This is a genomic window from Chryseobacterium soldanellicola (assembly GCF_900100115.1).
GTDB lineage: Bacteria > Bacteroidota > Bacteroidia > Flavobacteriales > Weeksellaceae > Chryseobacterium > Chryseobacterium soldanellicola.
Map to the genome: position 1 here is coordinate 461,372 of NZ_FNKL01000001.1, position 57,671 is coordinate 519,042.

Annotated in this window: 35 protein-coding genes (2 of these 35 running past the window's edge); 1 reads left to right on the plus strand and 34 read right to left on the minus strand. The window is 38.5% G+C overall.

Annotated elements, in window-relative coordinates:
• The 5 genes from BLT04_RS01995 to BLT04_RS02015 form a co-directional block, all read right to left on the minus strand.
• A protein-coding gene (locus BLT04_RS01995; RefSeq protein ID WP_089753165.1) for a glycoside hydrolase family 43 protein crosses the window boundary here: on the minus strand, positions 1-569 show its 5' portion. Its footprint begins 400 nt before the window's first position; 569 of the gene's 969 nt are visible here — the first part of the coding sequence; its start codon is at positions 567-569; its stop codon lies beyond the left edge, outside the window.
• Positions 570-618: 49 nt separating this feature from the next.
• Complete coding sequence (locus tag BLT04_RS02000) at positions 619-1,740, minus strand: endo-1,4-beta-xylanase (RefSeq protein ID WP_089753167.1); 1,122 nt, start codon at positions 1,738-1,740, stop codon at positions 619-621.
• Positions 1,741-1,987: 247 nt separating this feature from the next.
• Entirely contained in the window at positions 1,988-3,442 is a 1,455-nt protein-coding gene (locus BLT04_RS02005) for an MFS transporter (protein WP_089753170.1), read from the minus strand.
• 26 nt (positions 3,443-3,468) lie between these two features.
• Entirely contained in the window at positions 3,469-5,379 is a 1,911-nt protein-coding gene (locus tag BLT04_RS02010; RefSeq protein WP_089753172.1) for a sialate O-acetylesterase, read from the minus strand.
• A 327-nt stretch (positions 5,380-5,706) separates the two neighbouring features.
• Positions 5,707-8,076: a glycoside hydrolase family 127 protein gene (locus BLT04_RS02015; RefSeq protein WP_089753175.1), complete on the minus strand. Its 2,370-nt coding sequence runs from the start codon at positions 8,074-8,076 to the stop codon at positions 5,707-5,709.
• 525 nt (positions 8,077-8,601) lie between these two features.
• Here BLT04_RS02015 and BLT04_RS02020 point away from each other — a divergent pair.
• Complete coding sequence (locus tag BLT04_RS02020; protein ID WP_089753177.1) at positions 8,602-9,288, plus strand: NUDIX hydrolase; 687 nt, start codon at positions 8,602-8,604, stop codon at positions 9,286-9,288.
• Positions 9,289-9,291: 3 nt separating this feature from the next.
• Here the strand turns inward: BLT04_RS02020 and BLT04_RS02025 are convergent, their stop codons facing one another.
• From BLT04_RS02025 to BLT04_RS02170, 29 genes are all read right to left on the minus strand, one after another.
• Positions 9,292-11,199, minus strand: coding sequence for a DUF294 nucleotidyltransferase-like domain-containing protein (locus tag BLT04_RS02025; protein ID WP_089753179.1), 1,908 nt, complete (start codon positions 11,197-11,199; stop codon positions 9,292-9,294).
• A gap of 5 nt (positions 11,200-11,204) precedes the next feature.
• A complete protein-coding gene (locus tag BLT04_RS02030) occupies positions 11,205-11,849 on the minus strand; it encodes a 3'-5' exonuclease (protein WP_089753181.1) in 645 nt (214 codons plus the stop codon).
• An 86-nt stretch (positions 11,850-11,935) separates the two neighbouring features.
• Positions 11,936-13,663, minus strand: coding sequence for a sodium:solute symporter family transporter (locus tag BLT04_RS02035; protein WP_089753183.1), 1,728 nt, complete (start codon positions 13,661-13,663; stop codon positions 11,936-11,938).
• A gap of 3 nt (positions 13,664-13,666) precedes the next feature.
• A complete protein-coding gene (locus BLT04_RS02040; RefSeq protein WP_089753185.1) occupies positions 13,667-14,824 on the minus strand; it encodes an aldose epimerase family protein in 1,158 nt (385 codons plus the stop codon).
• Positions 14,825-14,845: 21 nt separating this feature from the next.
• Positions 14,846-16,342, minus strand: coding sequence for an L-arabinose isomerase (araA, locus tag BLT04_RS02045; RefSeq protein WP_089753187.1), 1,497 nt, complete (start codon positions 16,340-16,342; stop codon positions 14,846-14,848).
• 154 nt (positions 16,343-16,496) lie between these two features.
• Positions 16,497-17,195 carry an L-ribulose-5-phosphate 4-epimerase gene (locus BLT04_RS02050; RefSeq protein WP_089753189.1) on the minus strand — a complete coding sequence of 233 codons (699 nt, stop codon included), beginning with the start codon at positions 17,193-17,195 and terminating at the stop codon, positions 16,497-16,499.
• 294 nt (positions 17,196-17,489) lie between these two features.
• Complete coding sequence (locus BLT04_RS02055) at positions 17,490-19,190, minus strand: ribulokinase (RefSeq protein WP_089753191.1); 1,701 nt, start codon at positions 19,188-19,190, stop codon at positions 17,490-17,492.
• A 137-nt stretch (positions 19,191-19,327) separates the two neighbouring features.
• A complete protein-coding gene (locus BLT04_RS02060; RefSeq protein WP_089753192.1) occupies positions 19,328-21,301 on the minus strand; it encodes an alpha-L-arabinofuranosidase C-terminal domain-containing protein in 1,974 nt (657 codons plus the stop codon).
• Positions 21,302-21,419: 118 nt separating this feature from the next.
• On the minus strand, positions 21,420-24,029 hold the full coding sequence (locus tag BLT04_RS02065; RefSeq protein WP_228421889.1) for a glycoside hydrolase family 3 C-terminal domain-containing protein: 2,610 nt from the start codon (positions 24,027-24,029) through the stop codon (positions 21,420-21,422).
• A gap of 222 nt (positions 24,030-24,251) precedes the next feature.
• Positions 24,252-26,993: a T9SS type A sorting domain-containing protein gene (locus tag BLT04_RS02070; protein WP_089753196.1), complete on the minus strand. Its 2,742-nt coding sequence runs from the start codon at positions 26,991-26,993 to the stop codon at positions 24,252-24,254.
• A 144-nt stretch (positions 26,994-27,137) separates the two neighbouring features.
• Positions 27,138-29,666, minus strand: a complete 2,529-nt coding sequence (locus BLT04_RS02075) for a glycosyl hydrolase 115 family protein (RefSeq protein WP_089753198.1) — start codon at positions 29,664-29,666, stop codon at positions 27,138-27,140.
• Between the two features lie 247 nt (positions 29,667-29,913).
• A complete protein-coding gene (locus BLT04_RS02085; protein ID WP_089753202.1) occupies positions 29,914-31,857 on the minus strand; it encodes a glycoside hydrolase family 97 protein in 1,944 nt (647 codons plus the stop codon).
• Positions 31,858-31,863: 6 nt separating this feature from the next.
• Positions 31,864-33,231 (minus strand): glycoside hydrolase family 43 protein, encoded by a 1,368-nt coding sequence (locus BLT04_RS02090; RefSeq protein ID WP_089753204.1) that lies wholly within the window; start codon positions 33,229-33,231, stop codon positions 31,864-31,866.
• A 68-nt stretch (positions 33,232-33,299) separates the two neighbouring features.
• Positions 33,300-34,691: a glycoside hydrolase family 43 protein gene (locus BLT04_RS02095; RefSeq protein WP_089753206.1), complete on the minus strand. Its 1,392-nt coding sequence runs from the start codon at positions 34,689-34,691 to the stop codon at positions 33,300-33,302.
• Positions 34,692-34,708: 17 nt separating this feature from the next.
• Positions 34,709-35,827, minus strand: coding sequence for a glycoside hydrolase family 43 protein (locus tag BLT04_RS02100; protein WP_089753208.1), 1,119 nt, complete (start codon positions 35,825-35,827; stop codon positions 34,709-34,711).
• Positions 35,828-35,907: 80 nt separating this feature from the next.
• Positions 35,908-38,466, minus strand: coding sequence for a glycosyl hydrolase 115 family protein (locus BLT04_RS02105; RefSeq protein ID WP_089753210.1), 2,559 nt, complete (start codon positions 38,464-38,466; stop codon positions 35,908-35,910).
• A 43-nt stretch (positions 38,467-38,509) separates the two neighbouring features.
• Positions 38,510-40,978: a glycoside hydrolase family 31 protein gene (locus tag BLT04_RS02110; RefSeq protein ID WP_228421890.1), complete on the minus strand. Its 2,469-nt coding sequence runs from the start codon at positions 40,976-40,978 to the stop codon at positions 38,510-38,512.
• Between the two features lie 26 nt (positions 40,979-41,004).
• Positions 41,005-41,880, minus strand: coding sequence for an alpha/beta hydrolase (locus BLT04_RS02115; RefSeq protein ID WP_089753213.1), 876 nt, complete (start codon positions 41,878-41,880; stop codon positions 41,005-41,007).
• A gap of 93 nt (positions 41,881-41,973) precedes the next feature.
• Positions 41,974-43,593 (minus strand): glycoside hydrolase family 43 protein, encoded by a 1,620-nt coding sequence (locus BLT04_RS02120; RefSeq protein ID WP_089753215.1) that lies wholly within the window; start codon positions 43,591-43,593, stop codon positions 41,974-41,976.
• A gap of 245 nt (positions 43,594-43,838) precedes the next feature.
• Positions 43,839-45,557, minus strand: coding sequence for a glycoside hydrolase family 43 protein (locus tag BLT04_RS02125; protein ID WP_089753217.1), 1,719 nt, complete (start codon positions 45,555-45,557; stop codon positions 43,839-43,841).
• A 75-nt stretch (positions 45,558-45,632) separates the two neighbouring features.
• The gene (locus tag BLT04_RS02130) at positions 45,633-46,448 is read right to left on the minus strand and encodes an SDR family oxidoreductase (protein WP_089753220.1); all 816 of its coding nucleotides are present in this window, start codon (positions 46,446-46,448) and stop codon (positions 45,633-45,635) included.
• 128 nt (positions 46,449-46,576) lie between these two features.
• Entirely contained in the window at positions 46,577-47,752 is a 1,176-nt protein-coding gene (gene uxuA, locus BLT04_RS02135; protein WP_089753223.1) for a mannonate dehydratase, read from the minus strand.
• An 85-nt stretch (positions 47,753-47,837) separates the two neighbouring features.
• The gene (locus BLT04_RS02140; protein WP_089753225.1) at positions 47,838-49,787 is read right to left on the minus strand and encodes a RagB/SusD family nutrient uptake outer membrane protein; all 1,950 of its coding nucleotides are present in this window, start codon (positions 49,785-49,787) and stop codon (positions 47,838-47,840) included.
• Positions 49,788-49,799: 12 nt separating this feature from the next.
• Positions 49,800-52,673, minus strand: a complete 2,874-nt coding sequence (locus BLT04_RS02145; RefSeq protein ID WP_089754191.1) for a SusC/RagA family TonB-linked outer membrane protein — start codon at positions 52,671-52,673, stop codon at positions 49,800-49,802.
• 70 nt (positions 52,674-52,743) lie between these two features.
• Positions 52,744-54,072: a xylose isomerase gene (gene xylA, locus BLT04_RS02150; protein ID WP_089753227.1), complete on the minus strand. Its 1,329-nt coding sequence runs from the start codon at positions 54,070-54,072 to the stop codon at positions 52,744-52,746.
• A 35-nt stretch (positions 54,073-54,107) separates the two neighbouring features.
• Positions 54,108-55,592, minus strand: a complete 1,485-nt coding sequence (locus BLT04_RS02155) for a xylulokinase (RefSeq protein ID WP_089753229.1) — start codon at positions 55,590-55,592, stop codon at positions 54,108-54,110.
• Between the two features lie 17 nt (positions 55,593-55,609).
• The gene (locus BLT04_RS02160) at positions 55,610-56,335 is read right to left on the minus strand and encodes an NUDIX hydrolase (protein ID WP_089753231.1); all 726 of its coding nucleotides are present in this window, start codon (positions 56,333-56,335) and stop codon (positions 55,610-55,612) included.
• A gap of 653 nt (positions 56,336-56,988) precedes the next feature.
• Entirely contained in the window at positions 56,989-57,393 is a 405-nt protein-coding gene (locus BLT04_RS02165) for a VOC family protein (protein WP_089753233.1), read from the minus strand.
• A gap of 102 nt (positions 57,394-57,495) precedes the next feature.
• On the minus strand, positions 57,496-57,671 hold the 3' portion of the coding sequence (locus BLT04_RS02170) for a hypothetical protein (protein ID WP_089753235.1). The gene runs 151 nt beyond the window's last position; 176 of the gene's 327 nt are visible here — the last part of the coding sequence; its start codon lies beyond the right edge, outside the window — the gene reads right to left on this strand; it ends in the stop codon at positions 57,496-57,498.

The following is a 57,671-nucleotide window of genomic DNA, read 5'->3' on the forward strand; positions in this document are numbered from 1 at the left end:
TTATCAATTAAAACGGCCACTTTTGAAGAAATTGCCGGTTCATTTTCATTTGGAAGAATAGCAGATTCTAAGGCTTTGTTGTTTCTGTAACGCTGCAATTGTCCGCCCCAGATTCCACCGAAATACATATAATGTTTTCCGCTTTCTTCAAAAATACAAGGGTCGATGCTGTAACTTCCCATCATCGGATGTTTCTCCGGCACAAAGGGCCCATAAGGTTTATCACTTACTGCAACTCCGATTCTAAAAATATCATTTTTATCTTTTAAAGGAAAATACATATAATATTTACCGTTTTTATACGCCACATCGCAATCCCACAACTGTCTACCCGACCAAGGAATATCTTTTACCGAAAGGACAATACCGTGATCCGTAATCTCGCCGTTTTCCACATCGTCTAAAGAAAAAACGTGATAATCATTCATATCAAAATGGTCGCCGTTGTCATTTTCTTCTATTCCGCTTTCCCGGTCGTGAGAAGGATAAATGTACAATTTACCTTCAAAAACGTGTACAGAAGGATCTGCCATATAATCATTAGGAAATAGATATTTTGCTTTTTTCATTGTTTTAATTAGAGGTTAGAAGTTAGATTTTAGAAACTAGATGTTAAACTTATTTCTCTTTTGTTAATTGAATAATTTTTCCCACCACAGGCTTTGTCTGATCATTCCGGTCAAAAAGTAATGGATAATCGGTTCTGCCTTTTACCGGAAAATCGTTTTTCCAGGATTGGGCATCAGTCGTTCCCCACAACGTTACCCTTCTGATTTTATCCTGGTGTTTCAGGAATAATCTGAAAAAATCCAGATAACGGTTTTCCCATTCTGTTTTTACATTTTCGGGAAGTCCGGCGGTGTAAGGATTCATTTTCGCTTCATATTCTACTTTATCGGAAACGTTGGCAGAAGTTCCCCAAGGCGAAGGTAATGCGCTGATTTCCATTTCTGTAACATTCACTTTTACCCCAGCTGCAGCATAATTTACTATTGCTTTTTCATATTCTGTTAATTTGGGAGTATCTAATCCAACGTGGGTCTGCATTCCTACTCCATCGATTCGGATTCCTCTGGATTTTAAATTTTTAACGATTTTGGTAACCGTTTTTACTTTTTCCGGAAACCATTCATTGTAATCATTGTAATACAATTCTGCATTTGGATCAGCTTCCTGTGCATATTGAAATGCCAAGGGAATAAATTCTTCGCCCAAAATCTCATAGAATTTACTTTTACGGTAAGAACCGTCTTCCATTATGGCTTCGTTAACAACATCATACCCTTTCACACGGCCTTTATATCTGCTGACAACCGTTGTGATGTGGTTTTTCATCCTTTGCTTCAAAACTTCCGCAGAGACATCTTTGCCTTCTTTGTCTACAAAGAACCATTTGGGTAATTGCGAATGCCAAATCAAGGTGTGACCGATGATGAACATTTTGTTTTTCTCCCCAAAAGCCACAAATTTATCGGCATCATCAAAAAAGAATTTGCCTTCTTCCGGCTGCAAAAACATTGATTTCATACAGTTTTCAGCAACGATGGAGCTGAATTGTTTTTTAATAATCTCAACAGACTTCACATCTGTTCCGTAAATCTGCGGAAGGCTCATTGCCGTTCCGATATAGAATTTATTTTTGAATGTGTTTTTAAGAGAATCGTTGGAACTAACCGTGCCTGCTGTTTTGCAGGAGACGGTTAAGGTTAAAATTCCTAATAGTGCTACTATTTTTTTCATAAGATTTTTATTTTCATGTGATTTTAGCCCGAAACTTATTATAAATTTTGGCTAAAGCCTTCTTTGTCTTTTATTGAGCGAGCAAATTGATTTTCAACCAGCCTTGTCAAGTTTTGAACTTTGACAAGGCTTTTTAACAGCGAATTGCACGCAGCCCGGCTTGAACGGAGCTCTTTTTGTGGAGCGAAGCGGAACAAAAAAGCGGGAGTGGAAGACGGATAAAGCTGCCCAAATTTTTATTTCAGTATTAATCTTTTGCTTTTCTTCTTTCTTTAAGTTCCTGCTCGATTTTAATCTCCATTTTTTTGTTGATTTCATAGAACATCAACAATCCGCACGCTAAAAAGAACGGAATGGATGGAAACACGCTGACCAGCATTTTTGCGCCTGCTGAAACGGTTTCCGGCTGCAAGACATTTTCGGCACCCTCTGAGGAAATGTAACCGTACTGACCTATAATATAGGCAACTAATGAACTTCCGATACTCAAGCCAACCTTCAAACCGACCATCATTGCCGAGAAAATAATGGCTGTTGCACGTCTGTTGTTTTTCCATTCTGAATAATCGGCAACGTCTGCAATCATTGCCCAAAGTAATGGCGTTCCGATGCCGTAAAAGAAACCGTGTAGAATCTGTGACAAAAACATTAATCCAACCGATTTTGGCGGATAAAATATAAACGCTAAGACAAATAATGTTGATATAAAAAGTGATGCGATGAAGGCATCTCTTTTGCCATATTTATCTGCAAACTTTTTCGAGAAAGTAATCCCGACAATCATCATAATGATTCCGCCTGCATTGAAGAGGCCGAAACCTGCTGAACGAGGGTCTTCTCCAAAGAAATTCATCCCGATGGAATTGAAGAAATTGGTAATCGGTGATATAAACTGCTGAAGCGAAGTTTCGTCAACATAATTATTGAAATAATACACATACGAACCACCTTTCATCGCCAATGTAATGAAAATCAATGCTGTAACTACCAGCATAATAATCCACGGCTTGTTTTTCTTTAAATCTTTTAAATCTGCTCCCAAAGTAGATTCCTGCTCCGGTTTTGGAATAACTCTTTCTTTAGTCGTGAAAAATGTAATTAATAACATTATCGTCCCGATAACTGCCAACCAGGTCATTACAACCTCGATTCCGGCTGCCTTATCGCCGTGTCCAGCCGACAAAATAATCGGAAGCATAAATACCTGAACAAAAAACTGCGCGAACATCACAGCCACAAAACGATAGGAAGAAATACTGTTTCTCTCGCTCATATCGCCTGTAATAACACCGCTTAAAGCAGCATAAGGCAAATTATTGGCCGCATAAAGCAATAATAAAACAGAATAAGTAATTGCCGCATACATCATTTTTCCTTTGTAAGAAAAATCGGGTGTGCTGAATGCAAAAAGTGCCGCTGCCCCCAACGGAATGGCCGTTAATAAAATCCACGGACGGAATTTCCCCCATTTTGTGCGGGTTCTGTCTGCCAAAGCCCCAATCATCGGATTAAAAACAAATCCGGCCAATAAACCTACGGTAAGGGTAATAATGGAGGCATCCTCAGCTTTTAATCCGTAAATATCAGTATAAAAATAAGCCAGGTATGTTACGAGCGTCTGGAAAACCAAATTGGCTGCCAAATCTCCTAAGCTGTAGCCGATTTTTTCAACGACAGATATTTTTTGAGATGAGTTGTTCATTTTAATAATTTATAATTTATAATTGATTATTCTGTAGTAAAAGGCGATGCCGGAAGTCCGGATTTATTTTTAAGGTTTCCGTCGGGATTGTCTGCCCAATCGTACCTTACCGAAACGGGATTTGAAACGGTATCATTCCAGACAATTATTTTATTGCCTTCGATTTTTGCTTTTGCCCATTCGTATTTTCCATCTTTTCCTTTAATGGCAAAGCCTTTCAATTCTGACACAGGTTCAAAATCATCGGTTCCATTTTTAAAGGTTAGAATGATTTTATTTCCTTCCACTTTCATTGACTGATAAACCGGTCCGTCTGCGATGATATTTTTTTTATCGGCAACTTTAAGAGCCTGCAAAGCCAATCTGTCGCCGACTGTTTTTTTGTTAAGAGGATGAATGTCGTTCCATTCTCCCAAATCAATAATTACGGCAAGCCCGGTATTCGGAACTTTTAGCGAAACCTGACGCTGCTGTTCTCTCAATTCTGCCCAATTGCTTTCCACAGGCTGAGTGTTAGGTTCCATAAAATTAGCCAGCTGTACGGTAAAAAACGGCATCTCTTTCTGATTCCATTTGTTTCGCCAATCGGTAATCATTGTGGTCAGCAGATCGCCGTATTCTTTTGGTTTTCCGGTGTTACTTTCGCCTTGGTACCAAATGGCACCTTTAATGTTATAATTAATTAAAGGATTGATCATTGCATTGTACAATCCGGTCGGTTTCCAGCGGATAAAAGTCGTTCCGGGAGCCATTTTTTCCATTTTAGATCCGATTTTATATTTCCATTGGGTTTTTAAATCGATTTTAGTTCCGTCAATTTCAAGATAATAAGGTTTATCGGCGATAAACTGCCCTTTTCCGCTTCCGTTGGTAATTCTTACAGCAATGACGTTTTTGCCTTCTTTTAAAACACCTGCCGGAATATCATACCAGCGGGGAGGATATTCGTAAGTTACATTTCCTACTTTTTTTCCATTAATATAGGTAACATCGGCATCTTTTATTCTTCCTAAATTTAAAAATGCGGCTTTTCCTGCCTGATTTTTGGTTAAATTAATTTCTTTTCTGAACCAAACCGAACCGTCAAACGAACCTTCTTGATCTTCCCAGGAACCGGGAATATTCATTGTTTTCCAATCAGAATCGTTTAGGTCAAAATTTTCCCAATGCTGGTTTAAACCAATATCACTTTGGTCGAGTTCGGCATACCAAGCTTTGCTCAATGCCTGTTCGCCAGATTCGGTAGATTTTATCAGCTCATCATTTTGCCATTTTTTGGCTTCGTCAAGATATTCGGTATATTTTTTCAGAGAATTTTCATCCATCCACGCCTGAATCGGAGAACCTCCTAAACTTGCGTGTATAATTCCGACGGCAACTTTATTTTTTTCACTCAAATGTTTTGCAAAAAAATAAGCAACTCCGGAAAAATTAAGAATAGTCCGCGGATTTGTCGATTCCCATTTTCCGCCGGCAAGTTCAGTTTGAGGCGATTTAAAATTATATTTTTGAGGAACAGTAAAAAATCTGATGTTCTGGTTGTTCGCATTTTTGATTTCGTTCCCATAAAGCGGGGTCAATCTTCGCATCGGCAGCTCCATATTCGATTGTCCGGAAGCCAGCCAGACATCTCCGATGAGAATATCTTTCAGTGTAATTTCGTTGATAGTCATTGTGTACGGACCTCCGGGTTTTTGCTCGGGAAGTGTGATTTTCCAGTTTCCAGTTTGGTCGGCGGTGGTTTTGTAATTTTTGTTGAGGAATTTCACTTCCACTTTTTCTCCTGCATCGGCTTTTCCCCAAATATTGAGCTTTTGGTTTCGCTGCAAAACCATTCCGTCTGAAACCAGTGCCGGAAGTGTGATTTTGGCTTCAATGAAAATGCAGAATGTGCAGAGAAGCAAAACCAGAACTTTGGTGAAATTTTTCTTGTCCATATTTATTTTAAATATTTAATTCTTGTTTTGTTTAAATTTTTCTGATTATCAGTTTTTGATAATATATAATTTTGAAAGCTAAGCGCAAAAAGTTTTTTTTAAACTAATTGTTTTTAAGGCTCACAAAGCCGTTTGCGCTTATAAAATTTCACTGAGTTTTTAATTATATCAATTTCATATCTATTTAAAAACTTAAATCATTTTTAAGTTGAATCTCTCGCAGCCCGACCTGAGTGGAGCTCTTTTTGTGCAGCAAAGCGGAACAAAAAAGCGGGAACGGAGGGCGGAAAAGCTGCCCAAATTAAAATTTACACTTTTCATTTCTGCTTATTTTGGCAATTCTGTCAGCAACCTTACTTCAATGATTTTCGGAGTCAACGATTTTTCATTGGTATTAAATTTTACGTTTAAAATTTCCTTGTGATTTTCAGATTCAGGAATCGGGATTAATAATGATTGTGAAGAACTGCCCGATTTACCGTCGAAATTTTTAGAAATCGCTTTTATTCCATTGATCTCCACATTTAAAGTCCGGTTATTGTTAGCATCAAAATAAATAAGATAAAGGTATTTTGCATTTTTATCTTTGTTTCTCATCTGGTAGCTGAACCAGCCTTTTGCCTCACGGAAATGGCGGTCTTCCATATAACCGGTATTGGAATCTTTGCTGTCAATAAAATGGTCTGATTCCGGCTGTTGCTCGCCCAATTGTATTTTGTCCGCCGTGATTTTGTCCAGTTTTCTGATTTCCTCTTCTTCTTTTGCTTTCTGCTTCTGAATGATTTCAATTTTATCCTGATTCGCCTGCGGAAAATAAATAATGTAGCGTTCTTCCTGAATTTTATAAAACGGAACCAATTCTAATCCGTTGCTGAATTTATTTTGAGGATACAAGCCTTTCAGTTTAAAGGTCATATCTTTTCCGTTAACGTTTTCCAAATGGCTTAAAACTGACGTTGAACTGCCCAAAATAGTCGGAATTTCATTCAAAGGAATCTGCGGGCCGTGCGCGATATGTCCGCCTCTGCTGTCATCAGCGAAAAGTCCGTCCTGATTTTCTTTTCCGTATTTCGCAGCCAAAACGATAGGTCCATATTTGAAGGCAAAATAATCTGAATGGTCAGGAAGCTGCTCTGCAGAAAGGTGCATTGGCATTTTCATTTCGATAATATCTCCTTTTTTCCATTTTCTTTTGATAGTCAAATAGCCTTCAGCATCTACAGGAACATTGACACTTTTACCGTTGATTGAAATGGTAATTTCTGAAGCATTTGCCCATTCCGGGGCTCTTAATTTTAAATTTATATTTGATTTTGAAGCAACGTCAAAAATCAGTTTTGTTGATGGATTCTCAGGGAAATTATTTTCCTGTCTCAGAACCAATTTCTTTTCAGACCATTTTAATATGGAAGGAATAAAAAGATTCACGTACAAATCTTCATCGGAATACGCATAAATCATTTCACCATATTTGGCGTGATTTTCCATTCCGGAACCTACGCAGCACCAAAAACTGGTTTCCGGCTGGGAATAAACCCTGTAATGACCGGGGCGCATCGGTGTAAAATACACAAAACCACCTTTTTCAGGATTTTGCGTGGAAAGAATATGATTGTAGAGAGCTTTTTCGTAATAATCTATGTAAGATGATTTCGGATTGGTCGCATACAATTCTTTGGAGAGCTTCAGCATATTATACGTGTTGCAGGTTTCCGGGCCTTCAATACTTTTAATCATTCCGCTGAAATCATTGATAGGATTGAAATGTTCACTTACACTGTTTCCCCCGATAACCGCTGATCTTTTTTGGGTAACATTGGTCCAGAAAAAATCGGCGGCATTGCTCCATTCTTTATTATTTTCTAAATCAGCAATTCTTTTGAAACCAATCACTTTTGGAATCTGTGTGTTGGCGTGAATTCCTGTGAGTTTGTCTTCACCATTCAACAATGGGTTTAAAATTGCAAGATGTGAAAAACGATGGGCAAGTTTTAGATATTTCGGATTTTTTGTAATGTCGTAAACATCAGCAAAAACTTCATTCAAACCGCCGTGCTCACTGCGAAGCATGTCCTGAATCTGCGCATCGGAAAGCCCGGAAACTTCATCAGCCATCCAATCCGTGAGTTTTATCAGCATTTTTTTTGCCTTCTCGTTGCCTGCATACCAATAGGCATCGCGTAAACCTGAATAAATTTTATGAATATTATATAAAGGAACCCAGCGGTCATTCAGGCCAAAAGTTGCTGCCCGGATATTTCCATCGGCAATTTCCTTCCAGGCTGCTTTACCGTTCGGAACTCCTGATACATAGCCGTTTCCTGACAGATTCTGGCATCGTTCCAGCTCATCAATCATGTAATCCAGACGCTGTTTGATTTTTGGATCACCTGTAGAAGCATACATCAGCGACAAAGCAGAAATATAGTGTCCTCCGATATGACCGTCCAGCCCTGTATTTTCCCAATTCGGATAATTTTCTTTTTTAGGTTTTAATCCTGCTTCTTTCAAATAAGGTGCAAGGAGCCGGTCGGCATCCATCGACAAGATATATTTCTCATCGGTCTGCATCGCTTTGCTGAAAACACTTTCAGACAAATGAACTTTGTTAAGCGGGAAGTAGCTAACATTTTTCTTTACCTGCCCAAAAGCAAGCGAAGTAAAGCTTAAAAGTAAGATCAGTGATTTTTTGTTCATTAATAAATGTTATTTCTACATTTATAAAAATAAAAGAAAGTAACCAGATTCCAAACAATTTTCATCATTTTGAAGTAATGCATTAAAAAAAAACATTTCTAGCACCTAAAAAAAACTTCAAAAAACCCTACCTTATCATAAAAAACAAGAATAGACAAACAATACAATATCAATTAAATAAATGTAATTTCATCAGAATCAAAATAAATATCATTATTCATAACAGGCATCACAAATTTATACCGGAGACTTATCGTATTTAAATAATATCCCTCAAAATAATTTTTATAAAATCGTTTACATAAACTTTAACATATTTTTAACATTGTATTCATATAGAATTTATAGTGAATCTGGTAAATAAATCGTTTTAATAATAAAAATAATTCTCCAAAACAGTATCCGGAAGCAATAATTCTTCAAAAAATTTAAAAGAAAAAAATAAAGTGTAGCCTATACATTTATTTACGTTTCATATTAAAATCTATCTTAAAAATTTTAACTTTGCATAAAATCATTTTTTTGATGGAAGAAAATTATCTTAATTATCCTAAACATTTTGTGGCAGTTGACTGTATTATTTTCGGTTTCGACGGGGATGAACTGAAAATTCTTCTGGTGCAAAGAAATTTTGAGCCAAAGAAAGGAGAATGGTCTCTTATGGGTGGCTTTATTGATGATAAAGAAAGCTCTGACCAGGCTGCCAACCGCGTGCTGAATACATTGACCGGACTGGAAAATATTTATCTTGAGCAACTGAATACCTATACAGAAATTGATCGTGAGCCGACCGCCAGAATAATGTCAATTTCATACTATGCTTTGATTAATATTCAGGATAACATTCAAATCAATGAAAAATACAGCGCCAAATGGTTTGACCTCAAAGACCGTCCCGACCTTATTTTTGACCATAATGTGATGGTAAAAGATGCCGTTCTTAGACTGAGAAGGCGAGCAACCACAAGACCTATCGGTTTTGAGCTGCTTCCGGAAAAATTTACAATGAAAGATCTTCAGAATCTTTACGAAGCGATATTTGACGAAAAATATGATAAGCGAAATTTTACCAGCAAGATAAACGCATTGGACGTTCTTGTAAAAACCAGTGAAAAGGATATGAGCTCATCTAAAAAAGGGTCTTTTCTTTATACTTTTGATGAAGAAAAATATAATAAGAAAATTTCTGAAGGGTTTATGTTTAAAATTTAATCTTTAGAGGCTTCCGGTAAATTTCATTTTGATCCCTGACTGAAAATTGGCAATGGTCTTAAAGATTTCGATTAAGGTCACCTGTTCTATTCTGGTTAGCTTATTAATTTCAATATAGTTATCCGGATTTTTTTTATCAATAGTAATTTGTTTTGCCTGATTTTTAAGCCGAAGTGCCATCAAATAATAATAAGATTGATGAATTTCGTTATACTGCTGCTGTGTGAAAATGCCAATTTCCGTCAATTTTTTCATTCTCTCACCGGTATTTTCTATTTCCAGATGATTTTTCAGTGCGTAAACACGAATCAGATCTACGATTGGTGACATTGCCGTTTTAATGTCAAAAACTTCTGACTTTCCGATGGTCTGAGTCCTTATTTTTTTGAAAAAAGTTAAAGGAGGCTCATATTGAAGCGCATTTTTTGCAATGTGTGCCAGAAACAGCTGATTGGGCGAAACCAGTTTTTCTTTGATACCTGTTTTCAGCTCACGTACAATATTTTCGTCACCGTAAATAAAACGGAAATCAAAAAAAGTAGAAAATTTCATTGCATTTTCCGGTACCGATTCTTCGATCCACTGGCTGTAATTTCTTTTCCAGTGAGAAAGAGAATGGGTCCATTTCGGGTTACTAGCCATAAAACCACCTTTACAGTATTCAAAACCAATCGTATTAAGATCGTCTGAAACTTTTCTGGCAAAATTCAGAAAATATGCTCTTACCATCTCCCGGTGTTCATTGGCTCTGTCTTCGTAGATGATCCCATTGTCCTGGTCGGTACTCAATGTCTGCTCTTTCCTGCCTTCGCTTCCGGTGACAATGAAGGCAAATTTCGCAGGCGGTTTTCCTATTTCCTTTATGACTTTTTCTATCACTTTTCCGGTAATCGTATCGGCAATCGTGGTAATGACCTGACTGGCAATTTCGCCATGCACGCCTCTTCCCAAAAGCTGATTGATAATATCCGGAACCTGTTTCCATTTTTTGCGGAGCTCTTCGGTATTTTCTGCCTGTTTTACAGACTGGATGAAAACCAGCGGACTTTGTGCCTGCTCGCTCAGCAAACGGTTTCTGCTCAGAAAGCCGACATATTCTTCTTTATTTTTCACTAAAAGATACCTTGATTTGGTTTTAAACATCATTAGAACCGCTTCATATAAATAGGCCTCGCTGGAAATGCTTACAATCGGGTTATCCATTACCGCTGAAATGGCAATCTTTGAATCCAGACAACCGGCGATAACGTTATCCCGTAAGGTAATATCGGTGGCATACCCAATAATCTCGTCACTTTCCGATTTTTTGATAAAAATACAGCTTACCTTATTGGCGGCCATCGTTTTAGCAGCTTCAAAAACAGGGGTATTTTCCTCACACCAAACAATACTTTTGTAGGCAATGCTCTCAATTTTTCTGGAATACAGCTGGTCTGCAGCAAAATAACTTTCCTCGAAAGTTGCCGGTGTTTTTACAAAATGTGAAAACTCCTCATCCAGCATTTTCTTACCAAAATCTGAAGTGAAATAATGAAAAAAATCTTCATATGCATCGCACAATTCATAAAATTCTTTTCTGGGTAAGGTATAAACCACAGTTCCTTTTTTGGCAATGGCAGATTTCAACGCCCGCACTCTATTCAGAACTACCGAAATCCCACCGAAACAGTAAGGAGAATGGTGTTTCGCAACACATCTTTTATTTTCAGCAGCATCAAAAAAGAACGTTTCATATTCACCCGATGAAATAATATCCACTCCTTTCATCTCGGTCACTTCCTGACGATAAACCAGCGTATCTTTAGAAAACTCTGTTTTAATAAGCGTTTCAGAGATTTCAGCAAGAACCGTTTCAGGTAAAAGATGAAAAGGCTCTGTTATTTTTAATAGTGAAATAATTTTTTCTTCCATGATGATTATTTCATTTTATCTGTTAAAAATTTTAATTTAGATTCTATTTCATGATGGATTTTCTGAAGTTCATCTTCCGAAATTTCTCCGCGGGAACGGATTTCAAAGAAACATTTTGCTGTCATTTCCGCATCAATCGCAGCATCGTGGGAATGTTCCATTTTTTCATTAAAAAGGAAATCGTAAAGCTGTGGCAAGCGAAAATAATTAGCTTCAGGATTTAAAACATAGTCTTTGCTTTTTAGCATTGTGCAGTAAAAATGGCTTTTTTGAAAAGGATTTTCCAAGCCTGCCCTGTAAAAATCGCAGCTCAGCGTATGAATATCAAATTCTGTGAAATGCCCTGTAATCAGCGGTTGATATTGCCGGATATCGTCTGAAAGCTTTTGCAGAACAAAACTTCGGTCTTTACCGTTTTTGCTTAAAAATTCCCTGGTGATTCCGTGAACCCTGAAGGATAATATACTGATCTTTAAATCTTCATCATCAATATAAAAATTTTCCTTTTTAACCTGTCTGTCGAATTCATCATACAAAATCCACGAAACCTGAACCGCTGAAGGCCAGTTGTCTGTATCAGAATAAGGCAGATCCCAACGTTTCGGGATCGTCGTTGTTTCGGTATCGATAAAAAGGAGATATTTTTTCAAAACTTGATTTAAAATTACAAAATCATTATAACTTTTAACAAAAATAGGATGCCAATAATGACATCCTATTTTAATTTATTTTAAAATTACCAGAATCTTACATAAAGTGCGGTCAGTAAAAGAACCGTTGCGACAATCATAACCAATGTTCTGTTGTCTACCTTAAACATTGTTGCATCAATCGCAAAAGCTTTCGGATTTACCTTCGGACCAGCCAGACTTATCATCACCATCACAGCAACCGTGATAAAGAATGACCATCCCATATTAATTAAAAACGGAATTTCTGTAATCGTATGAACGACACCGTTTTCTAATTTCTCATAGGTAAAAGCAGTGTAAAGCCAAGTCTCTTTCCCGAAAATATCTACTGCAAAACTGTTGAAGAAAATCGCCAGTAAAAAACCCAGAAGAACACCGACCAAAGCTGCTGCTCCTGTTGTTCTCTTCCAGAACATTCCTAGGAGGAACATCGCAAAAACTCCGGGACTGATAAATCCTGTATATTTCTGAATGAAGGTGAAACCTCCTTCTCCTCCGATTCCCAGAACATCTGTCCAGGTAAATGCTAAAGCAACAGCCATGGCAATAATAATTGCCCAACGACCTGTTCTTACCATTTCAATTTCGGTAGCATCTGCTTTCAGGTATTTTTTATAGATATCTAAAGTAAAAATCGTGGAAATACTGTTTACTTTTCCTGCCAAAGAGGCTACGATTGCTGCCGTAAGTGCCGCAACTGCAAGACCTTTAAGTCCGGTTGGTAAAAAGCCTAAAATAGCTGAATACGCGCCGTCTTTCACTCCGTTAAAACCAGTCAGATGTCCTTTTGTATATAAAACATAGGCTGCAATTCCCGGAAGCATTACGATGATCGGCATAAATAATTTCAAAAATCCTGCGAATAAAATTCCTGTTCTTGCGGTTTTCAAATCAGCTCCCAAAGCGCGTTGTGTGATGTACTGGTTACATCCCCAATAATTTAGGTTAACAATCCACTGTCCTGCAAAATACATTGCCAAGCCCGGTAAAACCACATATTTCTGAACATTCAGATTTTCCGGCATTGCCAGAGTTGTGGTGGTTGTCGTTGGTTTGTCAAGCATTAATTTAAAGTGTTCCGGGGCTTCATTCATTAAAGTCTGGAATCCTGCAAAAGCATTTCCTACAGCAGCACCGTTAATTCTCTGGTCAACAATCTGAAGCGCCATATAAACCGTTGCAAAACCTCCGATAATTAAAACTGCCACCTGAATAACATCGGTGTACCCGATTACTTTCATTCCTCCTAAACCAATCAGTAAAGCCATCAGAAGCAATCCAACCATAATAATATGAAGATTATCTCCACCCAACAAAGTATCGATCGCCAAAGCACCGAGATAAAGAATAGAGGTAAGATTTACAATTACATAGAGAAAAAGCCAAAAGACAGCCATAATCAGAGAAACCGATTTATTATAACGGGTTTCCAGAAATTGAGGCATCGTGTAAATTTTATTTTTAAGATAAATCGGGATAAACCATACGGCGATGATAATTAATGCAATCGCTGCAATCCATTCGTAAGCTGCAACAGCAATTCCCACGAAAAAACCTTCACCACTCATGCCTATAAACTGTTCCGCTGAAATATTGGATGCAATTAAACTGGCTCCAATTGCCCACCAGGTGAGCGAGCCTTCTGCCAGAAAATAATCTTTACTGCCTGTAGCTGCAGACTTTTTTCTGTTGTAAATCCAAATTCCATACCCTGCTACCACCACAAAATAAACAAGAAATATGATGATATCGATCGTTGATAAGTTACCCATAATCTATTTTTTAACTGAGAATTTATAAATCGTTTTAGTCTGATATTTTTGTCCCGGCTTCAGCTCTGTTGAAGGAAAAGAAGACTGATTCGGAGAGTCCGGGAAATGCTGGGTTTCTAAACAAAACCCTGTTCGGAATTCATTTTTTCCACCCGTTTTAGTATCAAATTTTCCATCAAGAAAATTTCCTGAATAGAATTGGACACCCGGCTGATCTGTTAAAACTTCCATTATCCTTCCTGATTCAGGATGATACACTTTGGCAATGCTTCTCATTCCTTTTCCATTCAGAATCCAGTTGTGATCGTAGCCTTTTCCTTTTTTAAGCTGATCGTCGGCAGCATTAATATCTTTTCCGATTGGCTTTGAAACTGTGAAATCAAACGGACTTCCTTTTACTGCTTTTTGCTCACCGGTTGGAATCAACGTTTCATTTACAGGTAAGAATTGATCTGCATTGATTTGCAGTTCGTGGTCGGTAATCGTTTTTGTGAAGTTTCCTGAAAGATTGAAATATGAATGTTGAGTAAGATTCACAACCGTTGCTTTATCCGTCATTGCTTCATAAGAGATCTCCAAAGCATCATCGTCTGTTAAAGTGTATAAAACGGTTGTGGTTAATTTTCCCGGATAGCCTTCTTCGCCATCAGCACTCGTGTACGTCAGTTTTAAAGTTGGAAATCTTGCATCTTTTACAGGCTCGATATTCCAGAATTTAGTATGGAAACCTTCTTTTCCTCCATGAAGACTGTTGGGTCCGTCATTTTTATCAATCTCAAAAGTTTTACCTTCCAAAGTAAATTTTGCGTTGGCAATTCTGTTTCCGTAACGACCGATCAAAGCCCCAAAATAATAAGGATTTCCATTAAAATACTCTTCAGGTTTTGTGAATCCTAAAACAATATCTTCATATTTTCCGTTTTTGTCGGGAGCGGTGAGCGAGGTTATAATCCCTCCAAAATTAATGACTTCCAATGTCATCCCGTTTTTGTTGGTTAAGGTATATTTTTTAATAGAATCGCCTTTTGCGGTCACTCCGTAGTCTGAAACCTGTATCTTTTCCATATTCTCTTTTTGGCTCTGATTATTATTTTCTTTTTTACTGCACCCGAAAATACATAAAAGTGCAATAATAATCAGATTATAACTTATTTTTTTCATAGTTTAAATCATTTTGCAAGTTTAACGATAATAGATTTCATTCCACCTAAGTGTATTCTTAAAATCACGGATTTTTGTATCTTCATCAATAACCAATGACTCAATATCCGCTATTTCTGCAAAATCTTCCAGCTGTTCTGCGCTGATATTCTCACTGTAACATGTGTGATGTGCTCCGCCCGCGAGTATCCAAGCTTCTGCAGCCGTGTATAAATCCGGAAGTGGCTTCCAAAGAACTCTTGCTACAGGAAGTTTTGGTAATTCCTCCGTAATTTCCAATGCTTTTGTTTTGTTGATTAACAGCCTGAAATGATTTCCGAAATCCATCAGCGCCGCATTTAACGAATCAATATTTCCTCTTGAATTGAATACCAGACGTACAGGATCTGCCTTACCACCAATTCCCAACGGATGAATCTCACAAGAAGGTTTGTCAACCGCCAAAACAGGGTCAACTTCAAGCATATGCGAGCCTAAAACCGACGGATTTGAAGGATTGAGATGATAGGTATAATCTTCCATAAAGGCATTTCCGCCATCAAGACCTTGTCCCATCGTTTTCATGGCACGAACTAAAGCTGCTGTTTTCCAGTCGCCTTCTCCGGCAAAACCATAACCTTTTTCCATCAGCCTCTGAACGGCAATTCCCGGAAGTTGTTCTAAACCATGAAGGTCTTCAAAAGTATCCGAGAAGCCTTTGAAATTTCCGTCTTTCAGGAATTTTTCCAAGCCTAATTCTATTCTTGCAGCTGCTTCAAGCGATTTTCTGTTGCTTCCGCCCGAAAGAAGAGATTCTGCCATTTTATAAGAAGCTTCATATTCTTCCATTAAAGTTTTAATCTCGCCATCACCAATGGAATTGACAACGCTTACCAAATCCCCGATTCCCCATGTATTTACTGAAAATCCGAATTTGGTTTCGGCTTCTACTTTGTCGCCATCTGTAACGGCAACATATCTCATATTATCCCCAAAACGGGCGAATTTAGCTCCCTGCCAATCATCCCAACCTACTGCAACGCGGCTCCAGTCTCCGATTTGTTTTTGAACTCTTTCTTCTGCCCAATGTCCTACAACTACTTTTCTGTTTTTACGGAGACGGCTTACCATAAAACCGAATTCACGGTCTCCATGGGCCGCCTGATTCAGATTCATAAAATCCATATCCATCGTAGACCACGGAATATCTTGATTGAATTGGGTATGAAGATGCAACATTGGCTTTTGTAGAGCGGTCAGTCCACGAATCCACATTTTTGCAGGTGAAAACGTATGCATCCAGGTTACAATTCCGATGCAGTCTTCCGCACGATTAGCTGCCGTTAATGTTTCAAAAATTTCTTCGGTTGATTTTACGGTTGGTTTAATAATAACTTTTACAGGAATTAATGAAGATTGATTAAAAGCTTCAACAATTTTCTGTGAATGTTCAGCAACCTGTGCTAAGGTTTCCGGGCCGTATAAATGCTGGCTTCCGGTGATAAACCAGATTTCTTTGGTATTGAGAGGTGTTAACATATATTATAATTGATAAATGATGATTGATGATTGATGATTGATGATTGATGATTAATGATTGATTGTTTTATTTTTTCCACAGGTTTTACCTGTGGCTATTGATATTGAACCCTTCGGGTTCTGCTTAATAATTTGTTTTTTTTAAGATGATATTTTATTGTCCGTAATAGGCATTTTTGCCGTGTTTGCGTTCGTAATGTTTTTTTATGAGTGAATCTTTCAGGCGCGGTGCATCAGGGTTGATCTGTTTTGTGCGATATGCCATTTCAGCGATGGTTTCCAAAACTTTGCTGTTGTAAACGGCTTTATCAGCATTTTTACCCCAGGTAAAAGGTCCGTGATTTCCGATAAGAACCATTTCAACTTCTTCGTAAGACAGGTTTTTTTCTTTGAAGCAATCGAGAATTTGGATTCCAGTATTGTATTCGTAGTTTCCTTCGATTAAATCGTCGCGCATTGGTTGCGCACAGGGAATATCTTCCGTTAAATGATCTGCATGCGTGGTTCCCAAAATCGGAATATCCATCTGAGCCTGCGCCCAGGCAACGGAATAGATCGCGTGCGTATGAGAAATTCCGCCAATGTTGTCCCAGTTTTGGTAGAGGTAAGCGTGGGTTTTGGTGTCAGAAGATGGCCTTAATTTTCCTTCCACTATATTGGCATCATAATCTAAAATGACTATATCTTCAGGTTTCAGGATCTCATAAGGAACGCCACTTGGTTTGATGGCAAAAATTCCTTTATCGCGGTCAACGGCACTTACATTCCCGAAGGTGTAAACGACCAGCTTTAATGCATCCAGCTGCATATTGGCTTCGTAACATTCTCGTTTTAATTCTTTATAGATGCTCATTTTGTTTTTATTAAATGATTGAAAGATTAAATAATTTAAAGATTACAGATTTTCATTTAAGGCTTAGCCCGTTATTGATTTAGTTTAAACATTGGATCTCACGCAGCCCGGCTTGAGCGGAAATCCTTTTTGTGAATTGGCAAAAGCTTTGGCCAAAAAGATTGGGAGCGGAAGACGGAGATTGCTGCCCTAAAAATTTTAGCCGTTTATTTTTTGGCTGATCGTTGCAGGTTGTATTACATAATCTTAACAGTTCGCTCCTGCGGAACTGCTAGAACAAGATTAAATTTTCTATCACCTAAAGCTTTCGGCTGTCAGCTTCTTTTTCGATTTGATATTGTCTTCTGTGAAGTCGGCGAGAATCTGATATTGGTTCATTAATTCTGCATATTTTTCCACCTGATCTGCCTGAGGGAAATATTCTGCTTCGAAATCGGAACCCATTTTCTGACTTGCTTCCTGAACATTTGCGTAAATGCCTGCCGAAACTGCCGCGTAAATCGCTGCTCCCAAAGCTGGGGCCTGATCAGATGCGGCTATGACGATAGGCATATTCAGGACATTTGCCAACGTCTGCATAATGAATGGAGATTTTCTGGCTACACCGCCAATTCCGATGACTTTTTCAATTTTTACTCCTTCTTCTTCGAAACGGTCAACAATTTTTTTCGATCCGAAGCAAATGGCATTGACCAATGCTTTGAAAATATGCGGGGCTTTTGTCCCTAATGAAAGATTGCTGATAGCAGCTTTAAGTTCCTGATTGGCATCCGGCGTCCGTCTTCCATTTACCCAATCCAACGCGATAGGAACGGCTTCGGAAAGAGGAATTTTTTCTGCTTCAAAAGTCAGATTTCGGATGAGATTATTTTCTATTTCTTCTTTTAACAATCGTTTTTGATTATCATCGATGACATTAGAATTCATCAATATGTTTTGTGTTGGCCAAGTCAGAATATCTTTGTACCACGCCAATACATCACCAAATGCAGATTGCCCGGCTTCAAGACCAATCAAACCCGGAATAACGGAGCCATTGACCTGACCACAGATTCCTTTGACGGTTTTCTCCTGAATAATTTCGTTGGATGCCACCATAATATCACAGGTTGAGGTTCCCATAATACGGATCAGCGTATTTTCTTCCACTTTTGCACCGACTGCACCGGAATGCGCATCGAAAGTTCCGACGGTAATGACGGTATTGGTTGTTAATCCTAATTTTTCTGCCCATTCCTGATTCAGATTTCCTGCAGCTTCGTCTGAGGTATATGTTTTTTCGTAAAGCCTGTCACGAAGCTCCGCCAATGATGGATCTAGCAGCCCAAGAAACTCTTTTGAAGGAAGCCCGTCCCACGACTCGTGCCACATTGCTTTGTGACCCGCTGCGCAACGGCTTCTTTTGAATGTTGCCAAATCCTGATGATCGGAAAGCAGAAAAGTCATATAATCGCAGTGTTCCATCCAGCTGTAGGCAGAATTTTTTACATTTTGATCAACTCTATTGATATGAAGAATCTTGGCCCAGAACCATTCGGATGAATAAATTCCGCCTTCAAATTTAGTGTAATCTTCACCACCCCAGTTTCTGGCAAGCTGATTGATTTCTTCTGCTTCATTGATAGAAGTATGGTCTTTCCATAAAATCATCATTGCGTTCGGATTTTCTTCAAATCCCGGCGTTAAAGATAATGCTATGCCGTCTTTGGTCACAGGAATCGGCGATGAACCGGTGGTATCAATACAGATGCTGACAATAGCTTCAGGCGCCACTCCACTTTCTTTTACCACATCAGAAATGGTTTTTTGCAAGCCCTCGATATGGTCTGACGGATGCTGGCGAAATTGGTTTTCTCCCGGCTGACAAAATTTTCCCTGTTTCCATCGTTGGTAATAGCTGACGGATGTTGCCAGTTCTGCTCCGTTTTCTGTATCAATCAGCACTGCGCGTACGGAATCTGTGCCATAATCCAGTCCGATAACATATTTCTTCATTTTTATAATGAATTTAGTTTTAATAAATATTTACATTTCCCTTAATTGGAGAATAAAACAAATATAAGATTCTATTTTAAATAAATGTATAAAATACACTTAATTTTAATTTTTCTTTTATTGATCGCACCTAAGGTTTATTTAATCTTCAAAATAACCAAAGAATTGGCGGGAATTTCAACTGAAAATTTCCCATTTTTAATGATTGAATTATCTTCAGCGGGCTGTATATTTTCCGTTTTAAAGTTGTTTTCGTCAGAAAGTGCAGGAGCTGTTAAGACAATTTTCATTAATTTTTGTCCCAATTTTATATTTCCAGGGTTGATTTCGATTGATTTTTTTTCAGAATCTGTATTGACAATTTTAATAATTACTTCATTATTTTTACTGTCTTTTACGGCTGTTGCATAGATTTTATCCTGTCCGCTGACCGAATTTTTATTATGATAAATTCTCAATAAGTCGGTGCCTTTATTAGTCGAAAATAATTTCTGAACATAATAATTAGGTGTTGCGTATGAATACAGATTATTGAACCAAATCAAATCCGGAGTCCATTGCCAACCATCGGCGTGTGCAAATAACGGCGCATAAGAGGTCATTGTTACCACATCCGCATTTCTTTCCAGTCCGGTCATAAAAGCGGCTTCGGAAAGTGCCGATTCCCAATTGTTTTTATTGTCCGGACTGACTACTTTCACAGACTGAACGGCGTACTCACCCGCAAAAACTTTAGGCCCGTTTCTGTCGTATTTATCATATCTTGCTGCATTTTGCTGAAACCATTTTGCGGAATTGTAATAATGCTCATCCACGATTTGCGCATTGAGTTTTTTAAGTTCTTTCCAGCCATAATCAAAAAAATCACCGTCGGGCGAAGGTCCGCTTCCTGAAATGATTTTAATATCAGGATATTTCGCGTGAATGGCTTTTTCAAAAATTTTGTAGCGTTTGATGTAATCTTCGCCCCACTGTTCATTTCCGACACCGATATATTTCATATTAAAAGCTTTTGGATGCCCCATTTCTGCACGAATCTTGCCCCATTTCGTATTGATATCGCCATTGGCAAATTCAATTAAATCCAACGCATCCTGAACAAAGGGATTTAATTTTTCAAGATCTACCAGCTCACCCGTGTTAAACTGACAGGCCATTCCGCAGCTCAGAATCGGTAAAGGTTCGGCTCCCAAATCTTCGGAAAGCTGGAAATATTCGTAAAAACCTAATCCGAACGATTGGTAATAATCGGGAGCAAGACGGTGCGCAAATCCCGAACTCCATTTATTGATAAGATATTCTCTGTCTGCTACATTTCCTAATGTTTTTTTCCATTGATATCTTTCCGCCAGTGTTCTGCCCTCCACAATGCAACCTCCCGGAAAACGTAAGAAACCAGGCTGCAAATCGTATAATTTCTGAACCAAATCCTTTCTTAAACCACCTTTTCTTCCTTTCCATGTATCTTGTGGAAACAGAGAAATCATATCCATATTTACCACGCCGTTTCCTGTGAATGTGATTTGAAGTTTCGCTTTTTCAACTGTTCTTGTCGGAGAAAAAACAGCCTTATATTTTTGCCAGCCTTTTTCTTTGATGATTATCGGGACTGTAGAAATTACGGCTCCGTTTTCGTCAACCAGGCTTACATTTACGGCAGAAATATTTCCGGACACATTTTCCAGATCAAAACTGAAATCATACTTGGCATCTTTATGAAGCCCAATTCCACGGAAGCCTTCATTTTCCAATACGTATTTTTTATCATTATGAACGGTAATTCTTGCGTAGTTTTTATTGGTCTTGGAATGATCAGAATAAATGGTCAAAAATCCGGAATCCAGATTATGGGAAAGCGTTTGTGTATTTTGCTGCTTCCAGCCAGTTAAAAGTTCGTCAAACTCAAAGCTTCGGTTTTTGATTAATTCGGCATATATTCCGCCATCGGCTGCAAAGTTGATATCTTCAAAGAAAATCCCGTACATTGTTGGCTGAATTTTAATGTTGGTAGAGCTTTCATCCAGATCTAAAGTAAACTTTGAGATTTGCGCTGATGAAAATGCAACGCAGCTTAAAAGAAGGACTGAGAAAATTTTATTTTTAATTTTCATTGATAATTTATTTTGATTGTCTAAACAGACACTTCGACTACGCTCAGTGTGACATATTAAACTTTTAAATTGAATGGTATTTCTGTTTATTGATAAACCTTATAGGTTTCCTGATCGATTATTTGACTTTCAACCGGATACTTTTTAATGCTGAGCTTTTTGAAGTTCCGCCGTATAAAATGGTATAATCTCCCGATTTTGAAACTAAATCATCCGCTTTTTCATCATAAAATTTAAAAGAATCTTCAGAGATGTTTAGCTGAATATTTTTTGTTTCTTTTGCTTTAATCAAAACTTTTTCAAAAGCTCTTAGCGTTTTTACGGGCGCTAAAGGATCATTATTCCTTTTCACATACACCTGCACGACTTCTTCACCGTCTCTTTCCGAAGTATTGCTAACCGGAATTGTTATCGTGATATTTTCATTAGAACTGATGCTGTTTTTGCTCAATTCAGCATTACGATAGGCAAATTTCGAATAGCTCAAACCGTGTCCAAATGCGTATAGGGGATCTTCGGTCATATAGCGATAGGTTCTTCCTTTCATATCATAATTCTCAAAACCCTGATGCTTGCTTGTTTTTGAAAGTGCATTATCCAATTGCTCAATATTTTTGTAAAAAGTAATTGGTAATTTTCCGGAAGGATTGTAATCTCCCGACAGAACGTCAGCAACGGCTGTCCCTCCGGATTGACCGCCATACCAGGCATTCAGAAGAGCATCATAATTTTTTTCATCCTGCTCCAAACCCAGCGCACTTCCTGTGCACAGTACAAACACAATGGGTTTTCCTGCCTTTCTAAGCTCTGCCAATAATTCGCGCTGAACCTTGGGAAGTTCTATTGAGGTTTTGTCTCCACCTTTGAAACCTTCTGCATTTACCTGCATTTCTTCACCTTCAAGACTAGGGGAAAGTCCACCGACAAAAACAATCACCTCAGCGTCCTTTACTTTTTCTTTTACTGAATTAAAATTCACCGGATCTTTTCGGTACACTTCAAAATCTATGCTTACATATTTTCCTTTCTGGCTGTGTCGAAGTTCAACATAATATTCTTTTCCTTTTTCCATTTTTACAGGAAATTCAGAAGGATGTCTGGCGTCGGGGCCTTTTCTTGTTGCAATTTCTTTACCGTCAATCAAAAGCGTGTAAATATCTGATGTTGCAGCAGAAAATATCACTTCACCAGAATAGCTGCTTGTAAAAATACCTGATATTTTTGCTGAAGTATTTTCTCGGGCAACTCCCGGCGCAAGCTGAGTTCCGCCAAAACTGCTGTAGGTAATCCTCGTTTTATTGACCGAAGTATTGACCGGTTTTTCTTTAAATTCATTATTATTAAAAAATTCAACCTTCATTCCTTTTTCACCGTTTTTCTGGCTTACAAAATTCTGGAAAAGAGATGTTCTGGATGATGGATCTGCCACTTCGGTTCCTTTTTCATAAATAATTTCAGCATTTGGAAATTTTGTTTTAATTCCCTCTAAAATCGTTATGGTAGAAGAAGGTGTTCCGTTATAATTTCCCAACTGCATAATCCCGTCATCAGCATTGGGACCTACAACGGCAATTTTTTTAATATTTTTATGCAAAGGCAGAACATTTTTATCATTTTTCATCAATATAATAGACTTTTGAGCCATTTTCAATGCCTGGTCCTTATGTTCTTTAGAATCTACAGTAGAATAAGGAATATTGTTCCAGTGAACAGAAGATTTGGGATCGAGCATGCCTAGTTCAAACCAGCCTTTAAGGATTCTACGCATCGAAATATCGAGGTCTTTTTCGGTGATTAATCCGCTTGCCAGAGATTTATTGAGATTATTGTAAGTATCTCCGCATTCCAAATCAGTTGAATGCTTAAGGGCATCTGCGGCGGCGGTTTTTTCATCAGAATGTGTTCCGTGGTATTTTTCCTGGTAAAAATCGGCCAAAGCCCAACAATCTGAAACGACCATCCCGTCGTATTTCCATTTGCCACGAAGAATTTCATTAAGCAACGTATTATTGGCACAGCAAGGCTGACCGTCGAATGCGTTATAGGCGCACATCACTTCTCTTACATTTCCTTCCAAAACCAATGCTTTGAAGGCCGGGAGATAGGTCTCATACAAATCTCTTTTGGAAATTTCGGCATTATAAGAATGTCTGTTCCATTCCGGGCCGCTGTGAACGGCAAAATGTTTGGCACAGGCATGGGTTTTGAAATATTTCGGATCATTTCCCTGTAGCCCTTTTACGGCAGCAACCCCCAAAACAGAAGTTAAATAAGGATCTTCACCATATGTTTCCTGACCTCTGCCCCATCTGGGATCTCTGAAAATATTAATGTTTGGGGTCCAAAAGGTAAGACCTTCGTAACGCCCGGTTTTATTGGCTTCCTCAAAAGATTTGTTATATTTTGCACGGGCTTCGTCAGAAATCATTTCGAAAGTTTTGAGATGTTCCGGAACGTCCCAGGTTGCCGCCAACCCGATCGCCTGAGGGAAAACGGTAGCCGTTCCTGCTCTTGCCACACCGTGAAGCGCTTCGTTCCACCAGCCGTAAGCCGGAATTTCGAGTCTGGGCACAGCTTTGGAATTATCCATCATCATTCCGATTTTTTCATCAACTGTTAATAATCCCAAGAGATTTTCAATTCTCTGCTCAACCGGAAGGCTTGGATTTTGAAACGGGTATCTGTAATTCTGGCCACAACCAAAAGTATAGATTACTACTGATACCATTAATAAAATTTTGTTCATATGATTGATATTAAAGCAGTTTTAAATTAAATTAAGCTGAATATTGCTACTGAATATTTCTTTACAATGTGATAAATGCAAATATAAGATTCTATTTTTAATAAATGTATAGTTTACACTTAATTATAAGCTATAAAGAAATAAAGTCACCGGAATGAACCGGTAACTTTATTAAAAGCAAATTTTAATTAAATATGATTAACATTATTGTTTTATAAATTTGGTTTTGATGTTTTCTCCTGAACCGGAAATTTCAATAAAATATAGCCCTGCAGGAAGTTTTGAGATATCAATTTTATTTTTACCATTGGTCAATTTTGCGTTATAAAAAACTGTACTTCCTTTTGCATCAACAATTGAATAGGTTCCGTCAGACCATTTCCAGTCAATAAAAATTTCATTTTTAGCAGGATTTGGATATAAGTTAATATCATTTTTTGCTGCTATTGTATTGTCAACTGTAAGCGTAGCAAAGCTCAGAGGAAGAAAGTTATCAGTAAATGTATTATTTTCAGTAAGGTATCCCTGGAACGAACTGATTATGGGTTCATTGCCCGCTGTTACTTTATAAAATCCCGTAACTCCGTTTTCTGTTTTCAATACATATCCTCCTGCAGCCACTTTTATGGACTGATAAACACCATTGATCTGATTCACCGTAATAGCTTTAGGTGTTGATACAGCACCTGATCCTGTGAAAGTTTTACTTCCGGTAGCATTGATTAACACAGGAGTATTCGCAGGAATTACCCCATTGGAAATCTGATTACAAACCACACTTCCGGAACCTGGCTGCATCACATACGCCGTAACTCCTGCAGGAATGGCTGACTGAAAAGGTAAAAGAACGATCCCATACCCATTAAAAGTTCTTGTATAAGTAGCAGAATTTGCTGTAAAACCGAACGGAACCTGAAAATCTTTCCCCAGATCCGAAAGACTAAGATTCTGACAAGAATTGCCGGAAACTACATTTACATTATTGTTGCTCACATTTCCGTTCACATAAAAAATACTGTTTTGGTTGGCAGAAGCACTGTTCCAGGTATCTGTTGATGTGTTTCCCGTAACGTCCCGGAAATCAATGGATGTATAAAATTCATTTTCCAGTGCATCCATAAGATTGCTGTCTGTAAGCGAATATGCTGCTGCAAATTTTGAAGCTCTTTCGTTGCCTACATTGAAATAAATATCGCCTAAAGTCAAGGTCAATATAGAACTGTAATTTCCGCTTCTCAGCCCGATAATCCCTTTGCAGCCATACGGGAGAACTGATCTGGAAATATCAAACACCAAATTGAAGCTTCCCGAACCCGGTGCAGGAAATGCTACACTTCCATAATTATAAGATCTTACCGTTCCGTTGGCATCAACGTAATATAATGTCGTATTGGAAGAAGTCGGCAAATTGCTTGTTGTATAATTTAGTACATTAAAAACAAGCTTATTGTAACGGTCATCAAGAGATAAATATCCATTATTAGCATCAGTATTTGTGCTTATCAACGGGGTGGAGTTATAAAAAGTAACGGTTTTTCCGCTCAGCTGATAATTAGTACCAAACGCAGAATTGGTTGGGATCTGAGTTTCAATTTTATTATAATGAACATCACCGCCTGTCATTAATGATACCGGTCTGTCGCCACTTTTATTAAACACAAAAGTCATTACACTCGATGGGCTCACTTGGACCGTAGGCCGAAAACTCGCCGTACCGAAAGAAAAAGGTGCTGAAGCCATATTCAAGGATTGTGATGTGGTGGTCTGCACTCCTGAAGTAGTAAAAAATGGCAGATCAACTTTAAGATCATACGTGTTTGAAGAAGAATTGATCACAACAAGGGTGATCTGGTTTCCGTCCAGCGAAATATAAGAAGAACCTTCCAAAGTTCCGTTTGAGGTTTCCCATTTTGCATCTATTCTGGTTTTTCCGGTGGTATTTTTGGCATATTGGGATAAAATGTATCCTCTTTTGGTCATGTCTCCGGCAACCGTTCCGTATGAGCCATCTCCCATTAGTCCGTAAAATCTTTTTGAAGCATAATGAATCCACGCATTTACATTTCCAAGCATTGCATTATTGACACTTTTTGCGAAACTAAACCCATCGGTATTCCATATAAAATCTCTTGGAGTCTGACTGCTTGAAGAATTCCAGTTAATCAGATATTCTGTCTGCCATATTTCTTTATTATAATTCTGAAACTGTTTATAAACAGACTGCATTGCACCGTACTGATGTCCTCCGTACACCTCAAAATTCGCCATTACCGCAGGATCTAAGAATGCATTGGCAAAATTATCTGTAAAACCAACACTTTCCGGCGCGATTACCTTACAGTTGATAAGCTGACCATAATTTTTAACAAAATTGGCAATTTGCGTCGGCGTCCAGATACAACCCTGATACTGTGCCATTTCATCGGGCTCATTTTGTATGGATATGTAATCCAATGTCACCCCGTTATCTTGCAGATAAGTCACAAAACTATTGAGATAAAGAGCATAATCCTGATATTTTTCCGGCTTAAGATAACCGATTTGCTGTATTCCGTTTGTATCGGTATATACTGCATTTATGTGGTTATTGGTTTTCCAGTCTGCCGGCATGGTCCAGGGGCTGGCGAATAGGGTAAGTCCCATAGATTTTGCCAGCTGAGCCGTTGCCAAAGCTTTACTCCAATTGCTGCTTTGCTCGGGAATATAAAGGCGCATGATATTATACCCGCCTTCACTGCCTGCACCCCAGAGTTTTTGGATTTCTGTGGTCGTCATGTGGTTGTACCCGAATTGAGGGCTACAGACAAAACCGCCAAAACCAGTTACTTTCTGATAAGCAATACTCTTGTCAATTTTCACTTTCGCCTGCACATTTTGTGCATTTATTTGTACTGAAACTGCAATACCTGTAATTATTGCAAGTATAAATCTGAAGATCTTTTTCATAGTAATAAGTTTTAAATTATGATGTTAAATTGGTCTAATGAATATGTTTAAGATTATCCTTAATTAATATTTCAGCTTCATTTTCTGAAAATTATCCCTTCATTAGATTCACAAACATCAATTTCCAACAATTACCATCTTCATTTATTTTTCTGAATAATCACTTTGAGGAGCTCCCAGATAACTTGGTTTAAGACCTCCCGTATCAATTAGTATTTTCTCTAAAACAATTCCCGGCTCCAGAACCCTGAATCTTAACGTATGCTTTCCTGATTGCGAAATCTGATGTTTTGTTACTGATTTAATGATGTGCTCTGACTGCCATTTTCCCAATTCTCCACGGTAATGCCCGTTAAAATTGACAGTCTCTGGGTTTTCTCCATCAAAAGAAATCTCATAACGTAACCCTTTGTTATGGTTGAAATTTAAAGTCGGGGCTAAAAGCAACTGAACTTCAAATTCGCCTTTGGATGTAAAATTAATATCATATTCCAGATAGATATTTTCATCGGATTTTGGGTAGGCATTCTGTGGAAAAGTCGTTATCCCGGATTTTGTTTTCCCGAAATCAGGAATCACTTCCCAATGAATCCGGTCTGAATTATTCATTCTTGCAAAATTTTCGGCTTCGATAGAAACGTAGCCGTTTTTTTCTGCAAATATTTTATCTTTTGGATTGGCTGTTTCAGGAATATAAGTTACTTCAGGCATTACATTCACTTTTCCGTCAAACCAGGCTTTGTATCCTATCTTCATCTGATCCATCATATGCTTCCATTTTCCACCGGCAATTTCATTATTATATTTATTGTCGAGATAAGCATTTCTTTCAAAACATTCTTTCACTTTATCTGCGTAGAAGTTCGCCTGAATATCATTTTTGTCAGCCAGCTCTTTATTTTTAGCTACTGCATAATACATTTCATATAAATTACTGCATGCATCAATCGGATACAGCACCAACTGGTAATATGTATCCTGATATTCTTCCGGAATCTGGTCTTTCAAACGTAACGCATCCACCGCCAAAGCTCTGTAATCGTTCAGCACCGTTTCGAATTCATGATAATTTTCAAGGCTGAATGTTTTGCTGTCAAGCGTTTCAGGGGTAACCCTTCGGTTATATTTTGCATACAGGTTAATCATTCGGGCAATTTCCTTTGAATGTTTCTGTCCAAATTGCTGGGCAGCCCATTTTTCGGTATACTCCAGAAGATTTTTAGCGTTAAACTGTTTCGGGTTCCAGGCCATTTCAAGAAAAAAACTGATCGGGAATTCCATTGGCTTTAAATCTCCCACGTTGACCACCCAGACTTTGTCGACTTTATGTTCATACGAGAGATTCATCTGTTCCCAGACCCGTTGAATCGGACTGATATTGATCCATTTAGAATTTCTTGGGCCGCCCACATAATCAAAATGATAATACATTCCGTAACCGCCTTTATGCAAGGGTTTTGAAAGATCCGGAAGCTTTCTCACATTGCCCCAGTTATCATCACAAAACAGCAGAATCACATCATCAGGAACTCTCATGCCTTTGTCGTAATAGTCCTGAACTTCTTTGTATAAAGCCCAAACCTGGGGTGTTTTATCCGCTTTTTTACCGGTTACCTCAGCAATAATTTTGCGCTGGTCTTTCACGATTTTTTCAAGTAGAGAAATATTGGTTCCCTCTCCCATTGCTTCATCGCCGTCGCCACGCATTCCGACCGTGACCAGTTTTTCCCAGTTTTTACTTCTCACGATTCCTGCTTTCCAGAATTCCTGCAGTACTTTGGCATTTTTGGAGTAATCCCAGACATTCGGAAGGTTGTTTCTTTTGATATACCGATGCCAATCGGTTTGTGCCTGCGCCATCGGCTCGTGATGCGAAGTTCCCATTACGATTCCCATTTCGTTGGCTAATGGCCCGTTCAAGGCATCATCGTCATAAAATGCTTTTCCCCACATGGCCGGCCAAATATAGTTGCCTTTCAAACGAAGGATCAGCTCAAAAACTTTTTCGTAAAATTTAGAATTAATTCCGCCAAAAGTGGCTCTTGCCCAGCCGCCAAGTGAAGGTTCTTCGTCATTGAGGAAAATCCCGCGATATTCTACGGCAGGTTCTCCATCGGTATAGATTCCCTTTTTGAAATATAAATTTTCTTTCGTTTCAACCGGAACATCCGCCCAGTAATACCAGGGTGAAACGCCAATCTGCTGCGAAACTTCGTAAATTCCGTAGATGGTTCCCCTTTTATCACTTCCGGCAATGACAATGGCTTCCGAAACTCCGGGAAACGGATTGCTGACGTTTTGGATGATATATTTTTCACGTTTTCCGGTTAGAGATTTTCCATCAATCTTTTTTTGTCTGATTAAATCGTCGATCATGGATTTGGTTCCGACAGTTCCGATAATAATTAAAGGAGAAGTCATCCCGGAAATCTGATTCAGAATATCGGGCTTTTCGCCTGTGACTTTCTGAAAATCTGTTTGGAGGTTTTTTACGGCTCTTAATATTCCTGCATCAATGTTATTATTTGTAAATATTGAAATCCTGACTGATGCGTCTTTTAACAGAATGGCATTGTTGCTTTTTTCTGTCGTGATAAACCGTTCGGTTGCCTGTAGATGACAGCAAGCAGCAAAAAACAGTACAAAGAAAAATAGTATAGGTAATCTGTTCATAATCTTATCTTTATCTGATTGAACTTTATAGGTTTTAAAACCTATAAGGTTTATTTTGATTATTGTTTTCCACAGGTTGCACCTATGGCTATTATTGTTGAACCCTTCGGGTTCTCTTGTGGCGAATCACACGCAGCCCGACCTGAGTGGAGCTCTTTTTGTGGAGCAAAGCGGAACAAAAAAGCGGGAAACCTTCGACAAGCTCAGGATAAACTCGGGCGGATAAAGCTGCCCAAATTATTCCTCATCAATTCTTCAATATAAACCCGCCATTCGGTTGAATTTCAATTTCGTATGTTCCTTTTTTACTGATGGAAACCTGTTTTGTAAATGTAGTTCCGGATGTATCATCATTGATAAGCTCAACATTTTTGCCTGCCAACATCGGGAGATTGAGTTTAAGTTTTTTAGAAATTTTTTCAGCATTTACACCTGCGACATACCATTTGTCATTATGCCTTCTCGCAATGACAGAATATTTCCCGGGATAGCCGTCGATGAAAACCGTCTCATCCCAAAGTGTCGGAATATCTTTCATAAAATCCAGCTGGAATTTTGGAGCATCAGTCAGGTTATTTGGCATTACTCCAAACATCTGAATAGGATTCTGAAAAAGAACCGCTGTAGCTAGCTGGAAGCCGTCTGTAGTTAATCTTTTATTTTTTTCTTTATTGGATTTAGTGAGAAATTTATTGAGAAAAGTTCCGCCAAATTCCATGCTTCCGACTGTGTTTCTGATGAAAGGATGTAAGGCGGCAAAAAAAGCTTCCTGCTTACGGACATCTTCTGAAAAATAAAGCATTTCTGAAGCTAAAACGGCTTCACTTCCTGCATAATTCGGGTACATCACTTCCCAGCCCCGCGGTAAAGTGGCGCCGTGGAAAATAATTGTTAATCCGAAATCATTGGCATCCGACAAAATATCTTCGTACAGGCGCATGGTTTCCTGCTTGTCTCCGCCAAAAAAATCGACTTTGAGACCTTTTACACCAATTTCCTTTAGCCATTTCATTTCTTTTTTCCTTTCTACGGTATTACTCATTTTGTTTCTTGGGCCCATCGGTGCATCGTTGGCGGCTCCATTGGAATTGTACCAAAGTATCACACCTACATTTTTGGATTTTGCATACTGAACGAGCTCTTTCATTCTCTCTTTACCGATGTTTTTATCCCAAAGTGCATCGATTAAAATGAATTCATAATTGAGTTTTGATGCCAAATCAATAAATTTCGTCTGATCATCATAATTCATACTTGCATCCTGCCATAATATCCAGCTCCAGGTAGAACGTCCGAACTGATATTCCTGCGAAGGCTCGTAAAGCGGTTCTACGACATCAAAAGGAATGGTGGTTTCCACAATCGGTTGTAAGGAATCTCCAATGGTAATGGTTCGCCACGGTGTTTTTCCCGGAAGTGAAATCGCTGCTCCGGAGCTTCCAAAACCGTTGTTTTCCTGCATATTCGGATAAGCTACCTGATAAAGATCCTTTTCTGAAGTGGTGTTAAGATGAGAAGCGCAATACAAACTGTTTACTCCAGTTTCCGAAAGTAAAACCCAGCCTTCGTTTCCGACGTGGAAAAGCCCGGGAAAAACGTAACCATAATCGGTTTTAATTCCCAATTCCGCATCAGCTTTGTAACCGCTTTCGTAGCTTGGCGCTGTTCGGGCAAAACCGGTCATCGGCTTCATCATCGGTGAGAGAAATGTCGTGGTTTTCACCGGGAATCTGTATCCGGTAGCTTCCGACTCCACAACCGCACTAAAACGGTCTTTCATTGGCAGAATTTCATAGCGGAAAGCAATATTATTATCACTGACCTGAAACTCAATTCCGAGACTGAACTGATCTGCATTCATGAAGCTGACAATCAAAGTATTGGCTTTGTACTCAACTTCAGATTTCTTTATTTTTTTGTTGCTATATTTTTTGGAAATATTATCTTTTTCACTGTCGATAAATTTTAAATTTTTAGAAAAATCTGATTCATTGGTGATTAAACCCAACGGAGACTTGTCAAGCATTGTTTTTCCCTGAAAAGTAACGGAATACGATGCTTTTCCTTCTTCTGAGAATACATTCAGCTTCAGTTTGCCGTCCGGACTGGAAATTTCAGCAACCTGAGCTTTAGCTTCTGATAAAAGACAGAAAATTATTAATGATAGAAATAGAAGTGTTATTTTTTTCATGTTAAATTATTTTGAAAACATCCAATAATCGAAAAACATAATATCTTTTTCCGCTTTACCATTACACACAAAATAGAGATTGTGAATACCTGTAATTTTATTGGTTAAATTAATTTTAACAGTTTCAAAGCGGTCATCTCCGCCAGTCAGCGGAACTTTTATTGTTCCTGCAAGCGGTCCGTCCAAACCATCTAAGCGAACATCCATTGTGACACCACTGTTATGCGTGGTTCCAACGCGGGCAGAAAAAAATGATGCGCCTTCTTTTCCAAAATCAACATTTTTCACACTTGAATAAGCACCATTTTTCTTTGCTTTAATGAAAACTCCCGCTGTTTTGTTCTGATAAGATTTTATATTTTCTGACCATGCAATCATTTCAGCCTGATTGAATGTGTAAGGATTGACGTTTGCAATGGCTTTCGTAATACCGTTGGTCATTGTAAAAGGCGAAATGGAGCCGTCTTTATTGAAATTAAGCTCTTGCACACTTACTGATCTTGTAAACCCACTTCCGCCCGGCAATGCACCGTTATGATAGAAGAAATAGGTTTTTCCTCTGAAATCAATAACTCCGGGATGATTGGTAAAGGATTTTCCTTCCGCAGGCATTATGATTCCGCCGTATTTCCAGGGACCTTGCGGACTTTTGCTTGTCGAATAACCTATAAACTCGGGAAGCGGACCGCCAGGCCAGAAAAGATAGTATAAATCTTTGCGTTTATAGAGCCACGGACCTTCTTCGTATTTCGTTGGTCTTTCGGGATTTCCTTCTCTTTTACCGAAAGATTCTTCGGTCATCGGAACCTCAACAATATCGCCGGAATAGGAAATCATATTTTCATTTAATTTTACATATTTAAGCTTCGGATTCCCCCAATAGAGATGTGCCTGACCGTCATCATCAATAAAAACCGTAGGATCAATATCTCCCCATTCACTTTGAACCAACGGTTTTCCCAGCGGGTCATGAAACGGGCCAAAGGGATTGTCTGCAACGGCAACTCCAATTGCGCCTTTGTTATTGGTTTTTGAAATCATCGGGACGTACATAAAGAATTTTCCGTTTCTTTCGATGCACTGCGCTGCCCAGGCATCACGTTTTGCCCAATCGAAATCGTTGTAGGAAAGAATCACGCCATGATCTGTCCAGTTCACCATATCATTGGTGGAAAATACTTTCCAGTTGTTCATCGTAAACCATGTAGAATCGTCTTCGTCGTGCGTAGTATAGACATATAAACGATCGTTGTAAACCATTGGGGCGGGATCTGCGGTATACGCTGTCTGAACGATGGGATTTTGGGCAGTTACAATTCCTGCGCAACCTGTCAACAAACTAGTTATTATAATTTTTTTGATATGATTTTTCATTTAAATATTTCTATTTAGTCATTATTTTTTCTGATATCAAACTCACTTTTAAGCCAAACGATGACACTTTAATTTAAATTGAATTTCCACCAGTCAAAGTAAAAAAGGTCTTTATTTCCTTTAAATACAAAATACACATCGTGAACGCCTTTTATATTTTTTACTGGAGATTTAATCGTTTTGAAGAGGTCGCCTTCGCCTTTTCCTGTCACCTGAACGGTTCCTAATACCGGCCCGTCAACCTCATCGGTACGGATTTCTATGCTTCCGCCATTTATCGCAGCAACAGATATTTCCAGGAATTTTGTTCCTTTCGAAAAATCAACACCCTGAACTTTGATATAATCTCCATTATTGATCGATGAAACGACAATACGATCCGTTATTTTTTTGCCGGTGTCATAAGGATTATTTCTTTCCCATTCGGTCATTTTCTCGGTTTTTACCCCTTCACTGTAAGCAATAGTTTCCGCTTCAATTTTATTATAAGGATTTAAAACTGCAATTCTTTTTACGCCTTCCGGATTCCAGAATGGCAGCTTTTGAATCGTGCCATCGGCATTGTAAACCATTTCGCTTACACAGACAGAGCGGCGCTCATAATGTTTGCTGATTGTTTGTTTCCCAAGATTGTAATTGAAGCCAAACACGTAAGATTTTGCTTTATAATCGATAATTCCGGGATGATTTCCGTTGGAACGTTTGTCGCTGTCCATAATCATTCCTTTATATTCCCACGGACCGGTCGCCGATTTACCCATTGCATAGCCAATTCCTTCCGGACAACATGTTGAAGCGTACGCCAAATAATAATTGCCGTTCCGTTTCCACACCCAAGGTCCTTCCTGATAATGAAATGGGTCTGGCGAACCTTTGACTTTAGCAATCGAAGGCTCTTTCACGATTGGTCCGTCAACAGAAATCATATCTTTATTGAGCTTTACATACCATAAATTGGGATTTCCCCAGTACAGATAAGCCTGCCCATCATCATCAATGAGAACTGTCGGGTCGATATCATCACTTGAATTTTTCACCAACGGTTTTCCGATAGGGTCTTTGAAAGGACCATACGGGCTGTCTGCTACCAAAACCCCGATTCCTCTTTGTCCGGGCATCGGGCAATACATATAAAACTTGCCGTTTCTTTCGATAACTTGTGGCGCCCACGCTCCATTTTCGGGATCTGTCCATTTGAAATCTTTTAAGGAAGCCACAATCCCATGATCGGTCCAGTTGACCATATCGGTTGAGGTGTACAGCAGCCAGTTTTTCATTTTAAATCCAAATGAATCATCTTCGTCGTGACTGGTGTACAGAAAAACAGTGTCTTTATATACCATTGGCGCAGGATCTGCCGTAAATTTGGTCTGAATGATGGGATTTTGGGCAGAGAACCACGACCCAACAAGCAGTAATCCTATGTTTAAAGTATATTTTAAAAGTGTTTTTTTAATCATAATTAGTTTTTTTGAATTTAATATTTAATGATTTGCTCGGTCCAGGTTGGCCCTGTGATGTAGAACATTCCGTTTTTGTAATGAACTGGCTCGATTCCCATTTGCGGACCCAGCTCCCAGGGCTGAAAAGTCTGACTGTAGGGATAAGGTCTTTTTTCGTACATAAAATAATGACAGGAATTCCAGAGATTCCCGTCTGGACCGATGAACAATGCATTGTGTCCGGTTTCCTGATAAGGGTCTTCGGTATCGGTAAAGAATAGATTATCGTAGCCGTTTTCTTTTGCCATTTCGGTTCTGTAACCTTTTTTGCGAGTTCCAAAAATCGGTTCTGGTGAAGCGAGTTCCCAAGGTCCTAAAGGTGATTTTGATTTTAACAAACCGACTTCATAACCTCTTGTCCATGTGGAGAAAAACATAAAATAGGTTCCTTCTTTTTTAATCACGAAAGGCCCTTCGATTCCGCCAACCATCCATTCCGGCCAGCCGGGTTGTTTTTTGTCGAGAAATTTTTGAATAGGTGTGGTTAGCTTTCCTGTTTTCAAATCAATTTTAGCCTGAAAAAGTCCGTTACCACTGCAATAGAGATAAACCTGACCGTCTTCGTCTTCAAATAAAGTTGAATCATTGTTATATTGAGGCGTCAAAGGTCCGTTGACCAATTTGTAAGGACCTGTAACTTTATCTGCTGAAAATAGCCAAACATTGTGCGTAGCCATTCCTTTTGGGTCTTCTTTCGTCACTTTTCCACTGTTTACGGTAAGCCAGTATTTTCCTTTAATAAAGTGAATTTCAGGCGCCCAGAATCTGCCATTGTAAGGTGTATCTTTCGGAAGTTTTTTGGCATCAATGATGAATGAATGTTGTTTCCAGTTGATTAAATCTTTTGAAACCAACATTCGCACACCTGGATTCGGGCCAGTCCAGACCGGATTGGAGGTTCCAACACAATACCACAAATCATCAACTTTAATAATGAAATGATCGCGCATAGAAATGGCAGAATCTCTGGTAATCGGATTAGTGTAGCGAAATTCTTTCTGTAAAGAAGTTTTGCTTTTTTCAACCTGAGCAAAAACACCATTCAAAGGAAAAATAAATAATGAAAATGCCAGAATATTTTTTAAAATGTTCATAATTTTAATTTTATCTTTTTATGTTTATAGGATTGCATCCTATTCTCTGTTAAATCGTCCCGTTGGGACTTTTTGGATAATTATCTTTTGTACGGACTTTCATCCATTTTCAAATACGTTTCTTCGTAGCCGCCATTATCAACGACAATTTTGTACAAAACAATTCCAGGGTCTAAAGGTTCGATTGTCAGAATACAATTTCCGTTTTGATTTGCAGAGAGCGTGAATGTTTCCACCTTTTCCACCAATCTTGCAGCAGCTGCAGGGTACATTTTGGAGTAATTATTTGCCCACGTCAAATCCTGATTGATGCCAATTATTTTTGAATCACTTTTATCAAAATAAGCTTTAATACTATGACCTCCTTTTTTGAAAGGAAGTGTAGAATCAAAGAAAAAATGAACTTTTACAGTTGAGGGATTATTTTTTAATTTGAATTGATATGTAATGGAGGAACCGTCTGTTTTCTCAGTGTAAGGCATTAAAGAAATTCCGGAAAGCGTTCTTCCCAAATCAGGAATGATTGTCCATTTTGTTTTGGACGAAGCTTTTGTTTCAAAAAAATGTTCGGCTTCCATTGCAACTACGCCATTTTTCTCTTCAAAAATGTAACCGCCAATTTTAGCTTCTTCGGGCGTAATTCTGTAAACCGTTGGCTTGATATTTCCTTCTTTCGGCTCGTCCCAGGATTTGTAACCGATGTGGGTTTGGTCCATCATATGGTTCCATTTTCCGCCGGAAATATTCAGGTTGTAATCTTTGGTGTATTCAGCATCTCTGGCGAAACATTCATCGGCATAATCTGCCCAATAATTGGCTTTCGGATCTTTTTCATCCGCCAGTTTGTGATTCATTGCCACTGCATAATACATATCATAAAGATTTGCCATTGCCCGAACGGGATGCAAAACGATTTGTTTGTAGGTGTCTTTGTAAGCTTCGTCAAAAGTAATAAATTGTCTTAAAGCTCTTGTTTCCAAAGCTAAATATGAATCTTTTACCTGCAGAAACTCTCCACTTTCAAGATTGTAAGTCTTATGATTCATCATTTCTGCGGAAACTCTTGAATTATATTTGCAATACAGATTGATGATTTCTACAATTTCCTTCGCATTGTTCTTTCCAAATTGATCTTCAGCAAATTTTACGGTATAATTCTCAAGATTATCTTGGGTAAAAGAAGTTGGGTTCCACGCCATATTCAGGAAGAAATCCATTGGATATTCGTTAGGTTTTAAATCTCCTACATTCAGAATCCAGATTTTATCAACTCCATAGCTGTAAGTCAGCTGCAGCTGTTCCCACATGTGCGGAATCTGTGTCATATTCAGCCATTGATAGGCTCTCGGAGCACCATGCAAATCGACGTGATAATACATTCCGTAACCGCCTGGATGTTTTTTGGCATCGAGGTAAGGCAATCGGCGGACATTTCCCCAATTGTCATCACAAAGCAGAATTGTCATATCGTCCGGAACTTTCATTCCTTGGTCGTAATAATCCAAAACTTCGCTGTACAATGCCCAAAGCTGAGGCGTTTCTTTCGCAGGTTTTTTGGTTACTTTTTCAATAATTTTTCTCTGATCCTGCATAATTTTCTCCAACAATTTGAAGTTAGCTTCGGCACTTCCCAAATCGCTCATCGGTTCGTCGCCGTCGCCGCGCATTCCCATTGTTACGAGATTGTCGTAGTTTTTATTTCGGCTGAATCCGTCTTCCCAAAATTTCAGAAGCGCATCTTTGTTGGTGTGGTAATTCCATTCGCCGTTTCCATATTCTTTTCGGTGATTTCCCCATTCTTTTTGGGCACGCATCATCGGCTCGTGGTGCGAAGTTCCCATCACGATTCCGTATTCGTCTGCCACTTTCGGATTAAGCGGATCGTCTTCATTAAATGCTTTTCCCCACATTGCGGGCCAAAGATAATTGGCTCGGAGACGAAGCAAAAGCTCAAACATATTCGCATACATCTTGCTGTTGATGCCTCCAAATTTGGTTCTTGCCCACGTTCCGAAAGCCGGTTCTTCATCATTAATGAAAATACCGCGATACTTTACTTTAGGCTCACCTGAAGCGAAATATCCCGGAACAACATACGCTGAAGAACGCTTTTTTACGGGAACATCATTCCAGTAATACCATGGAGAAACGCCTAATTGTTTGGATAATTCATAGATTCCATAGATAGTTCCTCTCCTGTCGCTTCCGGCGATGATGAGTTTTTTGGATTTTGAGTTTGAATTTTCTATGGTTGTGATGACGAAGCTTTCCCATTTTCCTTTTAAATCTTTGGCATTGATTTTTTTTGATGAAATAAGTTTGTCAATCAATTTATTTGTGCCTAAAGTTCCAATGATGATTTCAAATTCGCCGGAAGTTTCCGTAGTTGAAAGATTGGGCGTTTTTCCTGTCACTTTTTGAATATCTGACTGTAGATCTTTCGCAGCACGAATGACCGCAACATTTTCGGACTTATCGTAAAATAAATTTGCAACATTTCCTTCCGTCGAAACAAGAGGAAAACCGCTATCATTTGAAATGATATTCTCTGTGATTCCCGAAGTTTGCTGGCCAGAAAAAACTCCGCTTTCAAATAAACAAAGCAGTAGAATTATTTTGATATTTTTATAGGTTATCATGTTGATTTTAATTCTGTTAAAGGCTTTAATGCTTTATTATTTTTCAGAATATCACCTTAATATTTTTACCCGAATAAGCCACCGTTTTCTGCTGACCATTCGGAAGAATAATGCTGAAGTTTCTTTTGTCGATCATTCCTTTATATTTTCCTTTTCGGGCATCGATGGTGAGTGTTTGGGATTTGTCATTCCAGTGCATTGGTATTTGGGTAAATTCTCCTTTTTCGTAATTGTAATTGTCGAATTCGTCTTCATATAAGACAAAATCCGCATTTGAGCCCGGATAGATTTTTAAGGTTAAATTATCCCATTTTTTCTCAGTCGCATACTGAACATCAGGGCCAATAGGAATAATACTTCCACCTTTTACATACAATGGAATGGCTTGAATGTTGACTGTTTTTTCTATTTCCTGTCCGCCTTTATATTTTGCGTTGGTCCAGTAGTCATACCATTCGGAACCGGACGGAAGGTAGACTTTAACGGTTTTATTTTGGGTGAAATCTACACTGGAAACTAAACCTTCTTTTTTGCTTTCCTCTTTTTTGTTCCAACCTTCATTTTCATCGGTTTTTACTATTTTTTCAGGAGTATATTGTGCATTCAGTACGGGAGCAACTAAAAATGCTTTTCCGAACATATATTCATTATTAAGATCCCAAACTTTTTTATCTGAAGAAAAATCCATTGCAAGCGGCCGCATAAAACTCGACTGATTTTTGGAAACATCCCACGAAACGGAATAAACATAAGGCAGCAAGCTATATCGTAACCTGATGAATTTCTCTACAGCATCATATATAGGCTCTCCTTTTTTCCCAAACTGGTAGATTTCTCTCGGCACATCGGTTCCATGTGAACGCATCATGGGCGTGAATGTTCCATATTGCAACCAGCGCACATAAAGTTCCTGAAACATCGGATTTTTTGACCCTGAACTTTCAGTCCAGCCTTTTTTATATGTTCCGGCAAAAAATCCGCCGATATCAGAATTGAAATTAGGATTTCCAGTGAGGGTAAAATTCAGACCTGCCGGAACCTGGTTGCGTAAAGATTCCCAGGAAGAATTAACATCTCCGGACCATGTATTGGCTCCATATCTCTGCTGACCGGCAAATGCTGATCTTGTCAAAATAAAAACTCTTTTGTCGCTTGTAGTTGCCCGCTGATGATCATAAACCCCACCGACAGCCATTAATGGATAAGCATTTCTGACTTTTCTGAACGAACCTAAATACGTTTTTGTATCTAAATCTTCCGGTTTCTGGCTGAGATGATCCGGTTCTGTAGAATCCATCCACCAAGTATCTACGCCAAGGCTAAAAACACCTTTATTAAGATATTTCCAGTAAATATCTCTGGCTTCCGGATTGTAAGCATCGTAAACACGCACTCCGGAAGGATAATTCATATCGGGAGGCCAGACTTCTCTGCCGGATTCCGGCCAGGTTTTAAAATTAAAAAGCATTCCTTTTTTATCCATTTCACGGTAAGGATTGGTCATTGGCCCGAATGACGACCAGATGGAAACAGACAAATGCGCATTCATTCCGTGGATATCGCCAATCATTTTTTTGGCGTCGGGAAAATCCGGACTGATAAAATCCATCGCATTCCATTGGTAATTGTTTCCCCAATACTGCCAATCCTGAATAATTCCGTCTAAAGGAACTTTCAAATCACGGTATTTTTTAACGACATCTACAATTTCAGCCTGACTTTTATAGCGTTCTTTGCTTTGCCAGAAACCATACGTCCATAATGGGAGCATCGGAACATTGCCGGTAAGATCACGCATTGAAGCAACCACGCCGTCAGCGTTTCCGCCGTACATAAAATAATAGTCAATGCCTTCTCCCACTTCAGAAGAAAATGATGTTTTCTGAGTAGTATCGGTAAACTGAGTCGGAGATTCATTATCCCAAAAAACGCCGTAACCTTTTACAGACTGGAAGAAAGGCACAAAATCCCAAGTATTGTTCTGCACCATTCTGATGTCCTGATTCCGTTGGGATAATTTTCCACTTTGCAAAATTCCCAAACCGTAAATCGGCTCGTCTTTTTCCAGCTGAAAAGCTTGCATTACAGAATAGGTAGAATTTCCGGCATCATTGAAAGGTTTAAAATTACTTCCTTTTTCCTTTAGAAGTTCTCTTCCAGATGTTGTGGCATACGCTATTTCGCCGTTTTTCGTATTAACGGATATTTGCAGATCATTTGTTTTTATTAATAGAATATCTTTATTTTCTGTAACAGAGAATTTTGTTTTTTGTTCGTTTTTAATAACAGATAAACTGTTTTTGGTGAATGATTTTCCTGCAGGATATTTGATGATCCGTACTGTGTGAAATCCGTAAAACTTCATTTCCACATTCGTATCAGCCGTAGAAAAACTTAATCCTGTGTCAGTTTTTTTATATGACTGCGCATTGATATTCTGATTCATCATGAACACTAATGTGACCGCGATGAAATATGCTTTTATTCTATTAAAATTCATTCTTGTTATCATGATTGAATTAATTTTCAGACTGTTTTTTATTTCTCAGACCTCAGCTGAGCTGAAATTGCCTGCTGGTCGATATTCTTAAAAAGCAATTGAGAAAACAGATACAGATCATTCTTCCAGACTTTGAAATCGTGACCGCCCGGCTCTACATAAAAAATGTGAGGAATATTATTTTCCGTAAGATAATCACTTGTCCTTTTACTGAAAGACATCAGCCTGTCCTGATCACCGCAGGAAATCCAAAGCAATTTTAATTCTTTAGCCTTCGCTGGATTGGGGAGAAGCTGCTGAGGTTCTTTGGTATTCGGAGCAGAAGAAAAGCCGCCTACCCAGGCAAATTTTTCTATGTTTCCTAATCCAAAGTTCAGGGATTGTCCGCCACCCATTGACAGTCCGGCAATCGCTCTGTTTTCCCGGTTTTTCTTTACCGGATACTTTTTTTCAATAAAAGGAATCAAATCGTTCAGCAAATCCTTTTCGAATGTCGCGAAAGCTTCTACTTTGTCTTTTGCCATAATATCACCGGTCGCCCTGTCGTCTTTCATTGCTCTGCCATTGGGCAAAACAACAATCATCGGTGTCAGTTTTCCCTGGGCATACAGATTATCAAGAATAATTTGGGGTGTTCCGTTCCTGAACCATTCTTTTTCGTCTCCGCCAATGCCGTGAAGCAGGTATAAAACCGGATATTGAGCTCCTTTTTTGAAGCCGGGCGGCGTATAAATTAAAGCCTTTCTTTGGGTTCCTACTGTTTTTGATTCATAGGTAACGGTATCAATTTTTCCGTGGATAATTTCTTTCTTTTCAATGTCAAAGCCTTGTGGAGCCTTTTTATCAAAAGTTTGTGCAGAAATAAACATTCCCGACAAGATCAAACCTAAAGCTAATACAACTGATTTATTCATAAATTTTTTATTTGTATTTTTTACACTTATTAATTGGGATAAAAAAATATCACAATTCGTAATATTTCATCATTTATGTAATATTTACCGCCTTTATTGTGTGATTGAGGAATCCGTTATTCTGAAAAAATCAACATCAACGAAACCTCCTGTATTTTTTGTGGCGTAATTAAAAATCGCGAATTTAGATCCCATAAACAATCTTCTGTAGTCAAAAATCATTTTGTATCCTTTTTCCATAACCGTCCAGTTTTTTTGGTCGATGCTGTAAGAAAAATCTGCCAAATCCTTTCCAAGGTTAAAATCTGCTTCAATACGAAGATAAATTGTATCTGAATTTAAAGGAACTCTCTTCTTTTCTTCCTTTTTAACACTCAAAATAGCCTTTGTTTTATTATCAAGACTGACTTCATTGGTAGAAAATGTAATAAATTTATGATTGCCTTCTTTTACAATTGATAACAATCCTGAATCTCCGTTGAAAGCGCTGAATCCTGTAATGTCTCCATCTTTCATTCCTTTCAAATCTAAAGCAACGATCGCACTGGATTTTGGGCCGGTCATTCTTTGCGTTAAAGTATTCGGGGCAGCGTAAATATTGTCCACTACCCGACTCGTTTTCAGTCTCATAAATCCTTTTCGGCCGGATAATGACCAGGCTTCGTTTACAGGATTGTGATTCCACTGCCACTGGATTTTCAATTTTTTATCAGAAAACTCGTCGCTTTCTACGATCTTATTTTTAGGTTTGAATGGAGGAAGAGGAATTTCACCATGTAAAGGAATTTTTCCGTTATCCCCCAAAACCGGCCAGTCGTTTTCCCATTGTACCGGAATCAAAATCGGGACGCGCCCGACTCCGCCTCTGTCCTGAAAAATAAGCGAATACCAGTTGCCATTCTTATCATCAATCAAAGCCCCTTGCCCGGCATAAGAAAATCCTAAAAAGTTGTCTTCCAGAATCACTTTTTTCTCATAAGGTCCGGTCACTTTATAGGCTCTGTAGACTTCCTGACGTCGTTTTTCACCTTTAGGCCATGAAATCATCATCATGTAATATTTCCCGTTTCTTTTAATGATCTGATTGCCTTCTAAAAGTCCGGTTTCTGACGAATCTTTCTGAAAAACTACAGTTCCATCGGGATTTCCGATGATTTCTTTAAAATCAGGACTTAGTTCAAAAACTTTATTGGAAGTAAAAACATACACCTTGTCATCATCATCAAAAAACAAAGAAGCATCGTGAAAATGTCTGGTTCTGGTAATCAATTTCCATTGGCCCGTTTCGGGATTGTCCGTTACATAAAAATACGACTTGAAAGGCTCATCATTCGGAGAAAACAAAACGTAATATTTCCCTTTATGATAGCGGATGGAAGAAGCCCATTGCCCGCGGCCGTACACAGTACCGTTAAGCAAATCATATTTGGAATTGTCATTGAGAGTATTAAAAACATAGCTTGACATTTCCCAATGTACAAGATCTTTGGAATGCATTACGGGAGCTCCCGGCATCAGGTGCATTGTGGTGCTTATAAGGTAGAAATCTTCACCATTTCTCGTTACTGACAGATCCGGAGCATCTGCCCAAATAATCGGATTGGTAAATGCTGTTTTCTGCTGCTTCTGAGAAGGATTTATCTGGGCTGAAAGGAGATTCAGCCCGATAAATCCGTAAAAAGAAACTATATAAAATGTGTTATTAATTTTCAAAACTTTACTATTTGGTTTGTCGATTTAATTCTTTAATTCAATTTTAAAAGAAAACACTTTGACAGGCTCAGTGTGACATTGCTAATGCTAACCGTCTTACTTCAAACGTGTCAGGCTGAGCCTGTCGAAGCCTCGTTTTCTATTAGATTTTGGCTAAAGCCTGTTTTGATTCTTCCTTATTAAACGGGCTAAAGCCCGTTCCTATTGATAATTTCCCTGTGATTATAAACCGGTCGAACTATACATTAATCAGGTTTAATATCGTTAGACGAAGTGCTGTACAAACCAATCAGGCTTCCGGTAAATCCTCCCGCGACATCCGTAGAAAGGATATCCCCAGAGACTGAATCTCCAAGGTTTTTGAAGTTTTTGCCATCTAAAGAATAATTAAAATTAAGGTCATCTTTTTCACCCACAACCTGTAATCTGACTGTTTTTGAAATTGAAATCTTTTCACTGGCAATCAGTTTTGATTCTCCTTTTTCTGTTCTTTCTAAAACGATATAAAAATCTTTATCCTTTTTTGTAATCCCAAAAACATAGTTGAATCTTTCACTTTGGTAACAGGTAATTCCGGCCAGCTCTTTTTCTGATTTCGGTTTGAAATCCAGTGTTACGGAAGTTTCAAAATCTTCATGCTGCAATCTGTGAAATAATGCCGAAACCGGTGCCAATGCATTAATATTGGTCTCAAAAGGGTTTATTTTTACTCCGTTTTTAGAAATGCTGATAAAATTTTCGCGCGGTCCGCGCATGGCGATCCAACGGTAATCCAGATTTTTATCCGTCAGCTTGTCAGAATATGTGAAGTTTCCGTTCGGGAAAAATCCGTTTTGTCCTTTCTCGTTTTTTACGCCTTCCGGTAATTTTAATTTTGGCTTCATCGGAACTAAACCGTTTTGGAAGACAGGATACGTTCCGCTCCAGTCTACCGGAAGGATGAAAGTTTCGCGGCCGCTGTTTACTCTGTTATTTACATTGGGACGAATGGCTAAAAAGACACCGTAATATTTTCCATCAGGAGTTTCCACCAGATCAGCGTGACCGGCCCAATCCACCTTATCTTTTCTGTCTTTAGGGAAATACCGCTGCGTCAATATAGGATTATTTCCTGCAGGAACAAATGGGCCTTTTGGAGAATCTGACATAAAAATAACTTCGCTGTGGTTACCGCCAGTTCCGCCTTCCGCACACATCAGAAAATATTTTCCGTTCTTTTTATACAAATGCGGACCTTCTATCCAGATCGGTTTTTGGGAAAGGTCAACACCGCCGTTTACAATAATTTTATCTGAACCTGCGACCACCTGGTCTTTTTCCAAATCATAATCCCACATCTTGATGACACGATGCCCGTTATACTGCTCAGTTCCTTTCGGCGGCGCATCATTGTGAACGATATAAGCTTTACCATCATCATCAAAAAAAATGGAAGGATCAATACCGTCAAAATTCAACTTCTGCACTTCACTCCAGCCTTTTGCAGGATCTTTGGTTTTCACAACCATATTCCCGATTCCACTGGCGATCTGCGTGGTAATCATGTAGAAAGTATCATTATGCTTGTTGTATTTAATATCCGGCGCATAGATTCCCTGTGAAACGCCTGATTTTTCCACTTTCAGCTGTGAAGGCCTGTCCAGGACGTGCCCTACCTGCTTCCAGTTGACCAAATCTTTAGATGTGAAAATGGGAACACCCGGAAACATTGAAAATGAGGAATTTACAAGATAATAATCATCTCCTTTTCTGGTAATACTTGGATCAGGATAACATCCCTGGAGAATCGGTGAATAAAACTCGTCTTCTTTCAGAGGATTGTTTGTATATATTTTATCATTTCCGCGATAGAAAAAGTCTGAAAAGGTCTGTCCTGAAATACTATCAAAAAATAATAGAGCTACAGCAGCCGTCAGCATTGTTTTCTTTTTTAAAAATACCGGATTCATTATTATCTGTCTCATAGTATATTTTTTAGATTATTATTAGTTTTTTAAGTTTCTGTTGAAATATCTTTTAAAATTTATCTTTATTCATTTTTACACGCCACTGAATGCGCTGAAACCGCCATCAACAGGCAATAAAGCACCAGTGATGAAACTTGCGGCATCTGAACATAGAAACTGAACGGCACCGTTGAGTTCGTCAGCGTTTCCGAAACGTCCCATAGGTGTTTTAGCTATCACCTTTTTGCTTCTGTCTGTCAAAGAACCATCCGGATTTAATAAAATTGCCCGGTTTTGATCTCCGATAAAAAATCCCGGAGCAATGGCATTTACACGGATTTTATCACCGTATTTTAAAGCTAAATCAGAGGCGAGCCATTGCGTAAAATTGGTAATTGCGGATTTGGCTGCGGAATATCCTGCTACTCTTGTGATTGCGGAATATGCTGCCATTGAGGAAATATTCACGATACTTCCGTTTCCCTGCTCTGCCATTACTTTTCCGAAAACATAGCTTGGGTAAACTGTTCCGTTGATGTTTAAATCTGTTACTTCGTTCCAGGCTTCCATTTTCAGGTCGAAAAAAGACTGGTCGGGAGCTAATGTGGCTGCAGGAATATTTCCTCCGGCGATATTGAGAAGGATATCGATTTTACCATATTTTTCAATGATTTTTTTTGAAGCAGATTCAAGGCTTTCAATATTCATTACGTTGGCTTCCACAGCGAATGCATCACCACCCAGATCTGTCAGTTCTTTTACCCTTTTATCTAGCGTCTGCTGGTTTCTTCCCAATGCAACAATTTTTGCACCGGCTTCGATGAAACTTTTAGCCAAACTTCCGCCCAGCACGCCTGAAGCACCTGTAATTACGGCTACTTTATCTTTTATGCTGAATATTTCGTTCATTTTTTTATAATTGATAAATGATTATTGATAAATGATCATATTTAACCCTTCAGGTTTATTTCATTTGTTTATAAATTCCACAGGTTGCATCTGCGGCTATTGTTGTTGAACCCTTCGGGTTCCGTGTGTTATTGCTTTGACATTTCGTTTTGTACGGCTGCCATTACTCCTTCAATTTGTCCTAAAGCGAGCATTCTTCCTAAAAATGAATATCCCGGATTGTACCCTTTATCAATATCTTCTGTTAATAATCTTCCGTGATCCACACGCATTGATAAATCCGGATTTTCTTTTTCAAAAATTTTGATTACTTCGATCAGCTTTCCTCTTCCACCCAAATGATGGGCTTCGATAAAATCTCCATTTTCAAAAACATTGGTGCTTCTTAAATGGACAAATTTTGTTCGGTGGGCATATTTTTGGGCCAATTTCGGAACATCATTCTGAAGATTGGCACTTAAAGAACCCGCGCAGAAAGTCAGTCCGTTGTGAGGATTATCCACACTATTCAAGAGCCAGTCGATATCCTCTTCGTTGGTCACAATTCTTGGTAATCCCAACAATGAAAACGGCGGATCATCGGGATGCACACACATCTGGATGCCCCATTTTTCGCAGACAGGCATTATTTTTTCAAGGAAATATTTCATATTCTGACGAAGCTGGTTTTTATCAATCCCGTCATATAAAGACAATAAGCTTTTGAAAATGGCTACCGGATTCTGATCTCCTTCCTTGATGTTTCCGTTAACGAAACCTTGCGTTTTTACAATGATGGAGTCTATCAGATCATTATTATCTTCTTCTGTTAAAGTATTTTTTAGCTCTTCTACTTTCTGAAGAATGTCTGAATTATAGTCGTTTTCTGCACCTTCGCGCTGCAGAATATGAATTTCAAAATAAGCAAATTTGGCCTTATCAAAGTACAGAGATGACGAACCGTCTTCCCACTGATAAAACAAATCTGTTCGTGCCCAGTCCAGAACAGGCATAAAGTTATAACAAACCGTTGTTACGCCAGCTTTACCCAAATTTTCAAGGCTCTGAATGTAATTTTCTACTAACCGGTCTCTGTTTTCGCCTCCATATTTTATCGCTTCACTTACTGCCAGACTTTCTACGACTGACCAGCGAAGTCCAAAGCTTTCTATATAATTTTTATACTCATTAATTGCTTCCAACGACCAGATTTCCCCGTTCGGAATATCATGAAGCGCAGAAACAATGCCTTCTACCCCAATTTGGCGGAGCATATCCAGCTTTATTTTATCTTTTTTACCAAACCAACGCCAGGTTTTTTCCATAGTCTTTTACATTTTTAATTAAAAAACAAGGCAGATATTTTAGGATCTGCCCTGCCAACTATATATGAATGTTAAATTACCAGTTTTAATAGCCTGGGTTTTGATATTTAGCCTTGATATCTGCAGAAACTTCCATCGCATCAAGCTGGCTTTGAGGAATAGGTCTTAAATAATGAAATTTCTGAATATTCCTTGTGACCGTCTGAGGAGTGTGATCTCCGTAATTGGATCCTCCTATCTGATAAGTTGATGCATATTCCTGCCACTTTTGGGTTCTGATAAGATCGTACCATCTGTAAAATTCACCATAATATTCTCTGGATCTTTCTGCCAAAATATAATCAATTGTAATGGTTGAAGGCGTGGCTGCAACCATTGCCGCGCTGTTATCCGCTATATAAGTAGTATTTTGTGCATTATTAAATTTCCATTTTCCGGCTCTTGCACGAATTACATTGATAAGATCTCTTGCGGACATAGCTCCAGAAGCACCTTTTACAGCAGCTTCTGCCGCGATGAAATAAAATTCTGAAAATTTAGCTGCATTAAACGGGCGTGTTAATCCCGCATTAGGAAATCCTAAGCCATTCCCGTTATCTGTGCGGTAAGTTCCTATTTTCCATAGGCCAGGGAAAACGATTCTGCTGATACCATTGGGTGCAACAACCCAATCTGCTCTTCCCGGTAAAGTACCGGCTCCTACACCACTTTGCCCTGCTCCTGAAGGATAGGTTGGTGTTTGAGAATCATCATTCAGAAAACTAAGAATGGCATCATTAGGCTGAACGGGTAAATTATTTGCATTGTATAATACCGGTATATTGGTAAGGCCTGTTGCTTCTTTATTCCAGTTTCCTCTGTAACTTGTAACAAAAGTTCCATCATAACGTGAATCATTTGTTTTGTCTGCAAAGGTATTTTTTATAACTCCAATTGTAGGGCACATACGTACCCAAGGACGGCCTAATGGCTGAGTAGCCGCACGCTGAACCGAACTGCCGGCATCCCAGGTGGTAGAAGACTTGCTGCTTTTAATATTGGTATAATTCCAGGTCTGCATCCAGGCTGCAAAGTTATCCGGGCTCCATCCAGACCCCTGTCCTACAGGATCACTTTCATTATAATATAAGCTTGACGATGTATGATCTGCATACAGCATGCATTCATTATTTCTGTCATTGGATCCGACATTCAGATCATAATAAGTAGGCTGTAGAGAATATGGCCCCGGATTGTTAATTCCCTCTAATGCAATATCATAAGCCTGCTGAAAATACCATTGAGCATTATGACCATCCAGATCTGTTCTTGCAGTTTCCGGATAAGTTGGAATAGCATTAGGGTTTTGCAGCCACCAGCCATAAGTAAGGTATGCTTTTGCTAAAAACAGCTTTGCTACATTTTTGGTAACTCCACCTGTAACCCGTGGAGAGGAGGGTAAATTATCAATCGCTTTTTTAAGGTCAGGAAATATAGCTTTGCTATAAACCTCAGGTACTGTGTTTCTTACTGAAGTTGCAGACGGAGTAATATTAAAGGCCAGCTCTCCGGAACCAAGATCTAACGGAACACCGCCGTAAGTCTGCACCAATAAAAAATAATCAAATGCCCTGAAAAACCGGGCTTCTGAAATGAGAGACTCTGCAATTCCGAAAGACGGACCTTTTTCAATAATACCACTGGCAGTATTGATGTAGGGAAACACAGAATTCCAAACCATACTCGGAGGAAATGTTGAAGGGGTAATATTGCCATTTCCTGACATATCCAATTCTTTGAAATTACCGTCAGCCTGCTGCCCAAATGTAGATTCATCTGTACCATTCTGGCAGTTACTCATAAAATACCCATTTCCATACAACATTCGGAGATGTCTGTATAAAGATGTAACTCCCTGATTGATGCCTTGTTCTGTATTAAAATAATCTACAGTATAACTTGTTCTTGGCTCTTCGTCTAATATTTCATTACATCCGGTGAAGGTTAATGATAAGAAGATCACTCCTGCTATGATTTTTTTATTATATTTTATCATGACTCTATAGTTTTAAAAGGTTAAATTAAGCCCCATTAAGTAGTTTCTGGTAGATGGATTATTGGTTCCGATGATTAATTGTCGTGGTCTATAGCTGCTTACCGCCTGATTTTGATCGCCAACGGAGTTTGGTTCCGGGTCCATTCCTGAAAATTTATGATAAGGAGAAAACAGTACAACAGGATTCGTTACGGTAAAGTATAATTTCAGTGCTGTAATTTTCATATCCTTTAAAAGTTCCTTATTAAAATTGTATCCTAAAGTGATGGTACGTAGCTTTAGGTATGAAGCGTCAAACATCGCTAAGGTTGAAGAATACTTAGGATTATCACCGCTCAAATGGCGGCCCGGGCGTGGATAATAGGCATCGGTATTGTCTTCCGTCCAGTAGTCTACATCCACATTATTTCCTCTCCCTGTTAATCTGTTAAGGTAACTTGCTGATCCATATAATGAACTGATCAGGATTCCTCCTTTTTGGAATGCTCCTACAGTACTGAGTTCGAAATTTTTATAAGCAAAACGCATATTAAACCCTCCCTGGAATTTAGGTGCCGTATCGAAGATCTGTCTGTCTGCTTCTCCGATGGCTCTTACAGGAGTACCATCAGCATTATAGCCTCCGGTGTAAAGAACTTTAATAGATCCTATAACATCAGCTGGAGTTCCGGGCTCTAAAATACTTTGATAGGGATCACCTGCCTGCCATAAACCTACATACTGAAAATCATACAATGCGTTGATATTATGACCCACAAACCAAAGGTTATTTATATCTCTGTCAATTCCAGAAGACAGGGCTAAAATTTTGTTCTTATTGGTATAAAGATTAACTCCCGCATCCCAGGAAAAGCCATCGGGATTATCGAAAATAATTCCGTTTAAAGAAAATTCCCATCCTTTATTTTCTGTCTCTGCAACATTTTTAGTTACGAATGAAAGACCTGATGAGGCAGGAAGAGACTTATTGGATAATAGATCATAAGTATGAGTTTTATAATATTCGACAGTTCCGGTTAACCTATTATGAAACAATCCGAAATCTACCCCGTAATTTTGGGTTTTAGAGTATTCCCATCCAAGATCGGCATTCGGTGCCTGATTTACATAAACACCAGTACCATTAGTTGTACCGAAATTATAAGGAACAACCGTTAAAGAACCTAATGTAGAATATGGCGAAACTGCCTGATTAGAGGTCTGTCCCCAACCTGCTCTAATTTTTAAAAGATTAAGAGCTTTTATACTTTTCATGAAAGATTCATTGGTAATATTCCATCCTACTGATAATGCGGGATAAGTATGCCATTTGTTTCCCGGAGCTAATACTGATGCACCATCTGCACGCAATGTTGCGGTTAACATATACTTATTATCAAAAGTGTACATTACCCTTCCCATTGCAGAAATAAGACCTGTTTGAGAATAGATCTGATCGTTGGGATTCACTGAAATATCAGCTTGAGGAGATTGTCCTAAATTGTAATACTGGAAAAAATCTGCGGGAACATTTTTTGCACTCATGTAAGTACTTATATATCTGTTACCCTCTGCCGAATACAATCCAACGGCATTGACCTTATGCTTGCCAAAGGTACGGTCGTAGGTCAGTAAATTTTCCAAAACCCAGTGGTAGGTCTGGTTATTACCTCTTCCTGCAGACGATGCAGTAGCAGGATTTGTACTGAAAACACCTACTCCTACGTAATTACCGCTATTGGTAGTACGGTAATCCAGGCCTACATTAAGCCTGTATTTTAATCCGTTAAGAGGAAGGGCCACTTCGCCGTATAAATTATTATATGATGCAAATATTTTACTTTCGTCAACGTATTTTTCATCAAGACTATTTAATCTTTCACGGGTAAAAATCCAAGTATTATCATTACCTCCGGCGGTATTCATCAAAGATCTTAAACTTCCGTCTGCATTATAAGGATTTACAAGGGGAGAATATCCTACAACGGCTCCCGAATTTACACCATTACCTTCTGTTTTGGTATAGTTTGTATTTGTTGTAAAGCCAAACTTGAAACTTTTACCAACTTGCTGATCCAAGGCTATACGCATAGAGAATCGCTCATAATTTTGCAGAGGAATTAATGCATCCTGTTTGAAATAAGATAATCCGGCGCTGTAATTTCCTCCTTCTGTTCCACCGGAAACGCTAACATCATGATTAGTCATCATTGCCGGTTTATAATATAAGCTTTGCCAGTCTGTATTGTTATTATTGGATTCGTCTGCCCCATTTGTATATATTCCGGCATCCGCACGAAGCTTTGCAAACTTTGGCCCGTCCATCATTGGATATTTAGAAAACAAAGTCTGAACTCCTGTAAAAGTACTGTAAGAAAAACGAGGCTTTTGACCTTTTGTTCCTCTGTTTGATGTTACTAAAATGACACCGTTAGCACCTCTGGAACCATAAATGGCTGTTGCAGAAGCATCTTTCAAAATATCAATACTTTTAATATCACTTGAGCTGATGTCTGATAAAGAGCCCGCAAAAGGAATACCGTCAAGAACAACAAGAGGATTATTATCTCCTGACAAAGAGCGCGTTCCTCTGATACGGATCTGCAGTGCGGCCCCCGGCTTTGTAGATGACTGAGAAATATCAACACCCGCCGTTCTGCCCTGCAATGCCTGTGTGATGTTTGCAGAAGGCACCTCACGAAGTACATCACCTTTTACACTAGCCACGGATCCTGTCACGGATTCTTTCCTTTGAGTTCCATATCCGATTACCACAACTTCTTCAATCTTCTTCTCTTTTGTAATACTATCTTTTTTATTCTGTGCATAGATTAAACCAGAAGGTAAAAGAGCCATAGCAAAGAATAAGGATGCTCTGTTGGTTTTATTTAATAAAAATACATTCATAATTATTATTTTAAAGTTAGTGTTCAAGAAAGCCAATTTCATTTTAAAATTCATTGGCTTTCTTATTTTATTAGATGTACATATTTACAATCGCCTCAAATAGTTCCTGTTTGCCACTTTTTGGCTTTGGCTCTCCTATTTCGTGCGCTATTTTTTGTAAATCCGTTAATGTAAGTTTACCATCTTCAAAAGCTTTCCCATTGCCATTGTCAAAAGATGAATACCTTTCTGTTCTTAATTTTTTATAATCTGAATTTTCCAAAATATCAGCTGCTACAAGCAGTCCTTTTGCAAAGGCATCCATACCGGAAACATGGGCTATGAAAAGATCATCTGCATCAATTGAATTTCGGCGGATTTTTGCATCAAAATTAATACCTCCCGATCCCAGCCCGCCATTAGGAAGAATTACCAGCCATGCCTGCGCAAGCTCAAAATAATCTACCGGAAACTGATCGGTATCCCAACCATTCTGGTTATCACCTCTGTTGGCATCAATGCTTCCCAGCATCCCTGCATCAACGGCAGCCTGCAGTTCATGTTCAAAAGTGTGTCCTGCCAATGTTGCATGATTGACCTCAAGATTAAGTTTGAAATCCTTATCCAAACCGTAATTTTTTAAAAATCCAATTACAGTTTCGGCATCATAATCATACTGATGTTTTGTAGGTTCCATTGGTTTTGGTTCGATTAAAAATGTCCCCTGAAACCCCTGTCCTCTTGCATAGTCACGGGACATGGTAAGAAAACGGGCAAGATGCTCCTTTTCACGTTTCATATCGGTATTTAAAAGGCTCATGTACCCTTCTCTTCCGCCCCAGAAAACGTAATTTTCCCCTCCCAGTGCAATCGTTGCATCGATCGAATTTTTCACCTGAGTTCCCGCACAGGCAACAACATCAAAATTCGGGTTGGTAGATGCTCCGTTCATGTATCTTTCGTGGGTAAAAACGTTAGCTGTTCCCCAAAGAAGCTTAATTCCTGTCTCCTGTTGTTTTTCTTTTGCATATTCTACAATCGTCTGTAGATTTTTCTCGTAGTCTCTCCAATTGTCTGCTGGATCTACCAGATCAATATCATGAAAACAATAGTATTCAAAGCCCATCTTATTCATAAATTCAAATCCTGCATCCATTTTGTATTTAGCTTTGGAAACGGCATCAGTACCATGATTCCAAGGGTGATGAATCGTAGGGCCTCCAAACGGATCACTTCCGTCTGCACATAGGGTGTGCCACCATGCCATTGCAAAACGCATCCATTCTTTCATCGGTTTACCCATCACAACTCTGTCTGCATCATAGTGACGGAATGCTAAAGGATTTCTGCTTTCTTTGCCTTCAAATTTTATGGGTGCAACACCCGGAAAAAACTGTTTTGTTCCATTTAAAACGTTCATATATATCTGATTTTTTTGTTATCGTTAAATTCTATTTATATTATTTCATTAAGATGATTTTTCCATCTTGAATAGGCTTCTAAATACTGTTCTCTTTTTTCGTGTTCGGGCTCGATTACGGCTATTTTTTCAAGGAAAGAAAAAGCTTCCTTAGAATCTGCATAAAAACCGACTCCCATTCCTGCTGCCCTCGCCGCACCTACAGCGCCATCTGTATCGTACAGCTCAATTACCGAATTACTCACACTGGAAAGCGTCTGACGGAAAATTGAACTTAAAAACATATTGGCATTTCCGGCGCGGATCACCTGGATATCCATACCTATATTTCGCATAATATTCATCCCGTATTCATAGGAAAAAACGATTCCTTCCTGCGCGGCACGGAGAATATCCCCTTTTGAATGAATATTAAAATTAATCCCGTGAATGGAACAGCTTGTGTCTTTGTTTTCCAAGACTCTTTCTGCTCCGTTTCCAAACGGAATAATGCTTAAACCCTTGGAACCGATCGGTGAAAGTGAAGCCAGATCATTCATATCGCCGTACGAAGACAATGAGGTCGCAAAATTGTGCTTTAACCATGAATTTAAAATTCCCGTTCCGTTGATACACAATAAAACGCCTAATCTGATATCTTCAGGGGTATAATTAACGTGTGCAAAAGTATTTACCCTTGACAATTTATCATATTCAAGCTGATCAGAAACTCCGTAAACAACGCCCGAAGTTCCCGCCGTTGAAGCGATTTCTCCCGGATTGAAAACATTTAACGACAATGCATTATTCGGCTGATCTCCGGCCCGGTAAGAAATCGGGGTTCCTTCTTTTAAGCCTAATTCCTGAGCGGCGGCTGCAGAAACTGTTGCCTGAATCCCGAAAGTCGGAATAATTTCAGGGAAAAAACTTTTTGGAATTCCATAATAATTAATGACATCCTCTGAAATACAATTATTTTTAAAATCCCAGAAAATCCCTTCTGACAGGCCTTCGATCGTCATTCCTATCTCACCGGAAAGTCTCATGGCAATATAATCTCCGGGAAGCATTATTTTATCTATTTTTTCGAAAATTTCGGGCTCATTTTCTTTAACCCACGCTAATTTTGATGCGGTAAAATTTCCCGGTGAATTCAATAAATGCGATAAACATTTCTCTTCACCAATTTCCTTGAAAGCCTTTTCACCATGCGCAACAGCACGGCTGTCACACCAGATAATTGACGGACGCAACAGGTTCTGATCTTTATCAACTAAAATCAAACCGTGCATCTGCCACGTTATACCAATTCCTTTGATATCCTCTGCATTAATCCCCGATTCATGCATGACAGATTCGTGTGCCAGCTTTAAATTTAACCACCATTCGGCAGGGTTCTGTTCTGCCCAGCCGGGATTGACAGCAGTGATTTTCATTTCTTTTTTTGGCGAAAAATCCGATGCAATAATTTTCCCGCTGGATGCCTCAATGAGACAAACTTTTACGGATGAACTGCCAATGTCATATCCTAGTAAATACATAATTCAAAAAAATGGTGTTATTTTATTAGTCTGGTATTGTTTTTTTTATAAATTTTAGCATCAAATCTGTAATATCTTGCAGCGCGATGCGAAACGTTGGTCTCAATTTCCTCCAACGGAATAATATAGCTGAATGATGAAATCTTTTTGTGAAAATTTTTAATGTCAATTCGTTTTTCACTTAAAGAACTGTACAGCTGATACAATTGTCTTATCGTGAATTTTTTCGGCAGCAATTCAAAAATAATTGAGAAATCGGTCTCAATCCATCTTCTTATTTCTGTTAAAGATTCATTGATGATTTTATTATGATCAAAAGGCAATGCGGGTACCTGATCTATAGGATGCCAGTCTACGGTCTCATACTTGGTGCTGTTGATTTTTTGGTCTATTTTACATAAAGAAAGGTAGGCCACTGTTATAATCCTGTCAATATTATGCATATACTCGGTTCCCATCCACTTGATATCACTCTGATTGCTTGCCCGAAGCGGATCGGCAAAGCACTTGAATTGTTTAAGAACCATTTTTTTTATTCCCGTCAGCTCATGAAGAACCCGATGGGCAGCATCGTCAACATCTTCATTGCTGAAAATTAAGCTACCCGGCAGTTTTCTCTGCTTGTCTGCAGGTACATCGTCTATGGAACGGTGTACAAGTAAAATATTGAGTCTGTTATCATGATCAAATCCAAATACCACGCAATCAACAGAAACATAAGTATGAATAAAATCCTGGTTCATTTTTTATTAACATTTACGTAACATCACAAATATAAAAATTCAATCGAGAAAAAAAAATAAAATCTATACTACGGACTATATATCAACATTTTACATATCTATTTTTTATGATAAGAATGATATATAAATCATGATAACCTTATCATGATTTTAATGATTAGTATTTCAGATTAGCCTAATATATAGTTATTTAAATGTAAAATAAACACTTAAAAAAATAATATATACTTATATCCATCTTATGATAAGAAAATTTTAATTTTTGTTGATTTTTTTTAGAAATTTATTAAGAAAAACAATCATTTTTATCAGAATACGCACATTTAAGACGTGTAGTTTTTACAATTATTCGGTCCAAGATTTAAAAATTATCAAAAAATGCTTATTTTGAGTACGAATTGGGAGAAGTTTTAAAGTTTACAAAAATGGAAAAGTCTCAGTATGTTAAGGGTCCTGAAAGGATAAGGCTGCTTTATTTGCTAGAGCACGATTTTTACTATTGAAAAAATATTTACAAACCACTTCATAGCCTTTAAAAGCTTTAGATCATAAAAAAGAAATCACCCGCAATTGCGGGTGATTTATAAATAAAGAATTCAGATCAATATATTACCCGGAAAGGTAATAAATCAATTTCTTTCTGGTTTGTTAATTTAAGCATCAAATTTACTGATTGCCTCAGCTGTGACGGGAGTAAAAAAATTCACTAAATTACCGTCCGGGTCACGAAACAGGAGAGATTTATTTCCCCAGGGCATTTCTGTAGGTTTTTGAACAATATAAGGTTGAAGAAAATCTGTCATTCTTTCATAAACATTTTCTACATTATCTACCATAAATTCTATTATGGCACTGTGATTTTGGGCAGCCAGAGCAATATTTTCCGCATCAAAAAACTGCAGTGTCTTTATGCTGCCAATTGCTAAAGTTGCGTTTTTCATTTTTAGTTCGGCAAAATCAGGACCATATTTTACGACAGAACAACCTGTTATCTGTTCATAAAATTGTATTAATTTTTCAATATCGGCAGTAATAATACGAATAGAAACTAAATTCATTTTGTTATTGTTTTAAATTACTACAAAAATACCTCATGGTTGTGACAAGAGTCTGTCAGTAGTAATTTTTAAAGCAATTTGAATATTTAAATGAAATTAATTCTATTGATGCCTGTTCCCTTTTTGATGGTAATTTACATTTTTATTCACCGCTTGAGCTTGATAGCTAGAGATATTTTCTATCGTATTGCCTTCAAAATTATTTGCGGCCGAAGTTTGTAAATCTGCTTCAGGGACATCAAAATGAATCTGCTTTCCGTTTTTGTAAAGCTTATTAT

Bases quoted from the DNA above. Each gene is read 5' to 3' on its own strand.
- BLT04_RS02115 (WP_089753213.1), bottom strand. From the start codon at position 41,880: ATGAATAAATCAGTTGTATTAGCTTTAGGTTTGATCTTGTCGGGAATG.
- BLT04_RS02015 (WP_089753175.1), bottom strand. From the start codon at position 8,076: ATGAACAAAAAATCACTGATCTTACTTTTAAGCTTTACTTCGCTTGCT.
- BLT04_RS02070 (WP_089753196.1), bottom strand. From the start codon at position 26,993: ATGAAAAAGATCTTCAGATTTATACTTGCAATAATTACAGGTATTGCA.
- BLT04_RS02125 (WP_089753217.1), bottom strand. From the start codon at position 45,557: ATGAGACAGATAATAATGAATCCGGTATTTTTAAAAAAGAAAACAATG.
- BLT04_RS02160 (WP_089753231.1), bottom strand. From the start codon at position 56,335: ATGAACCAGGATTTTATTCATACTTATGTTTCTGTTGATTGCGTGGTA.
- BLT04_RS02035 (WP_089753183.1), bottom strand. From the start codon at position 13,663: ATGGGTAACTTATCAACGATCGATATCATCATATTTCTTGTTTATTTT.
- BLT04_RS02100 (WP_089753208.1), bottom strand. From the start codon at position 35,827: ATGAACATTTTAAAAAATATTCTGGCATTTTCATTATTTATTTTTCCT.
- BLT04_RS02050 (WP_089753189.1), bottom strand. From the start codon at position 17,195: ATGAGCATCTATAAAGAATTAAAACGAGAATGTTACGAAGCCAATATG.
- BLT04_RS02005 (WP_089753170.1), bottom strand. From the start codon at position 3,442: ATGAACAACTCATCTCAAAAAATATCTGTCGTTGAAAAAATCGGCTAC.
- BLT04_RS02110 (WP_228421890.1), bottom strand. From the start codon at position 40,978: ATGATAACAAGAATGAATTTTAATAGAATAAAAGCATATTTCATCGCG.
- xylA (WP_089753227.1), bottom strand. From the start codon at position 54,072: ATGAACGTTTTAAATGGAACAAAACAGTTTTTTCCGGGTGTTGCACCC.
- BLT04_RS02145 (WP_089754191.1), bottom strand. From the start codon at position 52,673: ATGAATGTATTTTTATTAAATAAAACCAACAGAGCATCCTTATTCTTT.
- BLT04_RS02155 (WP_089753229.1), bottom strand. From the start codon at position 55,592: ATGTATTTACTAGGATATGACATTGGCAGTTCATCCGTAAAAGTTTGT.
- BLT04_RS02020 (WP_089753177.1), top strand. From the start codon at position 8,602: ATGGAAGAAAATTATCTTAATTATCCTAAACATTTTGTGGCAGTTGAC.
- BLT04_RS02165 (WP_089753233.1), bottom strand. From the start codon at position 57,393: ATGAATTTAGTTTCTATTCGTATTATTACTGCCGATATTGAAAAATTA.
- BLT04_RS02140 (WP_089753225.1), bottom strand. From the start codon at position 49,787: ATGATAAAATATAATAAAAAAATCATAGCAGGAGTGATCTTCTTATCA.
- BLT04_RS02095 (WP_089753206.1), bottom strand. From the start codon at position 34,691: ATGATTAAAAAAACACTTTTAAAATATACTTTAAACATAGGATTACTG.
- BLT04_RS02085 (WP_089753202.1), bottom strand. From the start codon at position 31,857: ATGAAAAAAATAACACTTCTATTTCTATCATTAATAATTTTCTGTCTT.
- araA (WP_089753187.1), bottom strand. From the start codon at position 16,342: ATGTTAACACCTCTCAATACCAAAGAAATCTGGTTTATCACCGGAAGC.
- BLT04_RS02055 (WP_089753191.1), bottom strand. From the start codon at position 19,190: ATGAAGAAATATGTTATCGGACTGGATTATGGCACAGATTCCGTACGC.
- BLT04_RS02065 (WP_228421889.1), bottom strand. From the start codon at position 24,029: ATGGTATCAGTAGTAATCTATACTTTTGGTTGTGGCCAGAATTACAGA.
- BLT04_RS02090 (WP_089753204.1), bottom strand. From the start codon at position 33,231: ATGAAAAATCATATCAAAAAAATTATAATAACTAGTTTGTTGACAGGT.
- BLT04_RS02075 (WP_089753198.1), bottom strand. From the start codon at position 29,666: ATGAACAGATTACCTATACTATTTTTCTTTGTACTGTTTTTTGCTGCT.
- BLT04_RS02130 (WP_089753220.1), bottom strand. From the start codon at position 46,448: ATGAACGAAATATTCAGCATAAAAGATAAAGTAGCCGTAATTACAGGT.
- BLT04_RS02000 (WP_089753167.1), bottom strand. From the start codon at position 1,740: ATGAAAAAAATAGTAGCACTATTAGGAATTTTAACCTTAACCGTCTCC.
- BLT04_RS02060 (WP_089753192.1), bottom strand. From the start codon at position 21,301: ATGAAAATTAAAAATAAAATTTTCTCAGTCCTTCTTTTAAGCTGCGTT.
- BLT04_RS02040 (WP_089753185.1), bottom strand. From the start codon at position 14,824: ATGAAAAAAATAAGTTATAATCTGATTATTATTGCACTTTTATGTATT.
- uxuA (WP_089753223.1), bottom strand. From the start codon at position 47,752: ATGGAAAAAACCTGGCGTTGGTTTGGTAAAAAAGATAAAATAAAGCTG.
- BLT04_RS02010 (WP_089753172.1), bottom strand. From the start codon at position 5,379: ATGGACAAGAAAAATTTCACCAAAGTTCTGGTTTTGCTTCTCTGCACA.
- BLT04_RS02025 (WP_089753179.1), bottom strand. From the start codon at position 11,199: ATGGAAGAAAAAATTATTTCACTATTAAAAATAACAGAGCCTTTTCAT.
- BLT04_RS02105 (WP_089753210.1), bottom strand. From the start codon at position 38,466: ATGATAACCTATAAAAATATCAAAATAATTCTACTGCTTTGTTTATTT.